Annotated in this window: 50 protein-coding genes (2 of these 50 running past the window's edge); 28 read left to right on the top strand and 22 right to left on the bottom strand. The window is 40.3% G+C overall.

Annotated elements, in window-relative coordinates:
• The 12 genes from B3H30_RS08280 to B3H30_RS08225 all read left to right on the top strand — a co-directional run.
• Window positions 1-844, top strand: partial view of a citrate synthase gene (locus B3H30_RS08280; RefSeq protein WP_046672763.1) — the 3' portion only. Its footprint begins 443 nt before the window's first position; the window shows 844 of its 1,287 coding nt (coding positions 444-1,287); the start codon falls outside the window, past its left edge; its stop codon occupies window positions 842-844.
• Window positions 845-1,096: 252 nt separating this feature from the next.
• A complete protein-coding gene (gene nuoH / locus B3H30_RS08275; protein WP_046672764.1) occupies window positions 1,097-2,170 on the top strand; it encodes an NADH-quinone oxidoreductase subunit NuoH in 1,074 nt (357 codons plus the stop codon).
• 3 nt (window positions 2,171-2,173) lie between these two features.
• On the top strand, window positions 2,174-2,737 hold the full coding sequence (locus B3H30_RS08270) for a NuoI/complex I 23 kDa subunit family protein (RefSeq protein WP_046672765.1): 564 nt from the start codon (window positions 2,174-2,176) through the stop codon (window positions 2,735-2,737).
• Window positions 2,738-2,740: 3 nt separating this feature from the next.
• Window positions 2,741-3,283: an NADH-quinone oxidoreductase subunit J gene (locus tag B3H30_RS08265; protein WP_070561245.1), complete on the top strand. Its 543-nt coding sequence runs from the start codon at window positions 2,741-2,743 to the stop codon at window positions 3,281-3,283.
• Window positions 3,280-3,588, top strand: coding sequence for an NADH-quinone oxidoreductase subunit NuoK (nuoK, locus tag B3H30_RS08260; protein ID WP_046672767.1), 309 nt, complete (start codon window positions 3,280-3,282; stop codon window positions 3,586-3,588). The genes B3H30_RS08265 and nuoK overlap by 4 nt, the downstream gene beginning before the upstream one ends.
• Before the next feature lie 3 nt (window positions 3,589-3,591).
• Window positions 3,592-5,646, top strand: a complete 2,055-nt coding sequence (locus B3H30_RS08255; RefSeq protein ID WP_070561246.1) for an NADH-quinone oxidoreductase subunit L — start codon at window positions 3,592-3,594, stop codon at window positions 5,644-5,646.
• A 3-nt stretch (window positions 5,647-5,649) separates the two neighbouring features.
• Window positions 5,650-7,251, top strand: coding sequence for a complex I subunit 4 family protein (locus B3H30_RS08250; protein ID WP_070561247.1), 1,602 nt, complete (start codon window positions 5,650-5,652; stop codon window positions 7,249-7,251).
• Between the two features lie 6 nt (window positions 7,252-7,257).
• Window positions 7,258-8,736, top strand: a complete 1,479-nt coding sequence (locus B3H30_RS08245; RefSeq protein ID WP_070561248.1) for an NADH-quinone oxidoreductase subunit N — start codon at window positions 7,258-7,260, stop codon at window positions 8,734-8,736.
• A 107-nt stretch (window positions 8,737-8,843) separates the two neighbouring features.
• Window positions 8,844-9,449 (top strand): DUF4254 domain-containing protein, encoded by a 606-nt coding sequence (locus tag B3H30_RS08240; protein WP_070561249.1) that lies wholly within the window; start codon window positions 8,844-8,846, stop codon window positions 9,447-9,449.
• A gap of 3 nt (window positions 9,450-9,452) precedes the next feature.
• Window positions 9,453-10,478 carry a glycosyltransferase family 9 protein gene (locus B3H30_RS08235; RefSeq protein ID WP_070561250.1) on the top strand — a complete coding sequence of 342 codons (1,026 nt, stop codon included), beginning with the start codon at window positions 9,453-9,455 and terminating at the stop codon, window positions 10,476-10,478.
• Window positions 10,475-11,689, top strand: coding sequence for a glycosyltransferase family 4 protein (locus tag B3H30_RS08230; protein WP_070561251.1), 1,215 nt, complete (start codon window positions 10,475-10,477; stop codon window positions 11,687-11,689). Before B3H30_RS08235 ends, B3H30_RS08230 begins: the two co-directional genes overlap by 4 nt.
• Window positions 11,690-11,701: 12 nt before the next feature.
• The gene (locus tag B3H30_RS08225; protein ID WP_254667639.1) at window positions 11,702-12,820 is read left to right on the top strand and encodes a glycosyltransferase family 4 protein; all 1,119 of its coding nucleotides are present in this window, start codon (window positions 11,702-11,704) and stop codon (window positions 12,818-12,820) included.
• Here B3H30_RS08225 and B3H30_RS08220 read toward each other — a convergent pair.
• From B3H30_RS08220 to B3H30_RS08185, 8 genes are all read right to left on the bottom strand, one after another.
• A complete protein-coding gene (locus B3H30_RS08220) occupies window positions 12,812-13,768 on the bottom strand; it encodes a glycosyl transferase family 90 (RefSeq protein WP_070561252.1) in 957 nt (318 codons plus the stop codon). The genes B3H30_RS08225 and B3H30_RS08220 overlap by 9 nt on opposite strands.
• Before the next feature lie 62 nt (window positions 13,769-13,830).
• A complete protein-coding gene (locus tag B3H30_RS08215) occupies window positions 13,831-14,499 on the bottom strand; it encodes a glycosyltransferase family 32 protein (RefSeq protein ID WP_070561253.1) in 669 nt (222 codons plus the stop codon).
• Window positions 14,500-14,511: 12 nt separating this feature from the next.
• Entirely contained in the window at window positions 14,512-15,321 is an 810-nt protein-coding gene (locus B3H30_RS08210; RefSeq protein ID WP_070561254.1) for a glycosyltransferase family 2 protein, read from the bottom strand.
• A 24-nt stretch (window positions 15,322-15,345) separates the two neighbouring features.
• Window positions 15,346-16,155 (bottom strand): glycosyltransferase family 2 protein, encoded by an 810-nt coding sequence (locus tag B3H30_RS08205; protein ID WP_083295763.1) that lies wholly within the window; start codon window positions 16,153-16,155, stop codon window positions 15,346-15,348.
• 4 nt (window positions 16,156-16,159) lie between these two features.
• Window positions 16,160-17,290, bottom strand: a complete 1,131-nt coding sequence (locus B3H30_RS08200; protein WP_070561255.1) for a glycosyltransferase — start codon at window positions 17,288-17,290, stop codon at window positions 16,160-16,162.
• A gap of 143 nt (window positions 17,291-17,433) precedes the next feature.
• The gene (locus B3H30_RS08195) at window positions 17,434-18,699 is read right to left on the bottom strand and encodes a glycosyltransferase (protein WP_070561256.1); all 1,266 of its coding nucleotides are present in this window, start codon (window positions 18,697-18,699) and stop codon (window positions 17,434-17,436) included.
• Entirely contained in the window at window positions 18,696-19,754 is a 1,059-nt protein-coding gene (locus tag B3H30_RS08190) for a glycosyltransferase family 2 protein (RefSeq protein ID WP_286833886.1), read from the bottom strand. The genes B3H30_RS08195 and B3H30_RS08190 overlap by 4 nt, the downstream gene beginning before the upstream one ends.
• A gap of 52 nt (window positions 19,755-19,806) precedes the next feature.
• Window positions 19,807-21,036 carry a hypothetical protein gene (locus tag B3H30_RS08185; RefSeq protein WP_070561257.1) on the bottom strand — a complete coding sequence of 410 codons (1,230 nt, stop codon included), beginning with the start codon at window positions 21,034-21,036 and terminating at the stop codon, window positions 19,807-19,809.
• 445 nt (window positions 21,037-21,481) lie between these two features.
• On the opposite strand from B3H30_RS08185, the gene B3H30_RS08180 reads away from it, so the two are divergent.
• Complete coding sequence (locus B3H30_RS08180) at window positions 21,482-21,973, top strand: SixA phosphatase family protein (RefSeq protein ID WP_286709656.1); 492 nt, start codon at window positions 21,482-21,484, stop codon at window positions 21,971-21,973.
• 44 nt (window positions 21,974-22,017) lie between these two features.
• Here B3H30_RS08180 and B3H30_RS08175 read toward each other — a convergent pair whose 3' ends face one another.
• Window positions 22,018-22,305 carry a phosphatidylglycerol lysyltransferase domain-containing protein gene (locus B3H30_RS08175; RefSeq protein ID WP_286833884.1) on the bottom strand — a complete coding sequence of 96 codons (288 nt, stop codon included), beginning with the start codon at window positions 22,303-22,305 and terminating at the stop codon, window positions 22,018-22,020.
• A gap of 44 nt (window positions 22,306-22,349) precedes the next feature.
• On the opposite strand from B3H30_RS08175, the gene B3H30_RS08170 reads away from it, so the two are divergent.
• From B3H30_RS08170 to B3H30_RS08160, 3 genes are all read left to right on the top strand, one after another.
• The gene (locus B3H30_RS08170; protein WP_286833881.1) at window positions 22,350-24,350 is read left to right on the top strand and encodes a thioredoxin domain-containing protein; all 2,001 of its coding nucleotides are present in this window, start codon (window positions 22,350-22,352) and stop codon (window positions 24,348-24,350) included.
• A 37-nt stretch (window positions 24,351-24,387) separates the two neighbouring features.
• Window positions 24,388-24,885, top strand: coding sequence for an FKBP-type peptidyl-prolyl cis-trans isomerase (locus tag B3H30_RS08165; protein WP_075994257.1), 498 nt, complete (start codon window positions 24,388-24,390; stop codon window positions 24,883-24,885).
• A gap of 96 nt (window positions 24,886-24,981) precedes the next feature.
• Window positions 24,982-25,671 carry an SMUG2 DNA glycosylase family protein gene (locus B3H30_RS08160; protein ID WP_286709654.1) on the top strand — a complete coding sequence of 230 codons (690 nt, stop codon included), beginning with the start codon at window positions 24,982-24,984 and terminating at the stop codon, window positions 25,669-25,671.
• On the opposite strand, the gene B3H30_RS08155 is transcribed toward B3H30_RS08160, so the two are convergent.
• The 6 genes from B3H30_RS08155 to mnmD form a co-directional block, all read right to left on the bottom strand.
• Window positions 25,666-26,811, bottom strand: a complete 1,146-nt coding sequence (locus B3H30_RS08155; RefSeq protein WP_286709653.1) for a metallophosphoesterase — start codon at window positions 26,809-26,811, stop codon at window positions 25,666-25,668. The two genes, B3H30_RS08160 and B3H30_RS08155, sit on opposite strands and share 6 nt — an antisense overlap.
• Window positions 26,812-26,817: 6 nt before the next feature.
• On the bottom strand, window positions 26,818-28,269 hold the full coding sequence (locus B3H30_RS08150; RefSeq protein WP_115046586.1) for a RagB/SusD family nutrient uptake outer membrane protein: 1,452 nt from the start codon (window positions 28,267-28,269) through the stop codon (window positions 26,818-26,820).
• Window positions 28,270-28,278: 9 nt separating this feature from the next.
• Window positions 28,279-31,623, bottom strand: coding sequence for a TonB-dependent receptor (locus B3H30_RS08145; protein WP_286709652.1), 3,345 nt, complete (start codon window positions 31,621-31,623; stop codon window positions 28,279-28,281).
• A gap of 128 nt (window positions 31,624-31,751) precedes the next feature.
• On the bottom strand, window positions 31,752-32,948 hold the full coding sequence (locus tag B3H30_RS08140; RefSeq protein ID WP_286833876.1) for a FecR family protein: 1,197 nt from the start codon (window positions 32,946-32,948) through the stop codon (window positions 31,752-31,754).
• Between the two features lie 171 nt (window positions 32,949-33,119).
• Window positions 33,120-33,701 (bottom strand): RNA polymerase sigma factor, encoded by a 582-nt coding sequence (locus B3H30_RS08135; RefSeq protein WP_286709650.1) that lies wholly within the window; start codon window positions 33,699-33,701, stop codon window positions 33,120-33,122.
• Between the two features lie 122 nt (window positions 33,702-33,823).
• Entirely contained in the window at window positions 33,824-34,489 is a 666-nt protein-coding gene (gene mnmD / locus B3H30_RS08130) for a tRNA (5-methylaminomethyl-2-thiouridine)(34)-methyltransferase MnmD (RefSeq protein ID WP_286709649.1), read from the bottom strand.
• 259 nt (window positions 34,490-34,748) lie between these two features.
• On the opposite strand from mnmD, the gene B3H30_RS08125 reads away from it, so the two are divergent.
• Complete coding sequence (locus B3H30_RS08125) at window positions 34,749-35,999, top strand: dicarboxylate/amino acid:cation symporter (RefSeq protein ID WP_286833873.1); 1,251 nt, start codon at window positions 34,749-34,751, stop codon at window positions 35,997-35,999.
• A gap of 88 nt (window positions 36,000-36,087) precedes the next feature.
• Here the strand turns inward: B3H30_RS08125 and B3H30_RS08120 are convergent, their stop codons facing one another.
• Window positions 36,088-37,047 (bottom strand): lipid A deacylase LpxR family protein, encoded by a 960-nt coding sequence (locus tag B3H30_RS08120; RefSeq protein ID WP_286709647.1) that lies wholly within the window; start codon window positions 37,045-37,047, stop codon window positions 36,088-36,090.
• A 385-nt stretch (window positions 37,048-37,432) separates the two neighbouring features.
• On the opposite strand from B3H30_RS08120, the gene B3H30_RS08115 reads away from it, so the two are divergent.
• From B3H30_RS08115 to B3H30_RS08100, 4 genes are all read left to right on the top strand, one after another.
• Window positions 37,433-37,840 (top strand): cytochrome c maturation protein CcmE, encoded by a 408-nt coding sequence (locus B3H30_RS08115; protein WP_070560728.1) that lies wholly within the window; start codon window positions 37,433-37,435, stop codon window positions 37,838-37,840.
• 19 nt (window positions 37,841-37,859) lie between these two features.
• On the top strand, window positions 37,860-40,319 hold the full coding sequence (locus tag B3H30_RS08110; RefSeq protein ID WP_286833871.1) for a heme lyase CcmF/NrfE family subunit: 2,460 nt from the start codon (window positions 37,860-37,862) through the stop codon (window positions 40,317-40,319).
• On the top strand, window positions 40,319-41,080 hold the full coding sequence (locus B3H30_RS08105) for a Rossmann-like and DUF2520 domain-containing protein (protein ID WP_286833870.1): 762 nt from the start codon (window positions 40,319-40,321) through the stop codon (window positions 41,078-41,080). Before B3H30_RS08110 ends, B3H30_RS08105 begins: the two co-directional genes overlap by 1 nt.
• Window positions 41,081-41,266: 186 nt before the next feature.
• On the top strand, window positions 41,267-42,823 hold the full coding sequence (locus B3H30_RS08100; protein WP_075994264.1) for an FMN-binding glutamate synthase family protein: 1,557 nt from the start codon (window positions 41,267-41,269) through the stop codon (window positions 42,821-42,823).
• A 101-nt stretch (window positions 42,824-42,924) separates the two neighbouring features.
• Here B3H30_RS08100 and B3H30_RS08095 read toward each other — a convergent pair whose 3' ends face one another.
• From B3H30_RS08095 to B3H30_RS08085, 3 genes are all read right to left on the bottom strand, one after another.
• Window positions 42,925-43,368, bottom strand: coding sequence for a MarR family winged helix-turn-helix transcriptional regulator (locus B3H30_RS08095; protein WP_070560735.1), 444 nt, complete (start codon window positions 43,366-43,368; stop codon window positions 42,925-42,927).
• Between the two features lie 352 nt (window positions 43,369-43,720).
• A complete protein-coding gene (locus B3H30_RS08090) occupies window positions 43,721-44,497 on the bottom strand; it encodes an amidohydrolase (protein WP_046672799.1) in 777 nt (258 codons plus the stop codon).
• A gap of 84 nt (window positions 44,498-44,581) precedes the next feature.
• Complete coding sequence (locus tag B3H30_RS08085; RefSeq protein WP_145329940.1) at window positions 44,582-45,550, bottom strand: polyprenyl synthetase family protein; 969 nt, start codon at window positions 45,548-45,550, stop codon at window positions 44,582-44,584.
• Between the two features lie 111 nt (window positions 45,551-45,661).
• Here B3H30_RS08085 and B3H30_RS08080 point away from each other — a divergent pair, with 111 nt between their 5' ends.
• On the top strand, window positions 45,662-46,831 hold the full coding sequence (locus tag B3H30_RS08080; protein ID WP_286833869.1) for a glycosyltransferase family 4 protein: 1,170 nt from the start codon (window positions 45,662-45,664) through the stop codon (window positions 46,829-46,831).
• Window positions 46,828-47,157 (top strand): metal-sulfur cluster assembly factor, encoded by a 330-nt coding sequence (locus B3H30_RS08075; RefSeq protein ID WP_070560743.1) that lies wholly within the window; start codon window positions 46,828-46,830, stop codon window positions 47,155-47,157. The genes B3H30_RS08080 and B3H30_RS08075 overlap by 4 nt, the downstream gene beginning before the upstream one ends.
• Window positions 47,158-47,276: 119 nt before the next feature.
• On the opposite strand, the gene B3H30_RS08070 is transcribed toward B3H30_RS08075, so the two are convergent.
• Both B3H30_RS08070 and B3H30_RS08065 read right to left on the bottom strand, forming a co-directional pair.
• Window positions 47,277-48,518: a cation:proton antiporter gene (locus tag B3H30_RS08070; protein WP_046672803.1), complete on the bottom strand. Its 1,242-nt coding sequence runs from the start codon at window positions 48,516-48,518 to the stop codon at window positions 47,277-47,279.
• 3 nt (window positions 48,519-48,521) lie between these two features.
• A complete protein-coding gene (locus B3H30_RS08065) occupies window positions 48,522-49,001 on the bottom strand; it encodes a cation:proton antiporter regulatory subunit (protein ID WP_046672804.1) in 480 nt (159 codons plus the stop codon).
• Window positions 49,002-49,526: 525 nt separating this feature from the next.
• Between B3H30_RS08065 and B3H30_RS08060 the strand changes: the two genes are divergently transcribed.
• Genes B3H30_RS08060 through B3H30_RS08050 form a run of 3 tightly spaced genes read left to right on the top strand, consistent with a single transcriptional unit; the run spans window position 49,527 to window position 54,192 of the window.
• Window positions 49,527-49,865, top strand: a complete 339-nt coding sequence (locus tag B3H30_RS08060) for a carboxypeptidase-like regulatory domain-containing protein (RefSeq protein WP_254667621.1) — start codon at window positions 49,527-49,529, stop codon at window positions 49,863-49,865.
• A 12-nt stretch (window positions 49,866-49,877) separates the two neighbouring features.
• Entirely contained in the window at window positions 49,878-52,556 is a 2,679-nt protein-coding gene (locus B3H30_RS08055; RefSeq protein WP_286774679.1) for a SusC/RagA family TonB-linked outer membrane protein, read from the top strand.
• A gap of 13 nt (window positions 52,557-52,569) precedes the next feature.
• Window positions 52,570-54,192 (top strand): RagB/SusD family nutrient uptake outer membrane protein, encoded by a 1,623-nt coding sequence (locus tag B3H30_RS08050; protein ID WP_286774680.1) that lies wholly within the window; start codon window positions 52,570-52,572, stop codon window positions 54,190-54,192.
• A gap of 48 nt (window positions 54,193-54,240) precedes the next feature.
• Here B3H30_RS08050 and B3H30_RS08045 read toward each other — a convergent pair whose 3' ends face one another.
• On the bottom strand, window positions 54,241-55,023 hold the full coding sequence (locus B3H30_RS08045; RefSeq protein ID WP_286774681.1) for an MBL fold metallo-hydrolase: 783 nt from the start codon (window positions 55,021-55,023) through the stop codon (window positions 54,241-54,243).
• 114 nt (window positions 55,024-55,137) lie between these two features.
• Between B3H30_RS08045 and recJ the strand changes: the two genes are divergently transcribed.
• Together recJ and lptB are read left to right on the top strand one after the other, a co-directional pair.
• Entirely contained in the window at window positions 55,138-56,838 is a 1,701-nt protein-coding gene (gene recJ / locus B3H30_RS08040) for a single-stranded-DNA-specific exonuclease RecJ (RefSeq protein WP_286774682.1), read from the top strand.
• 150 nt (window positions 56,839-56,988) lie between these two features.
• Window positions 56,989-57,671, top strand: partial view of an LPS export ABC transporter ATP-binding protein gene (gene lptB, locus B3H30_RS08035; RefSeq protein WP_028072074.1) — the 5' portion only. The gene runs 52 nt beyond the window's last position; 683 of the gene's 735 nt are visible here — the first part of the coding sequence; the start codon lies at window positions 56,989-56,991; its stop codon lies off the right edge, out of view.

Below are 57,671 nucleotides of genomic sequence, written 5' to 3'. Positions count from 1 at the left end.
TTTAAATCCTAACTTAACTGACGAAGAAGAGGATCAAACGATCATCAATCTTTTGGCAAAAATGCCAACGATCGTTTCCTGGATTCAAAAGAAATCATTGGGTCATCCTGTCGTTTATCCAAAAAACAACCTTGGTTACATTGACAACTTCCTAAACATGCTGTTTGGAGAAGTGAATGATGAAAAAACATTCGATCCTGTGGTGATTGACGCCATGCACAAATTGTTGATTTTACATGCTGATCATGAGCAAAACTGTTCAACATCTACTGTTCGCATCGTTGGTTCATCCAATGCAAACCTTTATGCATCTGTTGCATCGGGTATCAATGCATTATGGGGACCATTACATGGTGGTGCAAACCAAGCTGTAATCGAGATGTTGGAGGCCATTAAAAATGATGGTGGTGATGCTGAAAAATATCTTGCTAAAGCAAAAGACAAAAACGACCCTTTCCGTCTGATGGGATTCGGTCACCGTGTTTACAAAAACTTCGACCCTCGTGCTAAGATCATCAAAAAAGCATGTGATGACATCTTGGAAAAATTAGGCGTTCAAGATCCGGTATTGGATATCGCTAAAAGACTCGAAGAAGCAGCATTGAATGACCAATACTTCATCGACAGAAAACTTTATCCGAATGTTGACTTCTATTCAGGTATCATCTACCGCGCATTAGGTTTCAAAGCAGATATGTTTACCGTATTATTTGCTTTAGGCCGTCTACCAGGATGGATTGCACAATGGAAAGAAATGCGTGAAAACAAAGAGCCTATCGGTCGTCCTAGACAAGTATACGTTGGCCACACAGAACGCGACTACGTTGAATTTTCAAATCGCTAATCCGATTTCGATTTATATCCTTAAAAAGCATCCCTCGGGGATGCTTTTTTTATTTCTACCCCAACCAACATGGAGAACTTTACAGCTGTCCGAAACCACCCACTCGAACACTATAGGATGCACCGTCGTTACGTTATTGTCACGATAATCTACTTGTTAAGTATATTTTAATTTTTCCTTATCTAAATTCCCTGTTTTTCGTTAAGTTTGCGTATTCATTGGTCTCTTATTAAAAATCATTATAAATAAGACTTGTTAGAAACAATACTACATATCTTGGTTCCCATTGCTATTTTCACTTTTATAGCAGCCTTTACCTTATTTGCAGTATATGCCGAGCGTAAGATCGCGGGATTTGTACAAGATCGTCTAGGACCGATGGAAACAGGAAAGTATGGCAGTCTCCAAACGATTGCCGACATTCTCAAATTATTACAAAAAGAATTAATTACCCCCTCATCGGCCGATAAAATACTCTTTAGAGTTGCTCCTATCGTTATTTTCGTTGCTGTATTTACAGGTTTTGCCGTTATTCCCTGGGCCAAAGATTTTATCCCAGCGGATACACATACAGGCTTGTTCTTTATTATGGCCATCATCTCCATTGATGCTTTGGGCATTTTAATGGCAGGTTGGGGATCTAACAACAAATATTCTTTATTGGGTTCCATGCGTGCCATTGCACAGATGGTATCCTATGAAATACCGGTAGGCCTTTCGCTGATTGCTGTAGTGATGCTAACCCAGACCCTAAATTTGAATGAAATTGCTATTGGACAAGGAATTCTAACTCATGGAAGCATTAAATTCTTTGGTTTTTGGGAAGTCAATGAGATCGGAGGCCTTTTCGCCTGGAACATCTTTCAGGCCCCACATTTGATTATTACCTACATCATATTCTTTATTGCTACCCTTGCCGAGTGTAATCGTGCACCCTTTGATATCCCGGAAGCCGAATCTGAATTAGTTGGTGGTTTCCATACAGAATATGGGGGCATACAATTTGCCTTTATCTTTTTGGCCGAGTATGCCATGATGTTTTTGGTATCGATGTTGGGAGTTGTTCTCTTCTTAGGCGCTTGGAATACACCATTACCAAACATAGGTGCAATACGCTTGGCCGATTGGACCACAGGTTTAGTGTGGGGAATATTTTGGACATTAGCCAAATCATTATTTATTGTTGGTATCCAAATGTGGATTCGATGGACATTACCACGGTTACGTGCAGACCAGCTGATGAGTTTATGTTGGAAAGTATTGACACCGCTGGCTTTTCTTTGTATGGCCATCTCTGCAATTTGGCGAATTTTAGTTATAGCATAGGATATGATATTTAAAACAGCTTCGCATGCATTTCGTACGGCAATCAAGGGTTTATCTTTGACTGTTAAGCACTTGTTTGGTGCCCGACGTTCGCGAACAGAATTGAATATCAAGAAAGACAATTACTTTGATCAACAAGAAGGTATTGTCACCGTACAATACCCGCGTGAAAAAATGCCAATCCCCGAAGTTGCCCGCTATCAATTGCAAGTCGATATCGAGGACTGTATTGTATGTGATCTATGCGCAAAGGCTTGTCCTGTCGACTGCATCGAAATCGAAGCCATCAAATCACCGGAAGCGATTGGAAAAACTTCCGATGGCAGCGTTAAAAGACTATATCCGGCCAAATTCAATATTGATATGGCCAAATGTATGTACTGTGGCCTTTGTACTGTGGTATGTCCGACGGAATGTATTACCATGACCAATGAATATGACCGCAGTTCTCAAAAACTGACCGATCTTATCTATGGTTTTTCAGATATGACCGATAGTGAGGTCGCACAGCGCAAAGCAGAGTGGACCAAGTTTCAAGCTGAAAAGGAGGCAGCAAAGCAAAAATAAAAGATGGAAAGTATTTTATTCTACGCCTTTGCTACCCTAGCAATCGGTTCAGCACTTTTACTGGTCAATCTTAAAAATATCGCGCGTGCATTGTTCCTGTTTTTTATTGTGTTATTTGCTATGGCAGGACTCTACTTATTTGCTTTAGCCGATTTTGTAGCTATCACGCAAATTATGGTGTATGTCGGAGGCGTGCTCATATTGATGTTATTTGCCTTTATGCTCTCCAACAAAGAACTCCTGAAAGACCTTCAGGATAGCAGCGGTTCATTCTTAACCATGCCTAAGTGGCAGACGGTTCCCATCGTACTTGGCTTTCTATTGCTTATGCTATACGGCATTGTTGAATGGCAACAAGCACCATCTGCGTGGATTTTACAAGCTAGGGAAAATAACACCGAGATTGTCGCAACAGATAATAACATTCATCAGATTGGTTTACGTTTTATGACCTTTTACGTTTTACCATTTGAAATTATATCCGTGTTTTTGATGATGGCCTTGATCGGAGCCTCACATCTATCCAGAAAGGAGCGTACAATATGATTACGCTGACGCATTTCTTAGTTGTCAGTGCCTGCATCTTTTGCATTGGTCTTTATACTGTACTTTCCAAGAAAAATGCGATCATGATTCTGGTGGGTATTGAATTGATGATCAATGCCGCCATCCTGAACTTTGTTGCTTTTGGAAAATACGACAAGGTCAGTTATGGTGGGCAAATTTTCGCATTATTTGCCATTGTTCTCGCAGCGGCTGCAGTCGCTGTTGGATTGGCTATTGTATTAAATGTCTATCGGCATTACAAAACCATTAATCCGGATGAGATAAACCAATTAAAAGACAAATAAGCATTGGATCAATTTGTTCACATATCGCCCCTTCTGACCGCACTGTTTACCTTGGCAGCGCCATTTGTGGCATTCCTATATCAAGCAATAGCAGGCAAACGCGATCAGTCGGGCCTAGTTTCTCTCACGGCTATTATCCTCAGTTTTATCGCTGGTGGATTGACCTGGTTCTCTATATGGAATAATCCGGCAGTATCAATGCAAGTAAGCTGGTTCACTATTGGTGAAACAGCATTTAAAGTTGGTATCCTGCTGAACAATTTGAGCACGTTGATGCTTTTTTTGGTACCGACCATTGCCCTACCCGTACATATATACTCCAGGGCCTATATGCATGGCGATTCAGGTATTCACCGCTATTGGATGTATCTCAGCTTATTCTGTTTTGCGATGTTGGGATTGGTTATTATGGACAGCCTCCTATTGATGTATGTTTTTTGGGAATTAGTCGGTTTTGCATCGTATCTCCTCATCGGCTTCTGGTTCACACGTGAAACAGCTGTACAAGCCAATAAAAAAGCATTTTTGGTCAATCGCATCGGCGACCTCGGTTTTCTAATTGGGCTTGCGATCCTATTTACACAGTTCAAAACCCTCAATTTAATCGATCTCTTTGGAGACAATGGCTTAATTTATCAATCCACAATCGCCCAAGGATTATGGATATCTCCAGTCAATAGCTTACCTCAGATTTGGCTTACCATTGCAGGATTAGCCTTTTTCTTGGCAGCGATGGCTAAATCTGCACAATTTCCATTACATGTATGGCTTCCTGACGCCATGGAAGGTCCTACATCCGTATCCTCATTGATTCACGCCGCGACCATGGTTGCTGCAGGTGTATTCCTTTTGGCTACTGTATTTCCATTATTTAATGAATCTGCCTTATTATTTATTGCCATCATCGGTACAATAACCGCTGCTTTGGCCGCATACTTCGCACTTGGCCAATACGACATCAAACGTATTCTTGCTTTTTCGACCATATCGCAGCTTGGTTTTATGATGGTTGGCATTGGCATTGGAACATGGGATGCTGCTTTATTTCATCTGACTACGCATGCCTTCTTTAAGTGCCTGTTGTTTCTTTCTGCAGGAGCTGTCATTCATGAAATGGCCCATCTCAAAGCACATAGCCAATTGGACTTTGATCCGCAGGATTTACGGAATATGGGCGGGCTACGTCAATATTTGCCAAAAACCTTCGTGCTGATGTGTATAGCTTCGCTAGCACTTGCAGGATTCCCTTTGACTTCAGGTTATCTATCCAAAGACAGTATCGTCATCTCTTCCTTTGAATGGGCTCTTTCAAAAGGTAACTTATACCTTATCATACCCGCGATTTTAATTCTAGTAAGTATTTTAACGGCTTTCTACATCGGTCGTCTGCTCTTTAAAGCCTTTTTTGGAGAGTTCAGACTGTTGAAACAGCTTCAGGGCAAACTACTGGATCATCCACTACATGAAGCCCCAAAGACCATGTTGATCCCCATGTTTGTTTTGGGACTATTCTGTCTATTCCCGGTATTCTCATTCAATCCGTTTTCTTATCATGATTCCTGGTTGATGGACGGCCTTTTATTGGATGAATATGCTTTTGCACCAAGCCATAGTGCACACCTTATTATCCCTGCAATACTGCTCCTTGGTTCGGTTATTGGCTGGATCATCGGCTGGAAATGGTATGTACAAAATAAATACCCGTTAAACCCCGCTAGCCAGGCATTAAAAGCCGCTTTCAACCAGGGTTATATCAACGAATTTTACAAAGCAGTCTTTGTGAATGGCATATTAAAATTAGCGCAGTTCTGTTATTGGTTTGATCGTCACATCGTTGACGCTTTCGTTTCTTTGATTCAGTTTATCGTCTTATCCCTCTCACAGCTAAGTGTGTGGATAGATAAATATATTGTAGATGGTTTTGTTAATACGGTTGCTACTGTAGCCTATTGGACAGGCAATCAAGTTCGCTTGGTCCAAAATGGAAAGATACAGACAGCATTGTATTCCGTCTTTTTATTAGTTTTACTTGGTTTAATTTATCTTATATTTTTTTAGGAAATGCCTATTCTATCCTTATTGATATTTTTACCGCTATTGGCTACGGCGCTCATTCTCGCCTTACCAACACGCTATAAATCGAGTTACAAATATATTGCTTTAGCATTCACAGCAATACAATTTGTACTGGCCGGAATATGTTATGCACAATTTGATGCAAGCAAAACAGGAGTCCAAGATCTAGCGGGCTATCAATTTGTTGAACAGCTTTCCTGGATCCGGTTAGATTTAGGATCAATAGGAAAACTAGAAATTGATTATCTTATTGGTATTGACGGGATCTCCATGCCCTTGTTATTGCTGAGTGCATTCGTTATGCTGATGGCTATAGGTGCCTCCTGGAATATTCAGAAAAGTCCGAAGGGATATTTTGCCTTGCTCATGGTACTTAATATGGCCGTTATGGGGATTTTCTGCGCATTGGATTTCTTCCTATTCTATTTGTTTTATGAAGTCATGTTACTGCCACTCTACTTCTTGATCGGTATCTGGGGGGGTGCAAGACGCGAATATGCAGCTATAAAATTCTTTTTATATACCCTATTCGGGTCTGTATTTATGTTGTTGATTATCGTCGGATTGTATTTTTCAGTAATCAACCCCTTGACTGGAGCACATACCTTCAACATGATCTATATGATGAATCCACAGAATTATCTTGAGGGTTCTATTTTCGGCTGGGAAGGTTATCAGGAGATTTTGGGCATTTCCGCTCGTCTGGTCGGTTTCATTGTGCTCTTCTTTGCCTTTGCCATTAAAGTACCCATTGTTCCGCTACATACTTGGCTACCGGATGCGCACGTTGAAGCGCCAACACCAGTATCTATTATTCTTGCCGGTATTCTCCTCAAAATTGGTGGTTACGGTATCATCCGTATCTGTTACAGCATCTTTCCCGATATGGCAGCCTTATCCAATTGGTGGCTTGGGTTAATCGGTGTTGTTTCCATTATTTATGGGGCTTTGAATGCCTTATCACAAAAAGACCTGAAACGAATGATTGCCTATTCATCGGTTTCACATATGGGCTTTGTGCTGCTTGGTGTTGCATCGCTGACTGCAGAAGGTATTTCTGGCGCCATGTTTCAGATGATTTCGCATGGATTCTTATCTGCGGCACTCTTTTTCCTTGTCGGCGTGGTCTATGACCGTGTACACGACAGAAATATCTATAGTTTCCGTGGCCTAGCTCAAATTATGCCCAAATACACAGGTTATGTCGCTGTCGCATTTTTTGCGTCCCTAGGCCTGCCCGGCTTTTCAGCTTTTATTGGCGAAGCCTTTGTCATTATCGGTTCCTTCAATGCCGCGAGTATAGGAACTGGATTACCGCGCTGGATGGCACTAGCGGGATCCATAGGTATCCTATTAAGTGCAGCCTATTTACTTTGGACACTGCAACGCATGTTCTTTGGACAAATTCGCTTAAAAGGCGGAGACTCCTGGAGTAATGCACTTACAGACGTCAATTTACGGGAACAAGTGATCTTATTTCCTACCCTAGCGCTTGCGCTATTACTTGGAATTATGCCGGCATTAGTATTTAACAACCTAAATGCCAGTGTTCTGAATCTCGTGAGTTTTATCCAACAATTTATCTAATTCAGCATGCTTGCATTTAGTCCATATATCAGTTCTTTCATCGATCAGATTATCGTAAGCGTTCCTTATTTTAAGCCCGAACTGACATTGATCGTCACTTTTATTGGTACTATCCTCGCTAGTCTTTTTATTGACAAACACTGGAAGCATACCTCTTTTGTCATCACCCTCATTGGGCTATTGCTCAGTGGTTGTTACCTTGTGGGCCAGGGACTCAGTAAGGTCGAGGCAACAGGCTTCTTTGATATGATCCATATTGATGCATTTGCTGTAGCTGCACGTTTGATTATGCTGTTGTCGACAATGCTCATCTGTATCTTCATCCAACAACGGCAGCAAGACCGTCCCTTAGGCGACCTATACGCCGTGCTATTGGCCGCAACCCTTGGCCTGAACCTGCTGACGATGACGAGTAACTGGCTGATGATCTTTATCGCTGTGGAGACTGTTTCGATCAGCTCCTATATTATGGTTGGCTATTTTTCTTCCACAAAGGTTCAATCGGAAGCTGCTTTAAAATATGTCCTGTTTGGATCCATTTGTGCCGCCGTTATGCTCTATGGCTTGTCTTTACTATACGGTTTCACGGGAAACCTGAATTTTGATGCACCAAGCCACATTGCCGGCTTGATGGAAGCACCTCAGATTATGATCAGCATTGCTTTATTATTTTTGCTGACAGGTATTGGATTCAAACTCAGTTTTTTTCCCTTTCATGTCTGGAGCCCGGATGTTTATCAAGGTGCCCCAACAGTGATTACCACCTATCTTGCTACTGTACCCAAAATTGCGGTCGTTGTTCTTTTGTCCAAGATATTCTCCGCATGGCTCAATGTCTCCTTTTATTTCAGCGATTTTCTGACTTATGTGATCATTGCGATCGCCATCGCAACCATGCTGATTGGTAATTTAGCCGCTTTGCGTCAACAGGATGCCAAAAGGATGATGGCCTACTCTTCCATTGGGCATACGGGTATACTCCTTATGGCTGTATTGGTTTATCAAAATAAGGAATCAAATGTGCTCTTATTTTACCTTTCCATATACGCGCTGATGAATATTGCTGTATTTATCTTTATTGATGCCTTGGAAGCTAGTTTAGGAAATACCACGATTGAATCTTATCGTGGCTTAGGAAAGCAATTTCCCTTATTGTTTACTTCCTTTTCGATTGTTTTAATCGCTTTGGTCGGCCTACCTCCTACTGCGGGTTTTGTTGGGAAACTTTTGGTCTTTTCCAAAGTATTCGAGCAATACCAAAACTTCCAATCCTTTAGTTTGCTGGCATTACTCCTAGTGGGTGCATTGACATCTGTCATCTCCCTATTTTATTATTTTAAGATACCACTGAATGCGTTTCTAAGGGAAAATACGGGATCTCCAGCGGTTAAATTCAATGTGCTACTCTTGTGTATTGGAATCTTATGTACCGTGGCCGTGTTGATCTTAGGTATCTTTCCCGATTTATTACTTTCGGCATTCTAGAAAACAGGAAACTTCTTTCATTTTAATAAGTTTATCGTCCAATTCATTCCCTTAATGTCTGCGTTGAATAGTAAGAATAACTCCATAATATATTTTATATTTGTAACATGATTAGTGCAATAGCAAATCCAATTTTTCAGCGTGCTATCCAGGATTACCACGTATACGATCAGATTGATCATCCAATCCAAAATCCGTATGACAAACAATCTCTGGAACATCTCCTCTATTTAAAATGCTGGATTGATACCGTCCAATGGCATATGGAAGATGTTGTGCGTAATCCCGCTATTGAACCTCAAGAAGGCTTATATTGGAAAAGACGTATCGATGAATCCAATCAGTACCGCACAGATACCGTCGAGTACATTGATAGTTATTTTCTGCAAAAATTTCAAGATATACAGGCGAGTTCTACAGCGACAATCAATACTGAAAGTCCGGCATGGGCTATTGATAGACTTTCCATTCTGGCATTAAAAATCTACCACATGGAACAGGAAACATTACGCACAGATGCTTCCGAAGCACACATCATTTCCTGCCAGGAAAAACTAAACGTTTTATTGGAACAACGAAAAGATTTATCCCAAAGTATTGATGAATTGATGAGCGCCATCGCATCAGGTGATAAATACATGAAAGTCTATAAACAGATGAAAATGTATAACGATCCGGCATTGAACCCTGTCCTATATTCATCAGGAAAATAAAACATGTCCTTACCGCAACGGATCATAGTAACCCGATTTTCAGCTATGGGCGATGTTGCCATGGTCGCTTCCGTATTAAAAGAATTTTGCGTTCAATATCCTGATGTAGAAATTATTATGGTCAGCAGAAAATTCTTTGCGCCATTTTTTGATGGGATTAAAAACATACGCTTTCACGCGATTGAGCCCAAAACAATTCATAAAGGTTTTTTTGGATTAGTCAAGCTAAAAAAAGAACTGGCTCAATACGGCGCAGATGCTGTAGCGGACTTACATTTCAATTTACGCTCCCGCGTAGTCGATCTTTTATTTTCCTTATCGGGTGTAAAAATAAGACAACTTGACAAAGGCAGGGCTGAAAAAAAAGCCTTAACCCGCGAAAACAACAAAATTAAGGTTCCTTTAAAGCTAACGGTCGAGCGCTATGCAGATGTATTTCGCGCATTAGGTTTCAAATTTGAACTCAGCAATAAATTGGTTCTTAATTTGCAGGATGTACCCAAAGCTGCATTTAGTATGTTCGCGAATTTCGATCGAAAGAAAATTGGCATTGCCCCATTTGCGCAACATCGTTATAAGATTTTTCCGCAAACCAAGATGGAAAATGTGATAGAGATATTGACACACAATGGCTATGATGTTTTGTTGTTTGGCGGTGGTGAACAGGAATTCCAGATTGCGCAAAACTGGACGGAGCGATTTCCCAACACCTATAATACCATAGGCAAGCTTTCGCTGCGGGAAGAACTGGATTTGATTTCAAATCTAGATCTCATGATCAGTATGGACTCTTCGGGACTTCATATGGCATCGTTGATGGGTGTAAGGTGTCTTTCTTTGTGGGGAGCAACGCATCCTTATGCTGGATTCACCGGTTACGGGCAGCAGCTAACAGATTGCATCCAAGTTGAACACCCCAATAGACCGAGTTCAGTGTACGGCAACAAGCCCTGTGATTGTGATGGGATAGAAGCAATTGATTTAATTACACCGGAAATGGTGATTGAAAAAATAAGAGCAATAGGATGAAGATAGGGTTAATAACCATTCGATACGGATTGGATATCACCGGTGGAGCCGAATTCCATTGTAGAATGCTAGCTGAACGATTATCAGCAAAGCATGACGTGACAGTATTAACCACCACTATTAAGTTTTTAAATAAACCAGCGGAAGATTTCACTCCGGGCCTAGAAATTATACAGGGAATACCTGTGACGAGGTTCGTGACCGATAAAAATTTGCGTTCCGAAAAGAAAAGTAAAATCGCCCGGAAGATACGCCGATTGATCTATCGCTGGGGATTAGCAAAGCCTATTTTCTCCTTATTTCCTGTTTGGAAATTCAAAGTTGATGATGAATCAACCTATTTGGAAGGACATCCATTTTATTCGTCTTCATTACTTAACTATATTAGGGAATTCCAACACGATTTCGACAAATTCATTTTCTTTACTTACGAAAACCCACTAACCATATTGGGATCACTCCTTGTACCAGAGAAGTCTATTCTGATTCCCACTGCACATATGGAGAGCATGTTATTTAGAAGTATCAACACACTTTTATTTTCAAAAGTCAATCATATTGCCTTTAATACAGAAAGTGAAAAAGAAATGTGTTTAGAAATTTTCAGAAATTCGCTGGCAAAAAATACAATTGTTGGCATAGGCGTCAATCAAATAGATGACTTAGCAGCTGCGACAACCATCAGTGCCAAATATCAGATCAAATCACCATACTTACTTTATTGTGGTCGCATTACACCAGTGAAAATCAACAATTTTATGGCCTATTTTCTGAAATTAAAATCGGAAAAACAGATCGACTTGCAGCTTGTACTTACAGGAGAAAATACCATGGATGTTCAGCAAGATCCTGATATCATCTATACTGGTTTTGTAAGCGAGGAAGAAAAAAAAGCGCTAATGCTACAAAGCTTTGCCATTATTAATCCCTCACTCGCTGAGAGTTTATCACTATTGACATTAGAAGCGCTCCATTTAGGGAAACCAGTCATTGGTAACAAAAAGTGTGATGTCATGGTCGAACATGAACGCAAAAGTGGAGCTGTATTCTGTTATGATTCCTTCAACTCCCTAAGTTCCATTATCACATATTTGCAAGATCCAAATACAGATAAGAACATCATTGCGGCAAAAGCTAAAGAATATGTTTCTAAATATTATAATTGGGATTTGGTATTAAGTAAATTTGAACACATTTTTAAAGAAAGCTAAACCGGGTCAAGCATGATAACAATTGGATTTGACGCTAAACGATATTTTCTCAATCGAACAGGCTTAGGCAATTATAGTCGGGACCTTGTCCGTATACTGGAACAATATTATCCGGACAATACTTATTTGAAGTATACACCAAGATTGGACGATAATGATCTTTCGAAGAAGGCGCTTATCGAAGAAAAAATTCGTCTCCCCAAAAGCACATTTAACCGCGCTTTTCCCGCACTTTGGCGAAGCTTTGGAATAGCATCTGACCTGCTTAATGACGGTGTAGAACTCTTTCACGGGCTTACAGGAGAAATACCAAGGGGCTTAAAAGCCCGTGGAATTAAATCTGTTGTCACGATACATGATTTAATCTTCTTACGCTATCCCGAACTCTATAAACCCATCGATCGTTGGATATACAACAAGAAATTCCAATTAGCGGTTAATCACGCGGATAAAATTATTGCAATTAGTGAACAGACTAAATCAGATATCATCGATTACTATGCAATTCCCGAACATAAGATCGAGGTTATCTATCAGGGTTGCCATCCGGCTTTCAAGGTTCCAAAAAGTGACGACGAGCAGGACAAATTAAGGTTAAAATATAATTTACCCAAAGACTTTCTGTTAAATGTGGGTTCAATTGAAAAACGAAAAAATGTTTTACAAATTGTAAAAGCTATTCAGGATATCGATATCCCATTATTAATAATTGGTAAGAAAACGCCCTATCTTGAGGAGATTAACAGATATATTATAGCCAACAAATTGGAAAGAAAAGTCATTATAAAACAAGGGTTTACTATTGAAGAACTATCGACTATTTATTCGATGGCATCAATTTTTATATACCCTTCTATCTTTGAAGGCTTTGGTATCCCTATCATCGAAGCCTTATATGCTGGTACTCCTGTCATTACAACCAATTCGGGCGTATTTCCAGAAGCTGGTGGACCATCGTCTTGTTATGTCGACCCTTCAAATGTAGACGAAATAAATCTAGCGATCAAACGTATTCTGAGCGACTCTCAAACCAGTGCAAGGATGATTTCACAAGGACGTCACTATGTGCAAAAATTTAATGATGAAAAAATTGCATCAGAACTCATAAACTGTTATCAGTCCTTATTGTAATTTAGGCTGAACGGTATGCGTAAAATATTTATCCAAGACTTTTAATGCGATTATATCCTCTATTTTTTTATTTTTAAACTGAGCAATATATTCGTGTGCATTTTTTACGATCCTCCTAGCCGCATGATCATCTGCCATAAAATACCGTAATTTTTCCTCCAAATCAGAATAATCATCTTTAATACAAATAAAATGAACATCTGGAATTAGGCGTCCTTCCATAAACCAAGTCTCATATTTCGGCATAGGCATGACCGCAATAGAATTAGAGGACATAATCCACTTCAAATTTGTCGCAACATCGTTTCCCTCAAGCGCCAAAATAAATTTATAATCAAGGTGCCCGGCGATGGATAAATAATCCTTATCGGAAGATCGATTAGCCTTTTTGATATTGCACAATGGATGATCATAATACAATTGGTAGAATCGACTTCGATGAATCTGTCCAAAACCGCTCCTTCCGACCAACATATCTATTTTTTTATCAAAAGACACGTCATCCTGAAGAAAATTAAAATGTCTTGCTTTATCCAAATTTAAGACTACTGCATTGCTATTATTACCATGAATAGGTCGGCTCTTGAGTAAAGTCGGATGTGAGGGAATATGAATGATATCACCGGGCAAAATACTGAACCGCAATTTGGGGTTAAAAAACCTTAAATATTCCTTACTGTCGAAATAATAAACGCGTATGCGTTCTGGTACGCGATATTTGCCTATTTCAATGGCGTCCTGATCTAAAGGCTCAAGCCGTTCCAACTTATTGTAATAATTTACCCTATCATCAATATATGTGGCATTTTTGCGATAATAAGTGCTATCTAAACGCTTTGTCAGTTGGGCTTGAAAAAGACTATCAGGAACTAGCTCCCTAAGAATTGCTTTAATATAATAGTAAATCTTATTATTTTTATTTCGCAAAAAGATTCTTTTGAAATTCATCGATGTGCAATGCTTTTTCCTCAAAAATAAGTAAAAATAACTCTCCCTTAAAATAAATAAGCCTAAAAGTCTGTATCAGGTTTTACAACAGGAATACGCAGTTGTAGTTTCTTCCAATGGTTAGATTTGTCTTTATAAATCATGAGTTTACCTAATTTATACTTAAATTTCAGTAATCCTTTATAATCATCTTCAATGCAGCGATATGCCACATTCGGATTTTCTTTCAGAACTTCATTAATCGCTAATGTATAAACTGTTGGGCCTGTCATCGCATGTACATCATGTGGAAATCGATTCTGTTCAATATTATCCACAATCAGCTCCATCGTTCTTTTTAAAAAAGGATGTCCTTTATCAAAGATAAGTGCCCATTGTGCATACAGGCTCCTATTGTTCTCATGCGTTATTACCGCAACGTCATCGCTATTTAGATATTTATCGATGGAGACTAACAAATCACTATCTAAATCTATATAAATACCACCATATATATATAAAACAGCATAGCGAAAAAAATCTGCTTTGGCGGCCCCTATCTGAAGACGATGATAAGCTTTATTAATGCGCTCATCAAAATGTTCAGCAAAGAAGTCACTCACCCGTTGATCATCATAGAACTCATACGAATAATCCTTATTCTTTTTTAAAAATGAGCGAATATAGAGCTTCGTAAGCCAAGGAATCTTATTATCCTTAAATGTTTGAAATATATTTTTTGGAATTCCCATGATAATGAATAACTATAGGAAACTAGAAAGTCCGTCAGCACAGGATGTCAGCTTTTCTAATTTTGTCTTTTCTAATAAATGATCGTTTTGTGGTAGTGCTTTTCTAGACGCCTCCTTATGATATAAGTGATACCCAATTGCAGCAAACTTGATTAGTTGCCCTTTGAGTCCATAATTGAATAAACGTTCCACAAATTCACTGTCTTCCCGGCCCCAGCCTTCAAAAAGATTATTAAAACCATTCACTGCACGAACATCGCGCATGTAGAAGGACATATTACAAGAGCGTACTTTGCTTCTTTTATGTGCTAGGTTTTTCGCAGTCCATCGTGCTAAAAGAAGATTACGAAAACTACTTATTCTCTTTTCAAACCGACCAGATTCGAATCCCGCCTGAAACATATTCGGATACCTTAGTTGATTCGACTCAGTTAACAATTTAGCTGTTAATGCTTGATTCAGTAAAACCCTTCCACCTTGGATAAAATGTCCGACTTTGGCGAGTTTTAGATGGTCTTCAATAAAATTTGGTGCCATAAGGATATCACCGTCGACAAGTACAACATAGGGTGATTTTACTTGGGCTAGCGCTTGATTTCGAATACGTGCAACGCGAAAACCACAATCGTCCTGCCAAACATGGCTGATTGGAATTTCAGAAACCTGCTCATAACGATGGACAAGCTGTCTTGTTCGATCATCAGAACCGTCATCTGCAACAATAACTTGACTCGGCAAAACTGTTTGATTTAATGCAGACAATAGCACCAATTCCAATGCATCGGGCCTATTATACGTTGTAATAATTATTGAAGTTTCCAAAAAATAGCTATAAAACCGTAAGTGCTAATCAGATGATTTCAGGTATTTATCAATACCGTTATCACAATAGGTCAAATTTAGCTTTTTTGTTTTTGCAAACAAACAATTGTTGTTGCCTAAATTCTCTTTTGCATTTATCGCATGCCAGATGTGAAACACAATGCCGCCGAATTTTAAGAATCGTTTTTTGATGTTGATATTTAGAAGTCTAGCGACAAATTCTTTATCTTCCGGCCCCCAGCCCTTAAAGTCTTCATTATAGCCATTCACACGAATGGCATCTTCTCTCCAATAGGCCATATTGGCACCATGAATCTCCCAACGCTCGTTGCCTTTGTTTTTATAATTAAATTCAAAATATTTCCATAACAACTGAAAACGAAAAGCACTGAATAAGTTCGAAACTCCTTTATCGAATCTATTTACCTTTGTATCACGCTTCGTCAATTTTTTCTCGGAAAATTCCCGATCAAGGTAAATACGGCTGGCGCGTACCACCGATCCTTTTCGCGCAAACTTTCGATGATCTCGAATAAAATAGGGATGCAAAATTAAATCACCATCAATTTGGACAATATAATCGGATGAGGCTTTAGCAATGGCTTTATTTCTGATTTTCGCCAACTGAAACCCCTCATCTTCATGCCATACATGAATAAAAGGAATATTAAACTTACTTTTATATTCTGCCACAACTCGCTCTGTCTCCTTTCCAGACCCGTCATCAGCGATAAGGATTTCATCAGGAAGAACCTTCTGAAGCAATACACTTTCCAAGCATAATGCCAACGCCTCCGGCCAGTTATAAGTAGATATTATTAGAGAGATTTTCATTTATTCATCTATTGTTAAAAACAGCGTCCAAGACTTCATACTCTTTCTTTACGGTATGATTATTTCTCATATATTCAATGGCTTGATTCGATTTTATCTTATAAAATTCATCCTCCTGGAGCAATTCAATAATATGAGAAGCAAAAGCCTGTTCATCTAACGATATAAGACATCCATTATCTGATTTATTAAACAATCCATCGACACCACGTTGATTGGTTACAACCGGAATGCCAAAAGATAATGCTTCCAAAACCTTTATTTTGATTCCTGTCCCTGAAAGCATTGGACAGATCGCAACTTTAGCTTGCTCATAATATGCTGCAAGATCATCCACCAATCCATGTTTTATAACATTTTTCACGGTTGGAATATGTGCACAAATCTTTCCAATCACATGCAGTTCAACATGTGCAAGTAGCGGAAATACTTGTTCTAAAAACCACTTTATACTCGATACATTGTGTGGATTATCACTCGCCACATAAATTAAGTCTATCTTCTTTTCGCGTTCTTGAATAACAGGAGATGGCATTGAAACCGGAATTAATCGTACAAATTTATCTGCAAACTGTTCAAAAATATATTTTTCCTCAATTGAAAATGTCCATATCTCATTAAAAGAGGTCATCATAGACAACTCAGCTCCAAACATTTTACCCAATTGACGCATTGAAAAGTTTTCCTTTTCCTTTGTCTTATTTTGCAGCGTCAGAAAATCATGCGAATCTAAAATTGTATAAGATCCTATCAAATTCTTTACCAAACTACCAAATTCAACATAACTAATAATAACGTAATCATACTTATCATCGCTTAAAACCTTTTCAAATCTTCTTTGAAATGATGGCGAAACACGATCAATCAAATTGGAGTGGAAGATATTTTTAATCTCTTTTTGTAATTTATCACGAAAGAAATAACTAATCCTATTTTTTTTGGAAGATTTAAAAGGTAAAATAATCAGGTTAATATTTGGAAATTCGGATTGAAAAATAGCTTCATCACCTGTTCTCCAATTAATTGAGGATACAAAATCGATCTCAAAATTTGCACTTATCGTATTAAAATAAGTTAACAATTGCTTACACCTAGTCAAATTGCCTGCTTTCGAACTGTTAGGATTTTCAGGCATAAAGTATAATATTCTCTTTCTCTTTATTGTTTGCATTTATTCTTATTGAATAGGTAAAAAGCAGCATTTGCTTTTATAATAAATAATACGAATTATTCTCGGAAAATGCCACATTCTATTTGAATTTTTCTTTGCCGGACCAACTAAATCTCGCCTTCGCCCCGAAAACGCTTTGTGACGGTCTCCACCAAATTTAACCACCCTTTAGCCATATTTTCAAAACTGTACACCTCCATTGCCAAGTTGCCCTGAACGCCAAATCTCGAACGTAGCGAAGAGTCCATGATCAATTGTTCGAGGTACAGGGCCATCTCCCGGTCGTCCAATGCTAAAAAACCATTCTGATTATGTTTGATCAATTCATTTACCCCGGAACAAGTGGAAAAGCCAATACTTGGCAGGCCTATTGACATGGCTTCTGCTAAGGCTAATCCAAACCCCTCATATTTGCTGGGGAAAATAAAAATATCCGCATCCCGCATCTTTATCAGAGGATCCTCGGTGAATCCACGCAGAAAAACCCGTTCAGCCAATCCAAGATCACAAATTTGTGTATTCAATCGATCAAAGTCTGGACCTGTCCCCCAAAACTCCAAATCCCAATTGGGATATTTGTTTGCCAGGCCAGCAAAAATTGCAATGGCAACATGCTGCTGCTTACATTCTGTATCCAAACGCCCAACATGAATAATCTTATATCTTTCCTTGATACGGTCATGCCTAACTAAATCGCGGGAATCTACCTGCTGGATTGGATTGGCAATAACGTCGCATTGTCCCGAAAAATTAGACGGTAGAAAATCCCGATAGCTATCAAATAAGATCTGAACACCATTCAGATGATCGAAACTAGCGGTTAACAAATCAACCATATATGCTTTTCTCCCGCCTAGAACATTGGTATAATCGTAATCAGGTCTTCCATTCACCGAATCTATAATGGGGATTGACAGTGTATTTCCATAAGTAATCTCCAGAAGTGAGCCAATGGACATGGTAATAATCAAATCCGGCTTTAGTCCGTCGATATAATCTTTCCATAAAATCGCCCGCTTTCGCAGATTAAATTGAAATAATTTAGCTTCCCCCCCCATCCGTTGCTTCAATCGGCGGTTATACCACTTGCTGTATTTTTTGCGGGCCTTGTATTTCAACCATAAAAGTGGATTCGTCCCCTTATAGTTATAAATAGGAAGCTCGAGCTTCTGCTCCAAATTAGCGTCAAAGATATTCGTCACTTTCACCGACTTATGCAGCGGAAAAACTGGGGAGCCTTTTATGTTTTCATTGGTTGCAATCTCCACTTCATATCCATTTGTACTCAGTATGTTCGCTAACGTAGAACATATCTTTTCCGTGCCTCCTATTCCATTTAAAAAATACAAATGTTGTATTAGTAAAATCTTCATACGTCGAGATACTTATTTCTGATCCTTTGACGGACTTTTCTTCTTAGGCCAGCAATTGGAATAAACCTCACCCAAAATAAGCCTCGCTTCAATTTTTCAGCCCTCCTTTTACAATAATCTACGTAAAACGTATCAAAATCCCTATGATCTCGAGCTTCTACAAAATAGCTAAAAGGCACCGTTAATATTTCTTTATCGGCTTTGGTAAGATGTGGGCTTATATATTCTTGCATAAAATTTTGCAATAACTTAAAAAGCTCTTCCTTCTCAAGATCATTGAATGCCATTTTTAAATAGCGAAACTCAAAAGGTTCATGTTCGATAAATAGCGCTAGTTTTAAGGCTTTTGAAGCAAAAAGATCATGTTCCTTATAAAACTCCTTCAATAGTTCTAACCATATTGGGATCTGTTTCAATAAGCGATCCGTCTGCCGATTAATTTGCGTATGATTTTGATTCTCGTGCTGTCTATAAAAATATACTGCGCCCGGATTGAATCCGATCTTATCGGTCATCAAAAAGAGACGATGTGAAAACAAGCCATCCTCGCAGGGCTGAATTCCTTCAGGAAAACGGATATGGGGATAAGTGTCCAATAAGGTCTTTTTGGTCAGCAAACCGCATGTCGGTACAGCAGTCAAACGTGGCGCCCGGGAACAATAAGGCTCCCCCAAAATCAGCAAATCAAAATTTTGCTGTTTAGCAATCGCTAAAGAAGCTGACAAAAAGGTGCGTTCAATACTGTCATCAGAATCTAAAAAATAGACATATTCTCCGCTCGCATGAATGAGGCCGTTATTTCGAGCGACAGAAACGCCCGAATTTTCCTGGTCAAAAAAATAAATGCGAGCATCCAATGATGCATACTTCCGACAGATTTCAGCCGAAGAATCACTGCTACCATCATTAACGAGTATGATTTCGAAATCTTGTAATTCCTGATCAAGCACACTTTGGATCGTCTCGTCTAAATATTTTTCGACATTGTATACCGGTATAACTACCGAAACAGCAACCGGACGAGGACAATCCATACAACCATTTTTTACCATCATTAATCTTTAATATACAAAAATAGTAACAGAAATGATATATTAAATGCTGAAATCATTTTAATGATTTCTCGATCCTGTCTTTATTCAATGTAAATTCCCGGTATCTGAACTCACCAGATTTATTACCGATCATTGCTCCCATTTTAATTAAAGATTCGTTGCTGCCCATTGGAAAAATTGAACTTCTATAGGCATTATTTTTCAACAGCGGCTTCGGTAATACTTTGAAATTTAATCCATCTTTGGAATACCCAACGTACAATAGTTCCGCGGTATATCGTTTCACATCACCCACAGCAATACAGAGAAAATAATAACCATCGGCAAATGTGGCCTGAATATGCCATGGTGAATTCACTCGTCCCTCCTTTAACCAGGGTCTATTTAGAAAATTTATGATTTTGCTTTCTTTAAACCCTGTGAAATTAATGCCATCGGTAGATGTTCTACGAACAACATAAGAAGGGTCTTTACCTTTAAAATTTTTCGAATTAAAATTCAGCTCAATTTCATAACTCAAAAACTCCTTCCCGTCATGAATAAACGAAGGGGACAATAGATGATCATCTTTGGGCGTAAACGGAGGGTTGCTGGTAAAGGCGACATTCAAATTCGACCACTTTATACCATCTGTAGAGGTTTGTTGTACAATAGTGCGATGTGCATTTTGTTTCAATCGATCAAAATTGGTATTACTTAACACACATTTGCCTTTCAAAGCCTGCGCAGTGATAAAACTACCCCTATAGTAAAGATAAAACTGATTATTTAAGTAGATCCAATCCACATCTGACCAGAAACCCTGAATCGGATCAACCTTGTTTTCACCGAAACTTTCTGTCGGAAAGGGAGCATTGATAATTGGATTGCTCAATCCCGGAGGATTTACCCAATCAACACCATCATTGGATACAACAACACTTGGATTTTCAAATTTCTTTGAGTTTTGATTCGTTCCAACTGCGCCAAAATAAGGCGTGAAAACCATCCAATACTTGTATCCATTCAGCTTATTTGGAAAATAGAGAACATCCGGATGACAATAGCTGGCATTTGCACCCGAGATATCTATAAAATCATTGGCATTTTTTAGGCCTTTAAAATTAGCGTCAGCAACAGTATGTATATTGACCAAACCTTCATCACTATCAAAAGTAACTGAATCAATGGGTTCAACAGTCCAAATAGGAGCTTCAACATCCTGCGCAAAAAAGTCCTCTGGACGGTGGCAAGCCACGAGAATAATACTTCCATAGAGAAGTATCAAAAAATTACGAATCATAAGTAAATATCAAACGGTAGAAACAAAAAAATGCGACTTGGCTAACGATGTTTTTCAATAAATAAAATAAGCTGACGGCAAATAGCTAGATAAAACAAATTTTTGTTTTTCGCTGCGAAATTAGCATAATTTTATCAAAGTAAAACAACGATTTTCTTTTTTAAATCACCAAGACAACAAAGACCCAAAATCAATCTAAAAAATTCGTTATCAAGACTTTCATTTTGCCGTTATAGGCACTAAAAAAACCACAATGCTTTTGCTTTGACACGATATTAAACGTATCACTTGAGGTAAAAAAACTATTCATAATGTAATATACTTTTCAAAACTTACTGTATTATTATTTGTATTCATACGCAAGCCTGCTCATTGTGCAAACACAATGAACCGGAACAACAAGCGTTATTATCTATATTGGTATTAAGAATCAAAAATTTTAATCATGGACAACAGTAAAAAACTTTATATCATCCGACATGCAAAAGCCGAAACTATTCCGGGCATAAACGATTTTGATCGTGCGCTTACATCCGACGGTATACAACAGGCCAAACAAGTTGCGGCTAAGCTGTCGGCAAAATTGACTTTAGATGAAAACAGTATCGTGATCAGTTCGCCAGCCAATCGCGCACTCCAGACAACACGTATTTTTCTAGATGTCATGGGCTCTTCTTCTTTTGATATCCAAATTGAAGAAACAATTTATGAATGTACGTACAAGCATTTGCTATCCATTATAAATGCTATTCCGGATCATATCAATCATGTACTACTCTTTGGACACAATCCAACGCTGACTGATCTAGTGGAATACCTGACCCGAAAAGCGGCCTATTTACGCACCTCATCCTGCGCAGAGATCAAGCTCGATACCGGTTTCACCTTTCAGATGCTCAGCGGCAATTGTGCCGATCTTGTGCAAATAATTGATTAAAATCCGATCAAAGAACAAACTTATCTTCAGATAAGATCAGCTTATCACTTGCCCACATTTGATTTCAGTGCCCTATCAATCACCAAAGGCACTGAAATCAAATCCAAATCATGTGAATACACCACAAATTTCTCAACCCTGCAGGGATCAAATTTTCCCTTAAATTCTTTCAGTCCCTTTGGTTCACGGAAGTAAGGATTACTTTCATAAAGAAAACTGATCAAACGTTCAATTAGCCCTTTCTTCTTGTCAAATCCTGAAAAAGGAGTCAGTCCCCTATTAAAAAAAGAATAACCTTCCTCTTTACAATACGCTAAAAAACGGATAATCAATACAACAGCCTCGTTAATAATTACTTTTTCACTACCTTCGTCCTATGGCGAATCAATTGCAATTTGAAAATTCACCCTACCTTAAACAGCACGCACACAATCCAGTAGATTGGATGCCCTGGGGGCCGGAAGCTTTAAAAAAAGCAAAAGACGAAAATAAACTGATCATCGTAAGCATTGGCTACTCGGCTTGCCATTGGTGCCATGTGATGGAGCGTGAAAGTTTTGAAAACTCAGCCATCGCCCAAACCATGAATACGTTTTTCGTATCGGTCAAAATCGATCGTGAAGAGCGCCCCGATATTGATCAAGTGTATATGCTTGCCGTGCAACTGATGACCAACGCTGGCGGCTGGCCATTGAATTGTATCTGTTTGCCCGATGGAAGACCTATTTACGGTGGTACCTATTTCAAACCGCACGACTGGCAGAATATCTTATTGCAAATTGCACAAATGTGGGCTGAGAAACCAGAAGTTGCATTCGAATATGCCGAAAAGCTAAACAATGGTATTCAACGGGCCGAGAAACTTCCCATCAATCCTATTCCAGCGCAATACACAATCGACGACTTAAATGAAATTGTTGCCCCTTGGACCGAGATGTTCGATAAAAAAGAAGGTGGTTATCAAAGAGCGCCCAAATTTCCGCTACCAAACAATTGGTTATTCTTCCTAAAATATGGCGTACTTGCCGACGATCGGGAGATCTTAGATCATGTCCATTTTACATTAAAAAAGATAGCATCTGGTGGTATATATGACCAGATCGGAGGTGGCTTTGCCCGCTATTCGGTGGACCATTATTGGCATATTCCCCACTTCGAAAAAATGCTTTATGACAATGGCCAGCTACTGTCCCTGTATGCCGAAGCTTATCAACAAAGTCGGGATCCATTCTATAAACGGATTATCGAAGAAACGATTACTTGGGCCGAGCGTGAAATGCTTGCTCCAAACCATGGTTTCTATAGCGCTTTAGATGCCGATAGCGAGGGCATTGAAGGGAAATACTATTCCTTCTCCAAAGCTGAATTTGACGAGGTATTGGGCGATGATGCCCCCCTACTCGGGCAATATTTTAACATAACCGAAGTCGGCAACTGGGAGGAGGAGAAAACCAACATTCCTATTTGCGCCATTAATGCAGACCAGTTAGCAACAAAGGTCAATATGTCAGCTGACGAATGGGCAGATTTTCTAAAAATTTCAAAGAAAAAATTATACAACTATCGTGAACAACGGATCCGTCCGGGACTCGACCATAAGCAGCTGACCACTTGGAATGCGCTATTTCTAAAAGGACTAATAGATGCCTATCACAGTCTTGGATACAGCCATTTCCTTGAACTCGCTTTAAACAATGCCCAGTTTATCTGTACACATCTTATTCAAGACGATCTCCAGTTATTGCACCAACCAAAAGATAACAATAGAGCGATCGCAGGCTTCTTAGATGACTATGCATTCACTATTGAAGCCTTTATAGCATTATATGAGGCGACATTTGACCTCAATTGGCTCACAAAAGCAAGACAGCTCGCTGATAAGGCCATTGCATTCTTTTACGATGGATCACAAAAAACATTCTACTATACATCGTCGCAGGCAGAGGAACTCATCGCACGGAAAAGCGAAATTATGGATAATGTAATTCCATCCTCTTCGTCGACAATGGTTCGTCAGCTGAAACGATTAGGTTTGCTTTTTGATGATGAAAATTACATCGCCATTACAGACCAATTGCTGGCGAATGTATTCCCGCAAATCAAGACTTATGGTTCGGCTTATTCAAATTGGGCAATATTATTGCTAGAAGAAATATATGGAATCAATGAAATTGCATTGACGGGGGATAAAGCAATGGCTTTCAAAAATGAACTCGGCAACTATTATATTCCAAATAAAATTGTTCTTGGCGGTACAGAAGAAAATCTTCCATTGCTCGAACATAGAGTCGGAAAGGAGACAAAAGCATATCTTTGTAAAAACAGGACCTGCAGTCTACCACAGGATTCCATACAAGCGTTAATAAATTATATTTAATAAACGGTAGCCTCGGGCTTCCAAAAATCAAAATCAGATGGCTATAAAAGCAAACGACGTCGTAGCATTGACGTACAGACTTCACACAGTAGAAAACGGTGAAAAAGTTTTCGTTGAAGAAACAACTGCAGAACAACCTTTAGATTTCTTATATGGTGTAGGTATGATGTTACCTAAATTCGAAGAAAACATCGCAGACTTAAACGTTGGTGATAAAATTTCATTTGAATTGGCACCGGATGATGCTTACGGTCAAAAAGATGACAAGGCATTCGCACAGTTGCCAGTAGATATGTTCAAAGAAACAGGTTTACCTCCAGTAGGAGAAGTATTGCCTTTGCAAGACAACCAAGGAAACCAATTCCGCGCTGTAGTAGCTGAGGTTACTCCAGAAGTAGTTGTCGCTGACTTAAACCACCCGATGGCTGGCAAAACATTAAATTTCGATATCGAAATCTTAACTGTACGTCCTGCTACTGAAGAAGAATTGTCTCACGGGCATTCACATGGTGTAGACGGCACACAAGGTCACTAATCCTGACCCAAGATACAAAAAAACAAAGCCGGGTGNNCACCCGGCTTTGTTTTTTTGTTCTTTAAAAATCGTATTTTGTTTTTAAACACACGAACGATGCTAACATTTGCAGAAAAAGTAGTTTTATTCAATAAACACCTTCATTATCAAGGAAGTCTTCCCCCAGAATTCAATGTTATCAACCCCTACCTTGATAACCCCGAAACATTAGTCGTAATGGAACAGTTCTACCAGAAATATTACAATGATAATCTAACCAGAAAATTCATTATCGGCATTAATCCGAGCAGACACGGTGCTGGTGTAACGGGAGTTCCTTTTACAGACACCAAAAGATTAGCTAGTGCATGTGGCATAGAGATGCAATCCGCACATACCCATGAAGTATCTTCGGTTTTTATGTACGATATGATTGAAGCTTATGGTGGCCCAGAGATCTTCTACAAACAGTTTTACATCAATTCGCCATTTCCCCTCGCGATTGTCCGAGAAACAAAACCCAACAACTGGATCAATGCAAACTATTACGACGACAAGCAACTTTTTGACATGGTCCGCCCCTTTATGTTGGATTCCCTAAAACAGCACATTTCCATGGGCTTGGTCACAGAGGAGGTCTTTGTCCTCGGAAAGAAAAATGCAACCTTTCTCGCCAAGATCAACAAGGAAGAAAAGTTGTTTGGAAAAATGACCGTCCTCGACCATCCGCGCTATATTCAACAATATAAATCCAAAGACAAACTGCATTTTATCGATAATTATATCAACTTGCTAAGCGGCTTATAAATTAGAGGCGAAGTATTTATTTTTGCTAGCATCGTCATAAAGAATGATAACCTTAGCCCCCTGGAGAAGCACTCCACGACTATGGCCCTTCAGGCGATTGGCTTCATTGGCAACATTCACAGCATAGACCTTACCCGCATAAAATTTGCTTACTTCCGGAAAAATGGTATGCCCTACAAAGATTTTTCGAGCACCATATACATCCATTAACTTTTCTAACTCTGTTTGTGGCAAGGGAAGATATTTTTCTTCTTCACGAACCATTCCGCGGTACCATAGTGGCCCCTCACTGCCAAATAGGAAAGTAGCAGCTTTCGATTTTTGCCGTTCTTCCTTCTGTTGAAAAAGATGATGACGTACCGAGTCATTGACCGCTGAGATCGACCATTGAGGATCCAACATCGCTGCACTTAGCCCGGCATGAACAAACAGATTATCCCCGATCTTTTCCATGGTATTCTTTGTCTGTAACCATTTCCCCAACTCCGTATTTACTGACCAAAAGTCACGATAATCCCTACCTACCTTCTCTGCTAAAGCTTTGTATTTTTCTTGCGTATATTTATAATTTCCGCGTAAAACCATCTCTTCATGATTACCAAATAAAAAGTGGACCTGCCCGCCAGCTTTTGCAGCCTCGTATTCAAGTTTATAGATCAACCAAAAGATAGGCAAAACATCTTTCCCGCGGTCAAACACATCGCCTATGATGACAAGCTGATTACTCCCAAACGTCCACTCGTAGTTTAACCCTATGACCTTCTGCGCGTTGAGAATCGAATAGAAAGATTCAAAATCACCGTGCGGATCCGACAAGACCACAATCTTTTTGCTTGGACGATAGGACCAGGCAGGAGCCACCATGGGATGACGCCAAACTTCAAATTGGTGCTTACCGTCTTCCGTCGAAACCTTAAAGGCTTTTATATGCTCCGATTTTTCGGACAACACCTGACCATGTTCCACACGGATACAACTACTGTCACCATTTTCATAAAAAAAATAAGGACCGTCAAACTTCCCCAATTCCAAAGCGCTTTGGGCAACAGTACCTTGCATAACGCCAAATAGAACAAACAAATACCAGATCACGGCGATTCCATAGGAACCACCGTGCTTTGCTTTTAAATGAATTTTCATACGATATTAATATCCTTCATTCTGAACAATATTATTATTTGCATCAATTTCAACCCTTGGAATGGCCATTAAAGTTTTAAAAAATGTCCGATCAAAGGATTTTGTTTCCGGTCTCAATGAAGGTGAAACATGGGCAGCGCCCTTTCGTTCGATACGCATATTATTGCGCATAGCATCAAACAAACGATGCCCCTCCCCTACAAGTTCACGACGGCGTTCTTCCATAACGCGTTCTAAAGTAACTACACCACTAATAGATTTTGCCGGATTTGCACGTGTAACAATCGCATTCAAATACTTTAAAGCATTCGCATTGTCACCTAGCTTCACCGCCGATTCAGCAGCAATCAGGTAAGCTTCCGAAAGACGAAGCACCGGGATATCTGCAAACTCCGGGTTCTCCCCATCAGCTGTATTGCCCGGATACTTATTTAGATAATAATAATCAACTTGCTTGCTGGTATATTTGGTAATGATTTTATGACGTACATCGTTTGCATCATTCTTAATCAGATTCATATAATCATCCGACAGAATAATATCATTATACCCATTACGCCATAATAAATTGCCGATCCCCTCTTTTCCTGGCCCACTTTCTGTCTTTAGAACGGATAGTCCAAACAAAATTTCACTGGTAAAATCCTTTGACCAAACAGTGGCATACTCACTATTCGTCCACAGGATGTATTGCCCTTTTGTCGAACTCTGTGCCGCTTCGGCATCTTTAATGAATTGATTTGTCAGCGCAAAAGCCTTTGCATGATCTCCCGTGTAGAGATAAGCTCTGGCGAGTAGTAGTTGAGCACCAAATTTATTCAGCTTACCATTCTTTTTCGCTGCACTTAACAAGTTCACTGCGTTTTCCAGATCTTCAATCACCTGTTTGTAAACATCCCTAACCGAATTTCGCACCGGTTTATTGGTAGAAGCATGTTTCTCAGTTTCGATCGGTACGCCTAAAGAAGCGCCATTGTCTTTTGTGTAGGGAGCTCCAAAAACTTTCACCAGATCAAAATGGGCCATTGCTCTAAGTGTGAGGGCCTGACCTTTGATATCTCCCAGCTCTTCCGTCATTTGGCCTTCTGGAACACCATTTACATAGGTCAAAATACCGTTGGCATTTCTTAATACGCGATAGGGTTGATACCACAATGAACTAGGTGTATTATCTTTATTAAAGTCAAAAAGATAATACTTTGCAGCTCTTTTTGTATCACCATTAGCCAACATATCTTCTCCTGTCACATCCCCATAATAGGTCATTCTTGCGCCATAGTATTCATATCCGCGCATAATATCATAAATACCATTTAAGGCATATCCCGCATCACGAACAGATTTTATAGCCTGCGAACTTTCTGTTGATGTACTCGGTTGCGCTTTCTCCAACCATTGGTCACCGCATCCCACCAAAAGAGTGGAAGAGAGCAATACCATTGATAATATATTTTTCATAGTCTTTTTTTAGAATTTAACATCCAAACCAAAGGTTACTGTCTTCAATTTAGGGGACTCAAAATACACGGTACCATTTACAGGTACTTCCGGATCATAGTTTTTGTAGGCTGCAAACGTCAATAGGTTTACGCCCGAACAATATGCCCTAATATTACTTACTTTGAGGCGACGCGAGATCTGCTGTGGCAAAGAAATACCAAAAGTCATATTCTTCAATCGAATATGATCCGTAGAATGGACACGACGTGTATTGGCCACACTACTCATATCGTAAGTATTCCCGACCATAAACATCTCGATATCGGTTACGTCACCAGGCTTCTGCCATCTCCGTTCATAATACTGTGGTATATTATCATAGCCAGTTTTTCCGCCTAGTTCAGTCTTGCTTGCACCACTGTCATAGGAGTTGCCGCCAAGTGAATAAGTCCAGGTGAAATTCAGATCAAACATCTTATACCGGAACGTATTGGTAAACCCACCGATCAGTTTTGGATCGACACTTTTGTAAAGAATACGATTAGCTTTAGTATAATCCTCTGTAATATCCCTTGATCCTAAATTTGAAGGGTCATTGACATAATATTGAGGTACCCCAGTCTCCCGGTTTATTCCAGCAAACTCAATAAGATAATAACTATACCAAGGCTGGCCTATACGATGTATTGACGTACCATCGCGTAATTCCTCACTACCATCGGCCAAAGCTATTGTCTTATTTTTGTTCATACCGAAATTCAAACTCGCATTCCATTTGAACGCTTTGTCACGTAGAATATCTGCATTCAGATCCACTTCGATACCCGAGTTTCGAATTGCTCCAATGTTTGTCAGGTAAGATCCGAAACCCGTTGTTAAGGAGGTCGGCATATCATTCAATAAATCTGATGACTGCCTTCTATACCATTCGAATGTAAGTCCCAATCGATCAAATAAACGAACATCCAAACCAATATTAAGGTTATTCTGTTTTTCCCATCTTAGGTTTGGATTTCCGATCTGTGTTTCCCTGATCCCCGGATTATTCCCATACGGATAGCCAAATCCTGTTAAATCCATGTAGGTGAAATAACTTGAAGGCAAAGTACCGTTTGTACCATAAGACACCCGAATCTTTCCATCTGTCAGCACATCGTTCAAAGAGTCCATAAAACTCTCTTTCGTAAACTTCCATGCGCCTGACAGTGACCAAAATGTGCCCCAACGGCTGCTCCGATGAATCCTTGAACTACCATCCATGCGCACACTTCCTCCTAAGAAATACTTATCATCATAATTGTAGTTGGCGCGCGAAAGATACGACAGCAATCGCCATTCCGTATTCGACCCGGAAAGATCAGTGAGCACCGAACCATTGGAAAGTACAATCTTTTCTACCGAAGGGAAGTTATCTTTGGCCCCATCCATCCCATCTCTGCGGTAACGGTTGACTTCATAACCGCCCAAAACATCCAAATGGTGTTTCGCCGCAAATGTCTTGGTATAGGTCAAGCTATTACGCCACACCATTTGATTATAGTCGGTAAAACTTGTAGACAATGAACCATTTGTCTTCTCACCATCTGAAGTCCGCGGATCAGACCAGGAGTTGTATCGAGTCGTTGTATGATCTAAACTGAAGGTTGTATTGAAAACGAGACCATCCATAAACTTATAGTTTGCAAAGACGGTATTGAACGATCGATCTGCTTTTTCCCGACGGTAATTATACAATGATGATGCTTTCGGATTACGTGGACCATTGGAGAAAAAATCCAAAAAGAAGCTACCGTCTTCATTATATACAGGTTCGGAAGCAGTCAGTTTGTGACGTGATGAATAGATCGGTGATGTGTAAGTTCCGCCTTCCGAATTAACATCCTGGTTCACATTTGAATATAAAATATTAGCCCCAAGTTCTAGCTTGTCGCTCATTTTGTATTTCACATTCAAACGACCTGTTAACCTTTCAAAACCAGACTGATAAGACAAGCCTGTTTGATTGGTATAGCCCAATGATGTATAGTATGAGACTTTGGAATCCCCACCGGAAGCTGACAAGTCTGCGTTTCTAAACGGTGAATTGCGACGAAATAGTTCCTTTTTCCAATCTGTCCAGCCGCTCCAGGGTTGCGGTGCATATTTATCAATATTGTTTTGTGCAAAATCTTCAATCAATGTTTCGTCAGTCAACTTGTCGATATAACGTGCTTTGTTGCGAAGCCCTTCAAGTAGCATTTCGCGCCGTTGCGGACCATTCATTACCTCACGAAAATCTGTCGCTTGACTGGAAAGCCCATAGTCACCTTTGAACGAAAATACAGGTTTCCCGGCCTTGCCCGATTTGGTTGTGATCAAGATAACACCGCCTGCTGCCCGGGAGCCATAAAGCGAAGCTGCTGCCGCATCTTTTATCACCGTAATCTGCTCAATATCTGCATTACTCAAGGTAGACATGACATCGAGACCAGCATTGTTTGAACTGCTAGAAGAGATATCGCCCGACATCACTGGCACTCCATCGATAACAAAAAGCGGCCTATTGACTGCATTGATAGACCCCATACCCCGTATTCGAATATCCGTTGAACCTCCTGGCTGACCCGATAGGGAATTAACCTGCACTCCAGGTGCATTACCTTGGAGCATTGTCGAAAAATCTACTGCTGGTACATCTGACATACGCTCTGTACGTATTGTTGAAGCAGAGCCAGTATAGTCCGATTTCTTAAATGTACCATAACCAGTGACAACGACTTCTGCCAGATTCGATAGACTTGGATGCATGCTAACATTCAAGACATCTCCGTTCACTTCTACTTCTTTACGCTCATAGCCAACAAAACTAAATACCAGAATTGACCCTCTGCTTACAGCAATTGTATAATTTCCATTGGCGTCTGATGCAGTTGCTTTTTTTCCGCCCTTTACGGCTACACTTACCCCAGCAAGCACTTTGCCATCCTGATCGGTAATTTTGCCCTGAACAGGGCTTTGCTCTGCTAGCCAGCCTACATTTGTGAGCGGCGCATACTGCTCGAGACGACTGTTATCACTAATCTTCACAATAATAGAATTGCCTTCTTTGATGTAGCTAAGACCTCTAGGAGACAACAGTTCATTTAATGCCCGGTCTAAGGAGAGATTATTAAAATCCACACTGACCTTAGGACTATTGCTGATAATTTCTGATTTACATAATACGGTATATCCAGTTTGTTTTTTGATTTCCCGAAATACATCAACAATAGGACTATTCTTCTTTTTTATACGCACCGTCTGAGCGAAACTTCCAGCTTGAAGCTGCACGATACTAAACAAAAGAAGCATAATAATCATTTTCATAATAATGAGGTATTTATACTTTTTCATTACATTTGGTTGGTTTTGTTAGTTTAATAAACAGTTGAGTAAGTTTTATTATATCTCGAACCAATTTGCTGGGGAAGTGCCACCTTCCTCAGCTCCTTAAAAGGACGAAATAATGATTTAATGTATTCTTATTTCATCAATTTCACCCTCCTTCCTTCAATCTGAACTTTTATTTTATCGTCTGTCATTTTGATAATCTTAAGTACCTTATCAAAATTGTCCAAACGCGATACTGATCCCCATAACCTAATTTTCGACACACTTGGAGCTATTTCGATATCAATATCATACCATCTCGCTATTTGTGTCAATGCCGTTCCCAAAGGTTCATCGTTAAATGTAAACTCATTATTCTTCCAGGCAATACTTTCCTCTACAGCGGCTTGTTGAACAGAGAGTTCTTCGCCATTCACCAAAGCCTGTTCTCCGGGAACAAGCAGTCTTTCCTTTCCTATAGGCACAGATACCTTTACTTTACCTTCCAACAAAGACACTTTTGATTCCTGCTCTCCCGGAAAAGAATAAACATTGAAATGAGTTCCCAATACTTCGACTTTCTCTTTATTGGTCACAACCACAAAAGGTTTATCCCGCATCTTTTCGACCTCAAAGTAAGCCTCACCATCTAATTCTACAACACGTGTTTGGCCTATAAACTTGTTGGGATAACGCAAGCGCGTATCGGCATTCAACCACACCTTAGTACCGTCAGACAGGGAAATCTGATATTGCCCACCTCTAGGTGTTGACAAGACCATCATCTGTCCTTTATCTTCTTTTGTATTCACTGCAACCGAACCATCGCTATACTGGATCTTACTTCCCATTAAAATCCCACTATAACGCCCATCCAGGTCTACATGCGTTCCGTCGGCAAGCTGAAGCCTTGCCTTATTGGCTCCGGGTACAAGATCTTTAGCCAGGAGTATCGGATCAACAACAGTTTGAGCTTGTTCATCTTGTTTCATTTTCCAAGTCCCCAGCCCAATTAAACCGATGATACATGCCGCAGCAGCAGCATACAACCGATATTTTTTGAACCAGCTCACCTGCTGCTCAGTTGACTTTACGTCAATTCGATCTAAAATGGTCGACAAAACCCTTTCTTCTGCCTTTATTGCATCAGCCTCAAAAAGACTTTCATAAATTTTAAGTTCTTGCTGAAGGTTTTCTGGATTTTCTAACTCCATTAACATGCTCTGCAATTCTGGGTATTGTTCAAATAACAACCGGAGTTCCACATGTGTATCAGGATGAATTTCACCCTTTAAATAGGAGTTCAGAAGTGTTATAATGTGGTCTGTACCATGCATACTTTTCGTCATCGTTTCTTTCGTCAATAAAAACACGGCGACTCACAGAATCTTACATAAAAAAGTAAAAAAATATTAAACAGGTAAAAAAACAGCGCAGAAGCTTAGAAAACCAATCAGAAAATAAAAAGATAAGGGTCAAAACAGAATAAATAGCGGGGTATAAAATCGGATACGCCCCGGCTAATTCTCGCCGACTAAAGATAAAAACGCGAGGAGCGTTAATGCATTTTTAGTCCCCAACAAGGTTCGTATGGTATGTATCGCACGGGAACGGTTTGTGTATACAGCAGTTGGGCTCATTTGAAGCTCTTCTGCAATCTCTTCGACAGTCTTGTCTTCAAGATAGGTCATATTAAAAACTTCCCGTTGTTTTTCCGGAAGCTTTCCGACCTCAATAAATATAGAGTGGATTAACTCCGCATGAATCATTTTTGAGAAAACGTCGCGATCATCTACCAACAGATCCTCATAATTTGTCAAGGATTCATGGATGCCTTTAGAACGCTCCGACCGAATAACATTCAGACTCGCATTCTTTGCCGAAATATAGATAAAGGCCTTTAGATTTTCCATTGTATAAAAATCAGACCTACGCTCCCATACCTTAACGAAAACATCGGCCACGATTTCCTCGGCCACACGGTTTTCCTTCAGATAACCAAGTATAAAGAATAACAGTTGTTTATAGAATTTACGATAAATCGCAACAAATCCTTCCTGGCCATCTGTCTTCAAACTGTCTATCAACTGCGAATCTGTCATTAGTAGTAAAATATAAACCACAAGTGGTGAATAGGTTAGCGCCTCTATTTTGGGCTAAATTAGAAAACACTTTTTAGAATACCAAGCAGTTAACAATAATTTAAAGTCGACAATCGCCCTTCTTATAACTTAGTCGCACGAAGCATTTCACGCTTGCCAGGTGCACCAGGCGTCTTCTCTATTGAAAAGCCCAATGCTTTCATACTGCGTTTGAGGTTTCCGGTAATAGCATAAGTCACAAAAACACCGCCAGGTTTAACAAACTGCGCGATATGTCCCAAGGCAGCATCATTCCACATCTCAGGCTGATGCACTGCCGCAAAAGCATCAAAATAAACAACGTCAAATAAGCGATCCGATTGGAAATTCATCAATAAGGTATGGTCAATATGAAGCTTTAAGTACGCGTTAATCTGTACGTTTCCCAACAAAGCCTGCTCGTATGCATTCAAATAGCTTGCCCATACGGTCGGATGTACCGTCGCCTCATAGCCCGTTGCGGCAATAGTGGACAAAGGCAAGGGAAAGCCCTCTATTCCGACATATTCCACCTGAACGGATTTATCGCTAAGAAAGTCAGCTGTTTGCAAAAAATTCAACCCTGTCCCGAACCCAACCTCTAGGATCCCGACGTCGATTGCCCCTGTTGTTTGTACATAGTGGTCAAGCCCTGTTTTTATAAAAACATGCCTGCTTTCCTGTACCGCTCCGTGTTTAGAATGATAACATTCACCTATTTCCGCATTAAACAACGTTTTCGAACCGTCTCCTGTCGTTACAAATTCCATTTTCTTTAAATATTTCAACCAATAGATCCTTAAAAGCAATGCCTCATTAATGCTGTCGCTAAAGATAGCTTTTTAAAATTGATCACCTAGCACGCACAGCATATAGTGCCTTATGTTGATCAAAGATAAAAAAGCTAAAGGATGTAATCAAAGAAAGCCGTTCTTTTCGGCAATGCATTTCAATAATGAATAGATACGCATAAAGTAATTTAAAAAGATTACTTTAGCATCCTAAATACATTAACTATTGTAAAACCTAATGAAATATTCTGCAAAAACTTTTATACATAACTATGGAAGCATTTTACTATTGCTTCTTGGGATCAGTATTGGAAGTTTGATCGGCATCTTCTTTCCGCATATCGTCAACAATCTTAAACCGATCGGTGACATTTTCCTAAACCTCCTCTTTGTCAGCGTTATACCATTGGTGTTTTTTGCCATATCCTCATCTGTTGCGAATATCAATGGCGACAGTGTACTGGGAAGGATCATCGGCATGATGTCCTTCGTATTTGTACTGGGTATTGTCGTCGCCGGACTGTCAAGCATCTGCTTCCTTTACCTCTTTCCAGTAGATGCTCCACTGGCTATTGAACAAACAAACAAAATCATAGAAACAGTTGTTCATGATTCTTGGGGTGAAAAAATGGTCCGCTTTTTAACCGTTAGCGAATTTTCAAGTTTATTATCACGACAAAATATGCTGGCCTTTGTCATCTTTTCGTTCCTCGTTGGCATTGCTACGCGCAAATCAGGGGCATCTGCAGAGACCTTCCGTAAATTTATAAACTCGGGCAATGTTGTGATGGGAAATCTGCTCGTGATGGTCATGAACCTCGCTCCCATTGGTTTGGGAGCATATTTTGCCTATCAGGTTGGAACACTAGGCCCTCAGCTCTTTGGTTTTTATGCCAAACCTATCGGTCTATATTACTTTTTTGGAATCTTCTATTTTTTCACGGTATTCAGTTTATTCGCTTTTTTTGCATTCGGGCTAAAGGGAATTAAACGTTACTGGCAAAATAACATATTGCCTTCCTTGACCGCATTGAGCAGCTGCAGTAGCCTCGCCACCATGCCAGCCAACTTACTTGCAGCCAAGCAAATTGGAATCCCGGACAGCGTCGCTAGTGTCGTCATTCCCCTAGGCACAACATTGCACAAGCATGGATCCGCGATCGCCTGTATCTTTAAAATCTATATCGCACTTTTATTAAGCGGAAAGGAATTTTTTGATCCAGCCAATCTGATTATGGCGGTTGGCATTACTTTACTGGTGAGCATCGTAGCCGGAGGTATTCCTAATGGTGGCTACATCGGAGAAATGCTGATCATATCGGTTTATCAGATGCCAACGGAGGTGATTCCTTCCATTATGATCATAGCAACCCTCGTCGATCCCCTGGCAACAATGCTCAATGCTACTGGAGATACCGTGGCCGCTATGCTCACCACCAGATTGATCGGGCAAAAACTGGCTGACCCTATTCCCGAAAACCCAGGTTAAACAATCTCCAAACGAAAAACATTTGAACGCTGGACCAACGAAGATCCTATCAAGCGGATCCATGTGGGTCCTACTTATGGCTGGCTGATCAAAAACGGTAGGCACAAAACAACTCGCCATATTGATGCCGGTGAAACACCGATTTGAGCTCTTTCGAATTGAAGATGTAATTGATACCGTAATTGATCTTGTGGTTAGACCAATTGAAACCAATGCGGTGACTAAGCATCCAAGGCTGAATCGTGTATAACTTACCTATGGGATCATTTTTACCTCTCCCTCCTTCTACCGTTGCGCTGTAAAAAATACGAGACACGCTTGGTTGATAGATAAAATACCATTCTTTATCATTGTTCGCTCTTCCCTGTGTCAAATGCCCATGTGTAAAGGTGGATGCCTGATAGGATTTCAGCTTCCCCAACCGAAGCGGGGCCGCAATTCCCATATTGGTATTATTTAATCCAATGGTCCCCTCACCTATAATTCCGACATCGAATTGCTGATTTTGACTGCGATATAGTCCTTTTTTATAGATTGCACTTAAATCAATACCAAAGGAATTTCCAAGCTGCGTATCCCAACCAGTCGCCTCGTACATCCCAAAGAGATGATGGATAAACTTCTGTGCTTCTTCACCGTAAGATTTAGGGCCGATCTGCGCCAATTCAGTCTTGAGCTCAACAACCTGATCGTGCTGTAAAAACCGCGTTACTCCAGCACTAAAATAGAGGTAACCTGCAAATGGTCTATCGTATTTCTTTTCCTGCCGTCTATAGTCAATGATACTGATACCATTGTAAATCCGTTGGCCTATTTCAAAATCCAATACCGTATTTGAAGTCTGACTATCTGTTTTCCCTGGCAACGCAATCCTATAGTTGATATTGATACCATTGGTATAATAGCGGTCCTGACCGGTCAGTAGATAAACGTCATTGTCATTTTGGATAGCAATTTCCTGATTACGGAATTTTACCTGTCCAAAAACAAAAAAGCAGGGGAATATAACAGCCCAAAAGAGGCCTAAAAATCGCAAAGCAACACTCATATTAACAGGCAATTGTAAAATTCATGCGATATCATTAGAACCAAAATAGCAAATTTCACTTCAAATTATTCAAAAGCATTCGAATCTAGCTTATTTTTCCAATTAATTCAAACTATTTAGAATAGATATAAATAATATGGAAAAGTTGCATTATTCCTTTCTTAGCGAATCTATTTGTAATTTTGCATTCGATTAGGTCTCAAATGTAATCAATTTGGGATTTTAGTGAGCACAACGTTGTCAGATTTGGGTAATAATCTTTCTGAAAAAACAGGAGGATATCTGGCAGATTGGAATAGCTATTCATCGTTAAGAAAAAACAAACCGGGTGAAACGAGCTCATTTATACGATGAGATCAAACACTTATAAAATAAGTAAATACAAATGAAAAAAAGTTCAATTATTCTAATCGCTATCATTGCTGTCGCAATTGCCATGATACTTGTTATCTATACCGATTCAAGTACCTATTCGACATTTACCGAAGCTAAAGAAAAGAAAACCGAACTATATGTGGTAGGTCAATTGAATAAAGACAAAGCGCTTCATTATGATCCCAAAACTGACGCCAACAAATTTTCGTTTTTCATGCGCGACAACGAAGGTACAGAATGTGAAGTGATTTTTAGAGGCGCCAAACCTCAAGATATTGAACGTTCAGAGCAAATTGTATTGACAGGAAAAATGGACGGAAATGTGTTTAGGGCAAGTAAGATATTGATGAAATGTCCGTCAAAATATAACGATAAATCGGTCGTCACCGAGATCAATGCTACTGCTTTCAATAATTAATTCGTAAAATCAATTTTCAATGGACGTTAATTACGTTGGTGAGCACCTGCTACCAGGGCAGATCGGACAATTCTTTATTGTACTTTCTTTTGGTGCTGCACTTCTATCTTGTATCAGTTACTTTTTTGCAACAAAATACCCTGAAGAGAATTCATGGAAAAAAATTGCACGTATGGCCTTTTGGGCTAATGCGGTCTCCGTAGTGGCGATTGGTGCAACTTTATTTTATATTATATACAATCATCTTTTTGAATATAATTATGCCTGGGCGCACTCGTCCAAGACACTCCCTACCTACTATATCATTTCCAGTTTTTGGGAAGGTCAGGAGGGTAGTTTTTGGCTCTGGATGTTCTGGCAAACAGTATTAGGTTCTGTTTTGCTGTTTAAAGCAAAAAGCTGGGAATCGTCTGTCATGACTTTCGTCATGTTATGCCAAGCATTTTTAGCTTCCATGATTATTGGTGTGGAAATCTTCGGTCTGCGTATCGGTAGCTCTCCGTTTATCCTATTACGTGAAGCAATGGATATTCCAATCTTTAGAGAAGCTAACTATCTTTCACTTATCACCGACGGTAATGGTTTGAACCCTTTGCTTCAAAACTACTGGATGGTAATTCATCCACCAACACTGTTCCTTGGCTTTGCGTCGATGATCGTCCCTTTTGCGTATGCAACAGGTGCTCTTTGGACCAAGCGATACAAAGAATGGATCAATGCAGCACTTCCTTGGGCTTTATTTGCCGTGATGATTTTAGGCGCAGGTATTATCATGGGTTCATTCTGGGCTTATGAAGCACTTAACTTCGGTGGCTTCTGGGCATGGGATCCGGTAGAGAATGCATCAATTATTCCTTGGTTTACCCTGATTGCTGCTGTCCACGTCATGATTGCTTATAAGAATTCAGGCCACTCCTACTTCACCGCTACATTTTTGGCGATGATCAGCTTTGTACTTGTTATCTATGCATCTTACCTGACACGTAGTGGTGTCCTTGGAGAGACTTCTGTACACTCCTTTACCGATCTGGGAATGAGCGGACAATTGATCTTATTCAATGTTGTCTTTTTGGTAATCATGGTCGTATTTCTTACCGTCAAAAAGAAAGAGATGCCCATCACAGAAAAGGATGAGGATATCTATTCAAGAGAATTCTGGATGTTTATTGGCGCCTTGGTATTGACTGTCGCATGCGCACAGATCATTGCTTCAACATCAATTCCAGTGTTCAACAAGATCTTTGGCACCAAGGTAGCTCCACCTTTGGATCCGATCCAACATTATAACAAGTGGCAATCGGGTTTTGCAGTGATCGTTATGATCTTAACCGGATTTACACAATTTTTAAAATACAAACGTACCGATAGCCGCAAGTTTTTGGCTTCTACGGTAGCATCGTTGGTTGTGTCTCTCATTCTAACGGCTGCTGTCGTCTATTTTACGAAGACGTATACCAACCTGATCTATATTTTGATCACCTTCGCAAGTATTTTCTGTATTTTGGCGAATATCCGTGTATTGGGTGACGCTGTCAAAGGTAAATGGAAGCTGGCCGGCTCTTCGGTAGCCCATATCGGCTTTGGATTACTACTTATCGGTGCCATGGTGGCTGCAGCAACCAACGAGGTCATCTCGGTCAACAACACAGGTTACATTGCTGTATCGGGATTTGACAAGGTAGAGAAACCTGGCGACAACTTATTCTTGACCGAAGGTGAACCTGTACAAATGGGGGAATACAAAATAACCTATATCGGTGATAGCATTGTGGCTCCAAATACGTTTTATAAAATAAAATACGAGCGGATCGACGAAGAAACAGGTAAAGTGAAGGAGCATTTTGTGCTGCAACCTTTTGCACAAAACAACGCGAAAATGGGCGGTTTGATTGGTACTCCAGCGACCAAACATTATGTCACGCATGACGTGTATACACTGATTACCGCAGCTGCAGCTGAAAGTCAGGCAACACATGCGAAAGTTCCGGCAGAAGACAAAACTGGTTTCGAAGACTACGAGGAGCCGGCAACGTATCAGGTAAATATCGGTGATACCCTACGCTACCGCAATGGATATTATGTCATTGAAGGCTTAAACAAAGAAGCTCACCTGGAGAAAATTCCAAAAGGTCCTAGTGATGTTATGGTTGGATTGAAAATAAAAGTATTTTCGGCCGACAACAAACAGTATGAGGTACAACCAATCTACTTAATTAAAGACGGTGGTGTTTATGACTTCAATAAAGATGTCAACGAGCAAGGGCTTAAATTCAGATTTACGGGAATTAAACCTGACAAGGATAAACTGGAAATCATGGTTTATCAAAAGCCGCTTCCAGAAAAGAAATGGGTCGTATTTAAAGCCATTAAATTCCCATACATCAACTTTTTCTGGTGTGGAACGATTGTCATGACCATTGGTTTTATCATGTCCATTGTGAGAAGAAATAAAGAGGAGAAACGAAAAGCACTTAAATAATGAACATTGTGATCTTAGGAAGCGGTAATGCCGCTACGCATTTTGGACAACAGTTTCAAAAAACAGGACATCATATCGTTCAGATCTACAGTAAAACAAAGGCCAATGCAAATGCATTGGCCTTTGCTCTTCATTGCGCAGCAATTGACCAACTATCTGAACTAGACCTACATGCTGATCTTTACCTCATTGCCGTTACCGATCAGGCCATTGTGTCGCTGGTAGAAGCGCTACCAAAAGATATAAAAGGTGTTGTTATTCATTGTTCGGGAGCAACCGATCTTTCTGTACTGGCCGGATTTAAAAATGCGGGAGTCATCTATCCACCACAATCATTATCCAAAAATAAAGCAGTCGATTTTTCGACCGTCCCACTTTGTGTTGAAGGTAACACGGATGAAAATAGTGCCGCGCTACTTCAGGTAGCACAGACATTTGCACCGCGGAGCATCTATTGTAATTCCCAGCAGCGTTTAGCCATCCACCTTGCCTCGGTTATGGTCAACAATTTTACTAACATCCTTTATCAGATGGCCTACGAGCTCTTAGCAGAAAACGACTTGTCCTTTGATCTAATTAAACCAATCATCCTGGAGACGGCAGAAAAAGTGCAAAATCATATTCCAATAACAGTTCAGACAGGACCAGCGATCCGACAGGACAGCACAACAATGCAAAAACATTTGCAATTTATTAGCAATAAACCAGATTTACAGCAAATCTATCAACTTTTGTCGCAGGAGATTACTAAAAGAAAATAGTTTGTTAGAAACGGTTATAAACTTATCAAAACTTACCTCCAAGGGGTAAATATATCCATTTACTTCAGGAACTTTAGTACATTTGCTTCGTCCAAAAGCGCATTTTGGAATGCTAATTGAGTAATAAAATAATCAGTTGGGCTAAACATTAAAATAGCGAATTAAAACTAAACAATCGTATTTTCTATGGAAGTTAGAAAACTCATTCTTTCAATAATGATTGTGATTAATTTAATCATTGTATCATTTGGATTTATATTTACATCAAGCTGGTTTTGGCTGCTTATCATCCCATTTCCATTGCTATTGATCGCGTTATACCATAGTTTCCAGACCAAACATGCCATCCTACGCAATTATCCCTTAGTTGGATATTTCCGTTATATCTTCGAATCTATTCGTCCTGAATTGAGACAATATTTTTGGGAATCGGATATGGATGGACGTCCTTTCAACAGAAGACAGCGTTCGATCGTATACCAACGTGCAAAAAATCAACGTGAAACTGTCGCATTTGGTATGCAGACTGATCCACAGGCTGTCGGGAACGAATGGGCTGCACACTCTGTTTTCCCTTGCCATATCGAAAATCACGACCTGCGTACCACTGTTGGAAATGCAGCCTGTAAAAAACCTTATAGCTTAAGTGTGTTCAACATCTCGGCAATGAGTTACGGTGCATTGAGTAAAACAGCGATAACGGCATTAAATAAGGGTGCTGCACTTCAAAACTTTGCACACAATACCGGCGAAGGGGGAATCAGCGATTACCACAACAATGGGGGTGATTTAATCTGGCAGGTGGGTACAGGTTATTTTGGGTGCCGTAATAAGGAGGGAAAATTTGATCCGGAACTTTTCCGAGAAAAATCCAATCGTGAAAACGTGAAGATGGTCGAATTGAAACTTTCACAAGGCGCTAAACCTGGTCATGGAGGTATCCTTCCAGCGGCAAAAAATACACCTGAGGTTGCGGCTATTCGTCACGTCATTCCAGGAACAGATGTGATGTCGCCTCCAGCACATAGCGCTTTCTCCTCACCGACTGAAATGATGCACTTCATACAACAGCTGCGCGAGTTATCGGGTGGGAAGCCTATCGGCTTCAAAATTTGTATCGGCGATAAACATGAGTTTATCGACATCTGTCACGCCATGCAAAACACGCAGATCTTCCCGGATTTTATCTCCGTAGATGGATCAGAAGGTGGTACGGGAGCTGCTCCACTGGAGTTTACAGATAACCTAGGAATGCCATTATACGATGCATTGGCATTTGTAACGAAAACTTTGATTGCTTTTGGTTTGAAAAAACATGTTAAAGTTATCGTATCCAGCCGTATTGTAACGGGTTTCGATATCTTGAAAGTCATTGCCTTAGGCGCAGATGCATGTTATAGTGCTCGTGGTATGATGTTCGCTTTAGGTTGTATTCAAGCACTTAAGTGTAATGAAGACGTCTGTCCGGTTGGGGTTGCCACGCAACAGCCGCATTTATACAAAGGACTCGACGTAAACGATAAATATGTACGTGTTGCTCAGTTCCACCGCAACACATTACGTGCTACAGTCGAAATTATGGAAGCTTGTGGTTTCAAAACACTTTCGGATGTATCGGCAGATAAATTCTATCGTAAGGTAGATGCTATCCGGACACTAAGTTTTCAGGAAATCTATTTCGGAACTGAAGGCAAATTGGTCAATAGCCACACAGATTTCGAGAGCAAACTTTTCGAAGATTAACTGCTAGAAATTCATATAAAAAAGGTCCCCTATGTATTCAACATAGGGGACCTTTTTTATACCCTGATAGTTCCCTTATAAAATCCCCCCACTAAGTATCTTTATTTCAAATTAAACAATACGCGATGCAGAATGGTATTTGATAAGGCAATTTGATCGTCGGCCAAGCCCCCTAAGGCCTGTTCAATAGTATTTTTTGCCTGCTTCATTCCTTCATCCTTCATCTTTCGTCCTATTTTTGTTAAATAGATCAGATTGGACCGTCTGTCGTTTTTATCATTAACGCGGATAACCAAATTTACCCGTTCCAGGTTATTAATTAATCGAGTGACACTTGGTTTATCTCGAAATGTGCGAACAGCAAGCTCCTGCTGGGTAAGCCCCTCTTCTACCCACAGGTTATACATGATACTCCATTGTTCAGAAGTAATGTTTAACCCGGCCTCCTTGAGATTACGCTGTAATCTCCGCATAACTGCTATTGAGTACTTCCCTGTTAAGAAATTATAAAAATACTCTTGTGATACTAAATCTTGGTCTAACATATGAATAATGGTTATGGTTGTTTACGCAACTTATTTTAATAATAAAACGTCGTCTTTAATCCAATATGAGAAAAAGCTAAACGTATTCTGGCTAATAGTTAGCCTAAATTACGCTTTAATCTAACTGTCTCAAACAAAATTTTATCAACATGTCATAAGTAGATGTTGATAAATCATAACAATTTGATTTATACTAGACTGAATTTAATAAATAAAAAGGATACAAACAAAACCTTCATAACTTTGCAAACACCAACAGCAATTAAATCAAACTGAAGGTTCTTTCTGACCAATAAGATCAGGCACTCTCAGAAAAAATTAATGCTTGCAATTGTACCTAATTTAGAGGATGTTATCCGATTGTAAAAGAATCGGAATCTTTTAAGAAAGGAAATTTCTCACGTGCTTCCAACAGGTCGTTCGGATTTAAGGTAAAGGTATACAAGTCCTCATCTTCCGGTTTATAATACACCACGTCACCAAGAGGCGATATACACATAGAGCCACCAGAATAGTAAATATCATTACCGTCGTGCCCAACACGGTTTACCCCAACAACATAAGCTTGGTTTTCTATTGCACGTGCCGGAATAAGGGCTCTCCAATGTGCAGAACGCTTATCCGGCCAGCTGGCCGTATACACTAAAATATCATAGGCGCCATTTTGATTTTTAGACCAGACTGGGAATCTAAGGTCATAACAGATCATTGGGCAAATTTTCCATCCTTTGATATCCACCAGGATACGTTCATTTCCTGGCTCGAAGTACTCGCTTTCTTTAGATAGTCCGAAAAGATGACGTTTATCATATTTTACATATTTACCATCAGGGAACATCCATACAAAGCGATTATAGTATTTCCCACCTTCTTCGATAATCAAAGAACCGGCAACAACGCAGTTAAGTGAGCTTGCCATTTCAAATAGCCATCTTGTTGTAGGTCCATTTGCAGGTTCTGCACATTTCTCGACATTATTCGTGAAGCCTGTATTAAACATTTCGGGGAGAATAATAACATCCGTTTTCTCACGCAATGAGGAAAGTCTCAATGCAAGATTATTTAGATTCTTCTCGATATTTTCCCAGAATAAATATGCTTGAAATACGGTGATTTTTAAAGGCTCCATGAACGTAATCTAAAAATTTATTTAATTATTTTCTTACAAAAAAAACATTTACAGGCAAGATACGAATTTTAATAGAATTTATACTTATTGCTGTCTTACCAAAAGGTTATTTGCTAACACTAATAACGCTTCTTTGCGATCATTTGGTACATTCAATGCTTCCATTTTTTCAAATGCCCGTTGTGTATATATATCTTTCAATTCGTCGGCAGCACTTTTAATCGCATACTTCTCGTATAAGGCAAGCATATCCGCTACTTTTGATGGAGCAGTCGCTATAGATGTGTCCAATAAGCCTTGTAAGACTATCTTATCGTCGTCCGAAATTACCGCCATCAACTTCACCAATAAAAAGGTTTTTTTATTGATCATGATATCACCACCAACGATCTTTCCAAAGGTATCTGGATCTCCATATGCATCCAAGATATCGTCCTGTAATTGAAATGCTAAGCCGACATTTTCTCCAAAATCGTAGATCAGCTGCTGTTGCTGCTCATCTGCTCCAGACAAAATAGCACCCAACTGTAACGCTCCGCCCAATAACACCGAAGTTTTAAGACGGATCATCTCAAGATATTCAGGCATTGTCAGCGAATCCCGACTTTCATAATCCATATCTAATTGCTGCCCCTCACATACTTCCATAGCCACTTTACTCAAAATTTTCAAGGTTGCAGGCAGGTAAATAGGATTACACTTTGAAATTTCCTCATACGCTTTGACCAACAAGCCGTCTCCAGACAATATGGCAATATTAGCATCCCACTTTTCGTGAACTGTCGTTTTACCTCTTCTTAAAGGAGCCTTATCCATCAGATCATCGTGGATCAGTGAAAAGTTATGAAAAAACTCCACAGCTTTGGCTGCAGGGATAATTTCATCCATCTCTTGCATACCGAATAATTCGGCAGCCATCAATGTCAGCACTGGTCGAACCCTCTTTCCGCCCAAAGTCAATATATACCGTATCGGATCATATAAATTTGATGGTGTTTCAGGAAATTGACTTGTCTCTATCGCCTCTATCACGAGTTGTTGTAAATGTTGCATATATCTTTACGATCGAATCTTGCGAATATAGCAATAATCATATAGAAATGGCAATTTTGTCCCTTTAAAGGAAGTCACCTCAAAATTGTACATTTGTATAAGTCTTTTATTATGCGCATACTGATTATCCATACATTTTATCAAGATCCTGGTGGTGAAGACACTGTATTTCAGCAGGAATCTTCCCTCCTCGCGCAAGGACATGAGGTCCAAACGCTAACCTTTCAAAATAAAAAGGGTTGGCAGGGTGCATTACAGACAATAGGATCTTTTTGGAATATTTGCGCTGCTCAACGTGTCAAAAAAATAATTCGGACGTTTAAACCGGACATCGTTCACGTTCACAACACCCATTACGCAGCGGGCCCGATTATCGTCCGTACAATTGCAAAACTCGGCATCCCTCAGGTCATGACCTTGCATAATTTCCGTTTACTATGCCCTTCGGCGACGCTGTACCACCACAACCACCTCTTTTTGGACTCACTCCAAGAGGAGTTTCCGTGGACAGCCGTTCGACAAAAAGCATTTAACAACTCTATAGTAAAAACATTTCTTCTCGCACTGAATTACTGGTTTCATCGTAAAATTGGAACTTGGGCAAAGGTAAATCGCTACATCAATTTAAGCTCTTTTGCAAAGAACATCTTCGTTGAATCGACCTTGCACCTTCCGTCTTCTAAGTTCGAGATTAAACCGAACTTCGTTTTCCCTAATGCAATAGCGCCCGAGGGTACACAGGCACACTTCGTATACGTCGGTCGTCTTTCAGATGAAAAGGGGATATTGAATCTGATCGATACTTTTATCGGAACAGATTTTCAACTACAGCTAATTGGTGGCGGTCCGCTCGAAAATGAGGTCCTGAGAAGAATTAAAGACCAGCCGAATATTTCCTACCTCGGTTTTAAAAAAAGGTCAGAAATACTTTCCCTGATAGCCAAAGCACAGGCACTACTCGTACCATCGATTTGCTTTGAAGGTATGCCGATCACGATTCTTGAGGCTTATTCAGTCGGAACAGCTGTGCTCAGCTCAAATCTAGGCCCACTCCCCGAACTGATTATCCCCGGCAAAACAGGACAAACTTTCGATCCCCACAACAAAAACGATATCATCCAATGTTTAACGGAGTGGAGTACAAAAACGACAAATGAAAAAGATGAGATAAGAAAGACCTGTATTGCTTACTATTTTAGTAATTTTACTCCTGAAATAAATGAAGCGAAATTATTAGCGATCTATCAGGACGCTATTCACGATAAAAAACGGAATAAATGAGTATCATTATATTAGATAAACTGGGTCTAGCGCCACAAATCCAAGCTGTACTGGAAACAATTTATGATCCTGAACTGAAACCCGCAAATATTGTGGATTTGGGGCTTGTATATGAAATCATTACGAAGGAAGAGGGTATTGCAAAGATTGTAATGACGCTGACTGCTCCTGGCTGCCCCGTGGCAGGCGAAATCATGAATGAAGTTCAGGAAAAAGTTGCTGCTGTAGCAGGTGTCAAAGAAGCATTGGTCGAATTGACATTTGATCCACCCTGGACAAAAGACATGATGTCTGAAGAAGCAAAACTGGAGCTGGGTTTTTTGTAAAATTCACCGACTAATCAAACAAAACAGGGCTATCCAAGAATATTGGAAAGCCCCGTTTTGTTTGTATATGCTATATGCCTCTCCTAAAACATCGTTTGAGCTGTACCCTATCCGCAGGTCTATCTGCCCTGATTGTTTTCCAAATCGCTCAACTTTTTCAAAGGCTTGGCACTATTGGCATCCGCACCGAAAAGTAATTTCCAAAGCTTACGTGACTCTTTGGTCAATAGTGGGGATACAATGGAAAGAATGAGCACATATACGACCACAAAGGATTGAATAACGGGTAATAAAGCCCCTGCTTTACCAATATTTGCCATGATAATGGAAAACTCCCCCCGTGCAGACAAGGTAAAACCAATATCAAAGGACGTTTTAGGTTTCATACCCGAAAATTTAGCTGCAAAATAGCCCGAAGCAAGATTCCCCATCACCGTCACCAGCGCTGCAATCGAAGCCCAAAAGACAGCTCCTCCAAGGGACATAATGTCAATAGACAATCCGAAACTAAAGAAAAACATGGCCCCAAAAAAGTCCTTATAGGGCAGCACCATCGATTCAATCTTTTTGATGTATTGCGAATCCGCCAACACTAAGCCGGCCATCAATGCCCCGATAGCCTCCGCAACATGGATGGTTTCGGAGAAACCTGCCACAATAAAAAGTAAGGCAAAGATGATCAATATAAATAATTCAGAAGTTTTTTCCTTCAATAAGCGATCGATCGCAGGCACCAGTTTTCTGCCCAAAATCAAAAAGGCCAATATAAATCCCAAAGCCAGTAAGGAAGTTCCAGCTACCGTCCAAAACGAACTGCTTCCTGTCAGTATCAGGCCCGAAAGGAAAGAAATATGCATCGCTATAAACAGGTCATCGAACATAATCATTCCCATGATCACCTCCGTCTCCGGGTTGGCTGTACGTTTGAGATCTGTCAGCACCTTTGCAACAATGGCCGTGGATGAACTCGTCATGATACCGCATAACACCATCATCTCCTTAAATGGCATATCCATTAGCCATCCGATCAACAAACCTGAAGTAAAGTTCAATAAGACGTAAATTGTCCCACCGGTGACAATTGCTTTACCGGACTTAATCAGCCGATTGACCGAAAACTCAAGGCCAAGGTAGAACAGCAGGAACAATACGCCCAACCGTCCCATGAAATCAATAAAGGGTTTACTTTCTGTAAATGTTAAATCCACCAGACCAACCTGCGGAGCGTGCTGCCCCAAAACCATTCCTATAATAATGAAAAATGGAATAACAGAAAACTTAAGCTTATTAGCTATTAGGCCAACAATGGCAACAAGTCCTACAGCGATTCCAATTTCCAGAATTAAGGTATGTGATAGCATAAATTACAGTAAAATTTCCTTCAAAAGTTTAATATTATTCTTCTTTCCAGCGATGACAAGTGTGGTGCCTGGGCTAATCAAATAAGACGGTCCTGGATTTATAACCGTATCATCATCCCGTATCCCAGCAATAATCGATGCGCCTGTACGTTGACGAACTTCCAGCTCTCCAATTGTCTTACCAGCACCCTCATTTTTGCCTTCCACTTTGTACCATTCAATGCGTAAATCGTCCAAAGCAACTTCAATTGTCTCCAATGCTTTAGGCTTATAGGACAAGCCACCGATAATACCCGCAATCTGCCGAGATTCATCGTCATTGAGTGTCATGACGCAACGTGACTCATGCTCCTCGTCATCATAGCGATAAAGTTCCCGTCTACCATCGTCATGGATAACAACAACCATATTGTCTCCCGCATCGGTTTCAATTTGAAATTTTTTTCCAATTCCAATCAGATCGGACTCTCTTACAATAGACATAATTTTCTATTTAAATAAATACTAATAATATAAGCTTCATAACGTGGTATACCACAATTACAAAAGCAAGCTGAAGGTTCTTTCTCGCAAAAAAACAAAGACTTTGAGGAAAAACAGCATCAGCCCTTAGCTACTAAAACACAAATTTACCCAAAAAATCAATCTTAAACGAATCCGCAGGTAGCTAACGGGATGGGCTACAAAGAGCAAATTACCCCAAAATACTAAAAAAAGAGCAGAAAAACGACTCTTTTAACCGATTTCATCCCTTTTTTCGACGTATGGCATCGTGATGACATAACTGAACAACACTAAAAACGCTCGAGGTACATAGGCTATTAACGATCCGAGTTCCTAACAGAACAAATCAGCTTTTATTAGCTCCAATTTTCATTACAAATACCCATTTCTATAACGTTTTCGTAGTTCATGCAATCGTTTGTTCCAAGAAGCAATAGAATTGCCAAAGGTTTATTTCTTTATAATTGCCGCATTAAACACTTACTGAATCTAAATTACACACCTATGGTCAAAAAGAGTCATCTCATCCTTCTGACACCATTATCAATCTTGTCATTAGCGGCACCTATTTACGGGGTAGCGAACCCACGTAATTTAGTTGCAATAACCAGTCTTTCACCCTTTCAGCAGGTCGTCTCCGGAAAGGTCATTGATGAAACCGGGAAACCAATAAGCGGGGTTACCGTTTCTGAAAAAGGTAAAGCGGCAGCAACGACAACCAATCAAGACGGAATCTTCTCACTGAACGTCAGTTCAAAAAGTGCCATCCTAACATTTAACTCGATCGGATTTACCGCGAAAGAAGTCTCCGCGGCACAAGCAGCACAAATAACCTTGACATAATCCGAGGATGTTTTGGATGAAGTTGTGGTCGTAGGTTATGGTAAACAGAAAAAGAGCGATTTGACAGGAAGTATCGCTACAGTGGAAGCAAAATCCCTAGAACGAATAAATTCACCGAATGTTGTCGATAAACTTCAAGGTAAGATTTCTGGTCTAGCGATCAATTCCGGTTCAGCCAAACCTGGTGAAACAGCTTCTATCAATATCCGCGGTGAGAACTCGATATCCGCGTCCAATGCTCCCCTCATTATCTTGGATGGAATCCCTTTTAGTGGTTCCCTGGGTGATATCTCTTCCAATACAATTGCCAGTATCTCGGTATTGAAAGATGCCTCATCCACTGCAATCTATGGTTCAAGAGCTGCAAATGGCGTTATCCTCATCACCTCAAAAAAGGGTGCGGCAGGAAAAGCACGCATCAATTATAACGGTTATTTTGGGGTACAAAGTGTAGAACGTCGTCTTAAATTGATGAACGGCCCACAATACATCCAATTTATGCGTGATTACCAGGCTTCGAAAGGAAAAACCGGCGATCAGCTTAACCCAGAGAATTATCTTTTTGCCAACGTATTGGAACAATACAAAAAAGGGGAAGAAGTCAATTGGCAGGATGAAGTATTCAATAGCGGCGCTCCTGTTCAGGAACATCAACTCAGTTTTTCGGGCGGAACGGATAAATCCGATTATTATGCATCTGTGAGCTACCTAAATCAAGATGGCGTTGTAAAAAATACGCCATACGAAAGATACAATGTCAATCTGAACCTCAATCAAAGTTTAAGCTCTTGGTTAAAGCTAGGAATGACCATGCAGGCTTCTCAAGGGAACCGCGACGGCGTACAGCCCAACCTCGAGAGTGTTGTAAAACTTTCCCCTTACAGTAAAAACCGCGATGCCGATGGTACTGCTGTAACGTACCCGATGTATGCACAAACACTATGGGCACATCCTTTTGCAGACGAAAAAGGCCAATGGGATCAGACCAGAAGAACAGTCTATGCGAATACTTGGCTTGATGTGAAACTCCCTATTGAAGGATTAAGTTTCAAAACCACATTCGGAACCAACTACCGAAATATTAATGAAAACTCCTATTACGGTTCCAATACAGTTACAGGACGTGGCGTGAATGGTACCGGATCAATTTACAATGAGCATTTCTGGGACTGGACCTGGGAAAATCTCTTGACCTATGACCCTACCTTTGGTGACCATAAGATCAATGTCGTGGGCCTCTATTCTTCCCAGAAAACAAATTTGAAAACTTCAAAAATGAATGGAGACGATTTTGTATCAGATGCCGGATATAACAACATGGCTTCTGCCTCTAAAAATCTTAAGATCGAATCCAACCTTCAAAATACAGCGATGATTTCCTATATGGGAAGAATCAACTATGCCTTTAAGGATCGCTACCTATTAACCTTAACAGGTCGTTCGGACGGTTATAGCGCATTTTCTGTTAACAACCGATATGCATTTTTCCCATCCGTTGCAGGAGCCTGGGTAATTTCTAAAGAAGGAAATGTGCAGGATTATTTCGATTTATTAAAACTTCGTGTTTCTTATGGTAAAAACGGAAATCAGGCCGTATCGCCATATCAAACTTACGACCGTCTGACCAACGTCGATTACATCTATGGCCTTGATCCAGTCAAAGGACTTGTGATGAATTTCAATGGCCGTGGAAGTAATCCAACATGGGAAACCACAGCTTCATTAAACCTTGGCTTGGATTTTGGTATTCTCAAAAATAGAATTTCAGGAACGGTAGACTACTACTCCTCTAAGACATCGGATCTTTTATTAAGTGAACAGGTTCCTGTCATGAACGGTTATAACACTATTTTGACCAATATCGGTGAAACCTCAAACAAAGGGATCGAAGTTACCTTGAATGCCATACCGGTCAAAAATGACAATTTCCAATGGAACGTCAATACGACCTTTGCCTATAACAACAATAAAATCACCAAACTGCGCGCTGATGGAAAAAATGATTTGACCAATGCCTGGTTAATCGGAAAGCCTATCCGTATTTTCTACGACTATAAAGTTATTGGTGTTTGGCAAGAGGGCGAAGACATCGCAAATTCATACCAACCTAAAGCGAAACCTGGTGATGCCAAGTTAGCAGATCTCAACAACGACGGTAAAATCGACGCCAGTGACCGTACGATGATGGGGAACAAGATATCGCCTTATACACTTGGTATTGGTAATGATTTCACCTACAAGAATTTCTCCCTGTCAATCTTTATGAATGGAGCCTTTGGCGGAACGAAAATAGATGATTTCAAAAACATCGAACGTTTCTTACCTAACAACGGTGCCAATTACCTTGCCGACATGCCTTACTGGACGCCAGAGCGCACCAATACAGATATTCCATCGCCTGGATATACGCCAGTAAATAACCATACTTATTATATCAATTCATCCTATTGGCGAATTAGAGACTTTAGCTTGGGCTATACTTTTGACGGCGATTTTCTAAAAAGATTGAATCTCTCTTCCATTAAAGCATTTATCAACGCCCGTAACCTCTATACATTCTCCAAAATCAAAGGTTACAACGTAGAGGCATTGAGCGTGAGTTCGACCACAGGTAATCCAACAACGACAAATATTGCCAGTCCTTATCCTGTTGCAAGAACATTCTCATTGGGAGTAAATGTCCAATTCTAAACACATCAAAATCATGAAGAAAAGAAATACAACTTTATATACAATGCTAGCTGGCCTAAGCTTACTTTTCACAGGCTGCAGCAAGAACTTCTTAAATGAAGACACCAGCAGCTTTCAGTCACCTGATAATACCTATATTAACACGAAAGGCTTCGAAACTGGACTAAATGGTTTATACTCTTATGCCCGCATGGAATTCCTGACCTGGAACGGTAGTATCTTTTCCCAAGGAGCAACCCCGCAGGAAGCGCTACAGGTCGGAACGGATATCGTTGCCATCAAAACTACAGGTACAGACGCTACATTGGCTCCATTCAGCAATTATACGCTAAATCCGGCTTCGTCTTATGTACGCAATTATTGGAAATATGCCTACGGATTTATCGGTAATACCAATACCATCCTCGAGGCTTTAAAAAAGGATGGTATCAGCTGGACGGACAAGGATAACGATCCAAAACGTGTAGAAGCAACGGCCCGTTTCTTCCGCGCCTATAGCTATCGCTACTTAGTCAACTTATACGGCGATGTGCCTTGGGTGGACAAGGTCTCCGAAACACCCCGTCGTGATTTCACCCGTACACCGAAAGCTGAAATCTTGACGCACATGATTGAAGACCTGAAGTATGCAAGTGAAAACCTACCCGACAATCCAGGTACAATTCAGGAAGGTAAATTGACGAAATGGGCCGCTTTACACTACCTGACAGAAGCATATATCGAAGCTGGACAGCCAGATTTAGCTGTAGAGGCTGCCAACAAAGTGGTTCAAAGTGGCTACTTTAAATTGAACGATCAACGTTTTGGTGCCGAAAAAGATAAACCCGGGGATTATTTCCACGATATGTTTATTGAAAACAATCAAAATCGCGGTTCCGGCAATCAAGAAACCATCTGGGCCATCCAATTGGAATACAATACACAAGGAGGTGGCGACCGCTACACCGATTGGAGCAAACGCGCGTGGGTTCCTTTCTATTCACAACAAAAAGGATTTGCCTTGGCCGACTCACTTGGAGGAAGAGGTCTTGGGCACGTACGCCCTTACCAATGGTGGCTGGATAGTTATGAAAAACAGGATGTCAGAAATTCTTCTTTCAATATCAAACGCGATTGGTATTATAACGATCCTTCCGTACCTGAACTTTATGGTAAGAAGATCGTACTTACTGACGCGATCAAAGAATCAGGCAACGTGTTCCCGACAACAACCAAATTTTTCTACGGAAAGACAGCTGTTGACCCTGCATTTGAAGGAAATATGAAGGACCGTGTGAAAGTACGTTTGGCCGAAACTTACCTGCTATTGGCTGAAGCATACTGGCGTGCCAATAAACCGGCACAAGCTAAGGATGCCATCAATGCTGTCCGTGCCCGTGCAAAAGCGTCATTAATCGATGCCGCAGCGATCAATGCGGATCTGATTCTCGACGAACGCGCCCGCGAGCTTATTGGTGAGGAAATGCGTCGCATGACCCTTGCCCGTTTCGGTGAGGATGTCTTTTTACGCCGCGTGCAAACGTTAAACACACAATCGAAAAATGTGGTGAAAAAAGAATTTATTCTTTGGCCTATTCCACAAGAGGTTATCGACAGTAACACTGGTGCAGCCTTCCCACAAAATCCGGGATACTAAACCTTCCAAAAACCTCCATGTTCCCAAAAGGTCATGGAGGTTTTTCCTTTATGATTTTGCGTCAACTAGCTTATAGGTTCCATCTTCCCGGATCTGACTACGGCCAATGGTTATATTTTTAGAATGATAAAACAAAAAAATCCAGCCCGCTGGCGCGCCTTCTGCCCAATACTCCTGACGCAAGGCTTTGGAGCGCCGACCATCGACATCATATTTGGCGACATAATTATGGAAAATTTCTTCAGGCTCAGGTAATACATCTCCGCCAAAGAAATAGTGCTGATCATCCGTTTGAATATGAAATGCCTGATGATGCGCGGTATGTCCACCATTGAGCGCATAGCTGATTTCATCATTTATTTTTCCTTCACCTTCCACCAGTACCAAATTTCCACTGCGTTGAATCACATCAAAAATCTCGGTCCTGTATGAACTGGAGATGCCTGAATAGGCGTCTTCCCATTCGCCACGCTGAACAATATATTCGGCTTCAGGAAATGCGATACGTCCTGTTCCGTTTTCAAATGTGACCATCCCCCCGGCATGATCCTTATGAAGATGGGACATCAGTACATATTTTACATCTTCGGGTCTAAAGCCAGTCTTACGGATATTATGATGCAGCTGTAGCACAGCACTGTCATCCGTATAACCAAGGCCGGTATCACAGAGAATAAGCCCGGAATTAGTTTGGATCAAGAAGGGATGGACATGGATAAACATCGCCCCCGGTCGGTCCTTAGGGTCGTCTAGAAGTGGGTCAAAGGGAATAAATTTTCTACTCTTGTCTACGGAAAAAGAACCTTCATATAAAGAATAAGCCTGCAACATATTTAAAACATTGGGAATATGCACGTTAAGCAACAGCGGATCAATACCGGGTTTAGGAATTAGGTAAGTCCAGCCTTAAAACGTATATTTACACTTAAAATATTGTGCAAAGATATGCAAAAAAGGTGGGTACTAAAATCTAAAACTGATGTCAAAATAACCAACAAACTGCGCGAGGAATTAAACATCAACACTGTATTGGCAGAGTTGCTCGTGAGCAGGGGAATTGAGACTTTTGACGAATCAAAGCAGTTTTTTAGACCTCAATTATCGGATTTGCACGATCCATTTTTGATGCGGGACATGGAGAAAGCCATCACCCGTATTATCCAAGCCATCGGCAACAAAGAAAAAATTCTGATCTATGGAGACTATGATGTGGACGGTACCACAGCGGTAGCCGTTGTTTATAGTTTTTTCAGGGAATTTCATAGCCAGCTGGAGTTTTATATACCAGACCGCTATGCCGAAGGTTATGGCATCTCTACACAAGGCATCGACTATGCCGCAGCAAATGGTTTCAGCTTAATTATTGCCTTGGACTGCGGTATCAAGGCAGTCGATAAAATAGATTACGCAAATAGCAAAGGAATTGATTTTATCATTGGCGATCACCACCTTCCCGGTGAAGAACTTCCCAAAGCCTATGCCATATTAGATCCCAAGCGTGCAGACTGTGAATATCCCTATAAAGAACTTTCAGGTTGTGGAATTGGCTTTAAGATTATTCAGGCCTTTATATTGACCAATGGCATGGATATCAATGCCTGCTATCAATTTTTGGATCTTGTGGCCGTGAGTATCGCTTCGGACATTGTTCCGATTACCGGTGAAAATAGAATACTCAGCCACTTTGGCCTTATTAAACTTAATACGAATCCCTGCGTCGGACTAAAGGCACTGATTGACTTATCAAATAATCGAACGAAGATCTTTACAGTTAACGACATCGTGTTCCAGATCGGCCCACGCATTAATGCCGCCGGCAGAATAGACCATGCCAAAGACGCCGTCAAGCTTTTGATTTCCAAATCGCTACAAGAAGCCAAAGACTTCAGTTCGAGCATAGACGATCAAAATAATGTCCGTAAAGACTTTGATCTCAAAATAACAGAAGAAGCGCTGGCACTCATTGAGGACAATGCCCTACTTAAAAGCCGCAAATCCACGGTATTGTATAAAGCCGACTGGCACAAAGGTGTCATTGGTATTGTAGCTTCCCGCCTGACCGAAAAATATTACCGTCCGACGATTATATTGACCGAAACAAATGGTCATATTGCAGGTTCCTGCCGTTCGGTACTGGGTTTTGACTTGTATGAAGCCTTAAGCGAATGCGCCGATCTATTGGAGCAATTTGGTGGTCATAAATATGCTGCCGGACTAACGATGTCCTTAGATAATGTCACGCTATTCCAGGATCGTTTTGAGGAAGTGGTATCGCGACGTATCAGTCCTGAAATGCTGACCCAAGAAATTTTGATCGATGCAAAGTTGGCATTGAAAGATATCGATGCTAAGTTCTTCCGTATTCTCCAGCAGTTTGAACCTTTCGGGCCCCAAAATGAATCCCCTATTTTCCTCAGTAAAAAGGTAAATGCAGTAGGACAGGCTTTTATTGTGGGCACCAATCACCTCAAGATGACGGTTATTCAAGAAGACTCTCCTTCATTTGACTGTATCGGTTTTGGACTGGCAGAACATATCACACACATCAATTCTGGGCAAAGTTTCGACATCTGCTACAGCATTGAAGAGAATGTGTGGCGCAACAAAAGAAACTTACAGCTCAACATCAAAGGGATTAAGTATTAGTATTGCATTAGTAAGAAGATATTAAATATATTTACACAAGATTTAGTCGGGCATCCCCCATACTGGATTAGATACCAGGCATGAAAGAATGGTGAGGGTTTTAATTAGTCCTATTGAACAGATACATATAACACAAGACACTCCACGAAGATGATTTTAAAGGCAGAACATCTCATAAAAAAATATAAGCAGCGTACCGTTGTCAACAATGTTTCCTTCCATGTGGAACAAGGCGAGATTGTCGGGTTATTGGGCCCTAATGGGGCAGGAAAAACGACCTCATTCTATATGATTGTTGGTCTTATCAAGCCCAATGAAGGGAAAGTATTTCTCGACGATCAGGAGATTACGCAGGATGCGATGTATCAACGCGCACAACGTGGGATAGGTTATCTCGCTCAGGAAGCATCGGTTTTTCGGAAGCTCTCCGTAGAAAACAACATCCTGGCTGTATTAGAAATCCATTATCCCAATAAAGAAGAACGTTTGGCAAAATTGGAAGAACTACTCACGGAATTCAGCCTACACCGTGTCCGCAAAAACAGGGGTGATTTGTTATCCGGTGGTGAGCGTCGGCGTACCGAAATTGCGCGAGCATTAGCTGCAAATCCATCTTTTATACTTTTGGATGAACCTTTTGCAGGGGTTGACCCAATCGCCGTAGAAGAAATTCAGACGATCGTAGCCAAGCTCAAAACCCGTAATATCGGCATCTTAATTACCGATCACAACGTACAGGAAACCCTATCTATTACGGACAGGGCCTACCTCCTGACCGAAGGAAAGATTATGCTGACGGGTACACCTGAGGAAATTGCAGATAATGAGCTTGC

Origin of the sequence: Sphingobacterium sp. UBA7038 (assembly GCF_002494055.1) — a bacterium.
Classification (GTDB): Bacteria; Bacteroidota; Bacteroidia; order Sphingobacteriales; family Sphingobacteriaceae; genus Sphingobacterium; species Sphingobacterium multivorum.
Note: the sequence above shows the minus strand (reverse complement) of the source record. Positions and strands in the feature narration are given on the sequence as shown.

What these genes read in the sequence shown, in the direction of transcription:
- B3H30_RS08195 (WP_070561256.1), bottom strand. Translation starts at nt 18,699, where the DNA reads ATGAAGATTTTACTAATACAACATTTGTATTTTTTAAATGGAATAGGA.
- nuoK (WP_046672767.1), top strand. Translation starts at nt 3,280, where the DNA reads ATGATTACGCTGACGCATTTCTTAGTTGTCAGTGCCTGCATCTTTTGC.
- B3H30_RS08240 (WP_070561249.1), top strand. Translation starts at nt 8,844, where the DNA reads ATGATTAGTGCAATAGCAAATCCAATTTTTCAGCGTGCTATCCAGGAT.
- B3H30_RS08090 (WP_046672799.1), bottom strand. Translation starts at nt 44,497, where the DNA reads ATGGAGCCTTTAAAAATCACCGTATTTCAAGCATATTTATTCTGGGAA.
- B3H30_RS08200 (WP_070561255.1), bottom strand. Translation starts at nt 17,290, where the DNA reads ATGCCTGAAAATCCTAACAGTTCGAAAGCAGGCAATTTGACTAGGTGT.
- B3H30_RS08070 (WP_046672803.1), bottom strand. Translation starts at nt 48,518, where the DNA reads ATGCTATCACATACCTTAATTCTGGAAATTGGAATCGCTGTAGGACTT.
- B3H30_RS08250 (WP_070561247.1), top strand. Translation starts at nt 5,650, where the DNA reads ATGCCTATTCTATCCTTATTGATATTTTTACCGCTATTGGCTACGGCG.
- B3H30_RS08170 (WP_286833881.1), top strand. Translation starts at nt 22,350, where the DNA reads ATGGCGAATCAATTGCAATTTGAAAATTCACCCTACCTTAAACAGCAC.
- B3H30_RS08180 (WP_286709656.1), top strand. Translation starts at nt 21,482, where the DNA reads ATGGACAACAGTAAAAAACTTTATATCATCCGACATGCAAAAGCCGAA.
- B3H30_RS08065 (WP_046672804.1), bottom strand. Translation starts at nt 49,001, where the DNA reads ATGTCTATTGTAAGAGAGTCCGATCTGATTGGAATTGGAAAAAAATTT.
- B3H30_RS08135 (WP_286709650.1), bottom strand. Translation starts at nt 33,701, where the DNA reads ATGACAGATTCGCAGTTGATAGACAGTTTGAAGACAGATGGCCAGGAA.
- B3H30_RS08165 (WP_075994257.1), top strand. Translation starts at nt 24,388, where the DNA reads ATGGCTATAAAAGCAAACGACGTCGTAGCATTGACGTACAGACTTCAC.
- B3H30_RS08235 (WP_070561250.1), top strand. Translation starts at nt 9,453, where the DNA reads ATGTCCTTACCGCAACGGATCATAGTAACCCGATTTTCAGCTATGGGC.
- B3H30_RS08050 (WP_286774680.1), top strand. Translation starts at nt 52,570, where the DNA reads ATGAAGAAAAGAAATACAACTTTATATACAATGCTAGCTGGCCTAAGC.
- B3H30_RS08205 (WP_083295763.1), bottom strand. Translation starts at nt 16,155, where the DNA reads ATGAAAATCTCTCTAATAATATCTACTTATAACTGGCCGGAGGCGTTG.
- B3H30_RS08125 (WP_286833873.1), top strand. Translation starts at nt 34,749, where the DNA reads ATGAAATATTCTGCAAAAACTTTTATACATAACTATGGAAGCATTTTA.
- B3H30_RS08095 (WP_070560735.1), bottom strand. Translation starts at nt 43,368, where the DNA reads ATGTTAGACCAAGATTTAGTATCACAAGAGTATTTTTATAATTTCTTA.
- B3H30_RS08080 (WP_286833869.1), top strand. Translation starts at nt 45,662, where the DNA reads ATGCGCATACTGATTATCCATACATTTTATCAAGATCCTGGTGGTGAA.
- B3H30_RS08110 (WP_286833871.1), top strand. Translation starts at nt 37,860, where the DNA reads ATGGACGTTAATTACGTTGGTGAGCACCTGCTACCAGGGCAGATCGGA.
- B3H30_RS08230 (WP_070561251.1), top strand. Translation starts at nt 10,475, where the DNA reads ATGAAGATAGGGTTAATAACCATTCGATACGGATTGGATATCACCGGT.
- recJ (WP_286774682.1), top strand. Translation starts at nt 55,138, where the DNA reads ATGCAAAAAAGGTGGGTACTAAAATCTAAAACTGATGTCAAAATAACC.
- B3H30_RS08075 (WP_070560743.1), top strand. Translation starts at nt 46,828, where the DNA reads ATGAGTATCATTATATTAGATAAACTGGGTCTAGCGCCACAAATCCAA.
- B3H30_RS08100 (WP_075994264.1), top strand. Translation starts at nt 41,267, where the DNA reads ATGGAAGTTAGAAAACTCATTCTTTCAATAATGATTGTGATTAATTTA.
- B3H30_RS08085 (WP_145329940.1), bottom strand. Translation starts at nt 45,550, where the DNA reads ATGCAACATTTACAACAACTCGTGATAGAGGCGATAGAGACAAGTCAA.
- B3H30_RS08265 (WP_070561245.1), top strand. Translation starts at nt 2,741, where the DNA reads ATGGAAAGTATTTTATTCTACGCCTTTGCTACCCTAGCAATCGGTTCA.
- B3H30_RS08060 (WP_254667621.1), top strand. Translation starts at nt 49,527, where the DNA reads ATGGTCAAAAAGAGTCATCTCATCCTTCTGACACCATTATCAATCTTG.
- B3H30_RS08140 (WP_286833876.1), bottom strand. Translation starts at nt 32,948, where the DNA reads ATGACGAAAAGTATGCATGGTACAGACCACATTATAACACTTCTGAAC.
- B3H30_RS08120 (WP_286709647.1), bottom strand. Translation starts at nt 37,047, where the DNA reads ATGAGTGTTGCTTTGCGATTTTTAGGCCTCTTTTGGGCTGTTATATTC.
- B3H30_RS08225 (WP_254667639.1), top strand. Translation starts at nt 11,702, where the DNA reads ATGATAACAATTGGATTTGACGCTAAACGATATTTTCTCAATCGAACA.
- B3H30_RS08190 (WP_286833886.1), bottom strand. Translation starts at nt 19,754, where the DNA reads ATGATGGTAAAAAATGGTTGTATGGATTGTCCTCGTCCGGTTGCTGTT.
- B3H30_RS08045 (WP_286774681.1), bottom strand. Translation starts at nt 55,023, where the DNA reads ATGTTGCAGGCTTATTCTTTATATGAAGGTTCTTTTTCCGTAGACAAG.
- B3H30_RS08145 (WP_286709652.1), bottom strand. Translation starts at nt 31,623, where the DNA reads ATGAAAAAGTATAAATACCTCATTATTATGAAAATGATTATTATGCTT.
- B3H30_RS08185 (WP_070561257.1), bottom strand. Translation starts at nt 21,036, where the DNA reads ATGATTCGTAATTTTTTGATACTTCTCTATGGAAGTATTATTCTCGTG.
- B3H30_RS08220 (WP_070561252.1), bottom strand. Translation starts at nt 13,768, where the DNA reads ATGAATTTCAAAAGAATCTTTTTGCGAAATAAAAATAATAAGATTTAC.
- B3H30_RS08115 (WP_070560728.1), top strand. Translation starts at nt 37,433, where the DNA reads ATGAAAAAAAGTTCAATTATTCTAATCGCTATCATTGCTGTCGCAATT.
- B3H30_RS08270 (WP_046672765.1), top strand. Translation starts at nt 2,174, where the DNA reads ATGATATTTAAAACAGCTTCGCATGCATTTCGTACGGCAATCAAGGGT.
- mnmD (WP_286709649.1), bottom strand. Translation starts at nt 34,489, where the DNA reads ATGGAATTTGTAACGACAGGAGACGGTTCGAAAACGTTGTTTAATGCG.
- B3H30_RS08150 (WP_115046586.1), bottom strand. Translation starts at nt 28,269, where the DNA reads ATGAAAAATATATTATCAATGGTATTGCTCTCTTCCACTCTTTTGGTG.
- B3H30_RS08160 (WP_286709654.1), top strand. Translation starts at nt 24,982, where the DNA reads ATGCTAACATTTGCAGAAAAAGTAGTTTTATTCAATAAACACCTTCAT.
- B3H30_RS08155 (WP_286709653.1), bottom strand. Translation starts at nt 26,811, where the DNA reads ATGAAAATTCATTTAAAAGCAAAGCACGGTGGTTCCTATGGAATCGCC.
- B3H30_RS08215 (WP_070561253.1), bottom strand. Translation starts at nt 14,499, where the DNA reads ATGGGAATTCCAAAAAATATATTTCAAACATTTAAGGATAATAAGATT.
- B3H30_RS08105 (WP_286833870.1), top strand. Translation starts at nt 40,319, where the DNA reads ATGAACATTGTGATCTTAGGAAGCGGTAATGCCGCTACGCATTTTGGA.
- B3H30_RS08245 (WP_070561248.1), top strand. Translation starts at nt 7,258, where the DNA reads ATGCTTGCATTTAGTCCATATATCAGTTCTTTCATCGATCAGATTATC.